The organism is Paenibacillus sp. BC26 (assembly GCF_900116125.1).
In the GTDB taxonomy this organism is placed as follows: domain Bacteria; phylum Bacillota; class Bacilli; order Paenibacillales; family Paenibacillaceae; genus Paenibacillus_Z; species Paenibacillus_Z lignilyticus.
In genome coordinates this window covers 173015-230685 of sequence record NZ_FPAD01000001.1, presented here as the reverse complement: position 1 = coordinate 230685, position 57671 = coordinate 173015, and the positions used below count along the sequence as shown (strand labels likewise).

Below are 57671 nucleotides of genomic sequence, written 5' to 3'. Positions count from 1 at the left end.
CGTTCACCGTTGACGATGTGGATGCGGAATTCAAGCGCATCACCGATCTTGGCGTCCCGCTTAAGGATACCGAAATCACGATGCTTCCCAATGGCGCGCGTTATTTCTTCTTTTACGGCCCGGATGGCGAATTCTTGGAAATGTTCCAGCCTGCCGCACAACCACAAGGCTAATAACTGTTTAAAGTATACGAGGAAGTTCAGACAGAGGAGTGATTCAATTGACACAGACTTACCCATTGCAATTTAAACCCGAAATGAAAGAACGGATCTGGGGCGGCCGCGCGCTGGAGCAATTCGGCCTTGAGCTGCCGGAAGGCGCCATCGGCGAAGGCTGGATGATCGGCGATCATCCGAACGGCACGACCAAAGTCATGAACGGCGCGCTCGCCGGGCTTGGATTGGACGAGATTCGCGAGAAATACGGTCGTGAATATTTCGGCACGAAAGGCTACGCCGAGAATGGCCGTTTCCCGCTTCTGATCAAGCTGTTGGATTGCAACGACGATCTGTCCATTCAAGTGCATCCTACCGATGCCTACGAAGGACTGCCTGAAGGCGAGCTTGGCAAAACCGAAATGTGGTACATACTTGCTGCAGAACCCGGCGCCAAAATCATCTACGGCCTCAAAGAAGGCGTCGACCGCGCTGCCCTCGCAGCTGCCATTGAAGAAGGCCGCGTCATGGATTGCCTGCAAGAAGTACCGGTCGAAGCCGGCGATGCGTTCTACATCCCGGCAGGCACGGTTCACGCGTTGTGCGCCGGCGTTGTAGTCGCTGAAATTCAGCAAAACTCCGATACGACTTACCGGGTGTTTGACTATAATCGTCCGGGTCTGGACGGCAAGCTTCGCGAGCTGCATGTCGAAGACTCCCTTAATGTGACCGCCTACGAAGGCGCAGGCGCGAGCCGCATGAAGACCGATGCTATCGGCGACAATGAATGGCTCACCATCGCGGAATCCCCTTATTTCATCGTTGAAAAAGGGCTTGTGCGCGCACCTTGGAAGCTGACAACGACACCGGAATCATTCGTCATTCTAGTGATCGCAGAGGGAACGGGCTCGCTGAGCTGGGATGGCGGCACGCAAGCCGTTAAGGCCGGCGAATGCTTCTTGCTTCCTGCAAGCCTTGGCAGCTACGAGCTGGATGGCAGCATGACCGTTCTGCGCAGCGTAACGCCTTAATACGAACAATGAAAAGCCCAGCCAAAAGTGTGAAAGACGACTTTTGACTGGGCTTTTTTTATGGATCTGTCAGGTTAGGTCCATACCAAAGTAAAATGCTGCTTAATAAGCAACATTTCCACTGATGCCGAGCACCTGAGGATTTCGGATGAACGGTCTGTCCAGCTGACTACGCTAAGCCCCTGCCTCATACCTTAATGACAAACGGTGCAACGAGCACCTTTCCCTGATACTGAAACTGTGCCCATAGCTTATACGTCCCTGCCTTGGGGAACTGCGTATGGAACATGACACTGGATGTGCCGGCGCTCATATCGCTTACGGCATGGACATGCAAATACTGCGTGGCACTCTCGTTCAGAATGACGCAATGTCCCGAAGTGCCGAGAAAGGGTTCAAGCTTAATCGGGTTTCCGGTAGCGGCATCCTTCAACGTAAAGTTCAGCATCGCCATTTCCCCTGCCTTTATTTCCTTCATGTCAGGCATTGCAGTGAGCGTCACCTCAACACCGGAAACAACCGTTTGCATCGATTCGCTGACCGTAAGCTTCTCGAGGGCCGGCTCCGTACCGCCAACCGTAATCCATTTCTTATATACCGTGAGCCCGACGTCATCCGGCATGAATTCCGAAATAAGCAGAAACCGGCCGCCATGCGGAAAGCTCAGCTTCACTTTGAATTTCCCTTGCCCTTCATGAACCGGATGGACATGCGAGAACGTGGATAAGTCTGCGCTAACGATAATGAGGTGCATCAGCTTGGTCATATCCTCTGTGAAGCGCTCCACCGGAAGACCGGACGGATCCAGCACCTGCAGCTCTATTTCAATCTCCCGCCCGCTCTCGACCGACTTCTCCTCCGCTACGGTAACCTTGTAACCCCGATCGGACACATTAGTCATTTGGTCCTGCTGCAAATAATGAAGCAGTCCTCTGGTTGGCGGATCGATCTCCACATTGCGAAGCGGTTTGGCTGTGCAGCCGCCCAGAAGCAGCGCTGCCAGCCCTCCGATGACCAGCCATTTCAACAATAAGCCCCTTGGCTGCATCGACTACTATCCTTTCCCTTTCGAAGCAGACAGGAAATGAACGCCAAGAGAAAGTAATGTCGCCTCTACAATCGAGCCTGACCATAGCTCTGCAGACCAGCCTATTCCATCCCCCGCGTTCATGTAGCCGAAGTAAAAGCCCCAAAGCGCAACCGGCAGCGCCCCTGCGATTATTCGCTGTGCCCACATTCTGCCTTCGCCGGCCTTCAAATAGCGATAAAGCAGATCACCCAGCAGACCTGCAGCTCCTGCAATAATAATCGACTGATAGTATACAAAGCCGTCCAGTACATTCATCATCGTCGTAATCATCGCAAACAGCAGCGTCATGGCGCCAAAAGGCAGCTGCCACCGTTTCATAAGCAGAAACACCGGATACATATAGATAAGCGTATCCAGCAAAATGTAGGTAAGTCCGCGCATTTCGTTACTCTCGGCAACAATCCCATTACTAAAATGACTGATATACCAATCTACCACGGCAGCTGCCGGTAAATTGTAACGAAATGTCCAGGCATACATGAGGAAGAAGCTAACGGCGCCTACCGTAATAACCAAGGATAGAAACGCCGGCGCGAACTCCACCCAGCTCGGTTTTGTCAATTTGTCATTATGCCAGCCGGCCCGAAACGGACTCGACAAAATCAATATCCCGCCCAACAGCAGCATTAGATGTGAAGGACTCAGCAGCGCTGCCGTATTCTGCTCGATGCCGAATACAACATGCCAGTACATATCGAATAGTCCGCCAAGCAAGAAGATGGCAACGCCGATTAATCCGAGCCCATAGCCGACAGGTGCGGCCTTTAACCAGGGTAAGCCGGTAGTTCGCTTCGAACGGTACAGCAGCCAGCACATCCAGATGGCCGAAACCATAAAACCCGAATACAGAATGGCATGCCATGGCGTAAAGAACGTTTCGACGACTCCGTGATTATGAGCAAATCCATCCACGAAGATACCGCCAATCAGCCAAATGCCAAAGAGGATGGTCCAATAATCTTTCGCCGTGCTCACTCGTACTACGCGTGTATTCATAGCTTGAATCGGAACCGGTTGCATGGCGCGTCCCTCCGGAGTTGTCAATTTTGCAAAGGCTGTAAACGCCTTCACATTCTTGTCTTATTGTACTATGCCGATTTGCTTTTCCACTACTGGGCCGGCTAAAAAAAGAAGACCGCCGATTAAACGGCAGTCTCCACTTCCTTCTTCCAAACCCCTCTTCGCTCCAGCAGCGCTACTATAGACGCAGCAGCAAATATCGTTAATAGACATACGAGCGGATAACCATAGCGTCCGAAGGTAATAAATGGTAGATGAATGAACCAATAATAGAGAAAGGGCAGCAGCAGCGGCAAAACCATCTTCAACCGTCTGCGAATGCCTACCACGACGATTCCTGCGAAGCCAACAAGCACATACAGCCAGTGCACCACATTAATCGCCGGTCTGGGCAAGCCCGGCACCGGCTTGGAGTAGAATGGGCTCTCGAAGAGCTGGATGGTCTTTCCGACCGTAAACCAGTACGCATAGTCGAACGTGTGATGTTTGAAGCCATAAGCAATGACGCGCTGCGCGGCCAGCTTCTCCGCACTGTCGCTGCCAACGAACAGCTTCTGGTCCTTGTATTGCGGATATTGCTCGAAGAACCCTTTTGGCGGATTGGCCCGTTTGATCAGCGCTCCCAGCAGCATGGGATTACCGGTGGATTTGGTGAATGGAATAAATTCATGAAAATCGACGTAGTTGCGAACCCACCACGGCGAGAGCAGCAGCATGCTGCATACGCCAACAATAGCGGTATACTTGAAAATATCCTTCCAGTTGTACCGCTTCACGAGCCAGATGATCAGCAAACAAATCGGAATCAGCGCGCATTGCGGTTTGACGTAACAGGAGAGCCCCAGCATGATACCGACAAACACATAGGCGGATGCCTTTCTACGCTTCAGTGCATAAATAATGCTGCAAATTAGCAACAAAAAGAGCAGTTTAAACGTCGATTCCGTTAGAATCGCGCCCGAGGCAAACAAGTTCGGCACATATAGCGCATCTAGCAGTACAGCCACAACAGCGACGCGTCTGCCCAGAAGCTCGCGCGCGATGATGAAAATGAGATAAACCGAAGCCGCCTGCATGAGGCACTGCAGCAATCGAAAGCCCATCACGGCAGCATCGCGATCCAGAAAGGACAAAAATCCGCTGAGCACGACAGGAACCACAGGCATGATATAGTTGGTCGGGTTCATTCCGCTGTTATAAACAAGCGTATGATGCTCGAGCAGCACCTGCGCGGCATGTACATATTTGACATCATCATTGTTGCGTTTCTCATAGGAACCAAGCAGGAAATGGTCGCCGAGCGACAAGACCGTAATCACATGGATGAGTAAAACCGACGCCATTAAAATCCAAACAAACTTCCGCATCCGGGACGTTTCGGACCGTAGTGAAAACAAAGCAAAACTCCCTTTCCAGTTAACTGGTATTCTATAAAGAACCGATTTCTATTATACTATAAAAGATTTGTTGAAAAGCAAGCCTCGCAAGTAGAAGGATGGGAAAGAAGGTTATACGAGATGCAGCAACAACGGAGCAGCGATATATTGGTCATTATTCCTGCCTATAACGAAGAAGATACACTTGCCCGCACCGTGCAGGAGCTTAAACGACATACACCTTATGACTTTGTCGTCATCGATGATGGCTCTAAAGACCGCACGCCTGAGATCATTCGCAGCGAGGGATTTCCATCCCTTCGCCATGCCGTGAATCTCGGAATCGGCGGCTCGATGCAAAGCGGCTACAAGTATGCAGACCGCGGCGGCTATAAATATGCGATTCAACTGGATGCGGACGGACAGCATCGGCCAGCCGACATAGAGAAGCTTGTTAACGAAATGACAAGCCATGACTATGACATGGTCATAGGCTCGCGTTTTGTGGAACAGAGCAGCTACAAGGGAAGTCTCTCTCGCCGCATCGGAATCTTCTACTTTCACTGGCTGATTCGGATGTTGACCGGCGCACAGGTCTACGACCCGACATCCGGATTCCGCATCGTCGGACGCCGGGCGATCGAGCTGTTCTCGCGAACCTACCCGACGGATTATCCCGAAGTGGAAGTGCTCGTCAGCTTGTCCAAACGCGGATACAAGCTCAAAGAGATCAGTGTTGAGATGCGCAACCGCCAAGGCGGCTCCTCCTCCATCAACTGGTCCAAATCGATTTATTACATGATGAAGGTTACGATGTTCTCGCTCATTCGCAAAAGTTTCTCTTAGACGAAAGGAACCGCCCTAGATGAATCAGCTTGTCGCTATTCTCATTACGTTGTTTTTCCTGGGGCTTATCGTTTCGTTCACGGTAACCCATAAATTAAAGGACCGCTACGCGTTCCTCTGGCTGATCACCGCCATTGCCGGCGTACTCGCCGCGGCTTGCATCCCGCTGCTCAACCGGTTTGCCCTATGGATCGGCATCGCCTACATGCCTACCTTCGTGTTTCTGGTCACCATCATCTTCATCCTGGCCCTGCTCGTGCGGCAGACGATGAGCTTGTCGAACCAGTCGGAGAAAATGAAGACGTTAACGCAGGAATTCGCCGTTATGGAGAAGAAGCTGCTCGACCTTCAGAAGGCAGTGGAAGGACGTGAGACGCTGTGAACGTCGTCCAATTCCTTCTCATTCTGGCCAATACGCTCATGCTTGTAAGCGGGCAATTTCTGTGGAAATACGGGCTTATGCAGCGCGCGAAACCTTTCGAATCGCTGCGCACGATTCTTGAGCTGATGTTCTCGCCCTATATCATGGGTGGATTGTTCATCTACGGCTGCGCAACGGTGCTGTGGCTGTTTATCGTATCGAAGGTCGACCTCAGCTTGGCTTATCCCATCCAGAGCCTGGCGTACATCATCTCCATCATCGGCGCTTATTACTTGTTTGGAGAATCGTTGTCTGCACTCAAAATCATCGGCTGTCTGCTCATCCTTGCAGGCGTTGCATGTATCGGCTTGTCAGCACGATATGCATAAAGCTAAAAAGCACGGTAAGTTCAAGAGCCGAGAGGCTCCGACTTACCGTGCTTTTTATTGTTTAATTCTGCTCGCTCTCGCCGATTCCGCATGCATCATCGGTGCAAACACCGGTGCTGCCCGTCGAAGAAGGATCGAGAATGATCAGCGGCTTCTCCTCTTCCCAGCCCTTCTGCAGGACATCGAGGAACACTTCGCTTTGAAGCGCGCCGGCTACCGCGTATTTGCGGTTGATCACGAAGAACGGAACGCCGTTCGCGCCAAGCATGTTTGCCTCGCTGCACTCCGCTTGCACTTCGGCTTTAAGCGCATCTCCGCTTAGCATGGTCTCCACTTCATCCGGGTTCAAGCCGGCTTCCGCCGCGATTTCTTTGAGCGTATCCAGCTCCGCAATATGTTTGGAATCGGTAAAATACGCCTTGAACAGCAGCTCCGCTACCTCTGTCCGTTTGCCATGAGCGCCTGCAAAATGAATCAGGCGATGCGCATCCAGCGAGTTCGCCGGAATCGCATGCTCGAAGTTAAATGTAAGCCCCTGCGCTGCGGCTTGCTGCACCAAATTCTCATGAAGCTGGATGGAGCGCTCGCGGCTCACGCCGTATTTGTCCGCAACCAGTCCATACACATCATGCTTCGGATATTTCTCCGCATTCGGATCCAGCTGGAAGCTGCGATAGATAACCTCCACCTGATCTTTATGCTCAAACTGATCCAGCCCCTTCTCGAAGAGACGCTTGCCGATATAGCAAAACGGACACGCGATGTCCGACCAAATTTCCACTTTCATCTTCACTTCACTCCTTCATCTGATAAGCCCATTATAGCCGCTATGTCAGGTGTAGGACAACGTTTGGACGCGTTCAACCGCTCGCCTCCCGCCTCCTCCATTCGCTTGGAGGACAGCCAATTACTTTCCGGAACACATTCGTAAAGTGCTGGCTCGTCTTAAATCCGAGCTCATGCGTAATTTCAATGATGGATAAGCCCGAGTTCAACAGGAGCTCACAGGCTTGTTCAATCCGCACGCGTTCCATGTAGGCAGCAGGCGATTGCCCGAACAGCTCCTGGAATAATTTATAGAAGTGCGACTCGCTCACTTGAACCGCCTGCGCCATCTCCGCAATTGAGAATCGCTTCTCCGGCGTTTGCTCCAATTGCTGAACGAGCTCCGTCATCTTTCCCCTCCATTCCGGTTCAATCGTCTTCGCCGGAACCGGCTGCAGCAGCCCAAGCAGAATATCCAGCATCTGATGATGAGCATACAGCCCCTTCGCCGGTCCATCCGATTCTAGCGTCGCCTTCAGCCGCGCGAATTGCTCATCCACCCGATCATCGGCACGAAATACATGCGGCAGCTGCTGTAGACCGGCTTTGATAAAGCTGCGCTCCTGCTGGCCTAAGTTGAGCCAATCAGAGTCACATGCAGGGTCCGTTATGATAAACCACCAAATGCGGCTAGGTTCGATATGGTTGAATCTGGCCTTATGCAGCTCTCCGGGAGCTGTGAAGAACCATTGCCCTGCACTGGTAGGATATTGCACGCCATCTACTTCCCAAGTAACGCTGCCGTGCTCCAAATAGACAAATTCATATCCGATCATGTGACGATGCAAGGTAAGCTGATAGGCCTCGGAATATTTTTGACAGCCCAGCACGATCAGCTCGGGAATAATGCTGGTTCCCACTGCATCCATCCCCAGCCTTTCATCATAATCAGGCGGGTAGATCCAGCGCATCGATGTCGGCGATTGTTTTCTTGCCATCCCGCTCCCCCTCTCCATACTCGCCGATGTGTCTAAAACTATTTAATAATTTCTGGAAAGCCAGCACGCGTTTCATCCCTTACACTTAGAAGCAGCAACGCTATTCTGAGTCAATAAGGGGTAATCATATGAGTGAAATCTCCAAACGGGATTACAGCATTCTGGGACCTGAAAGAGAGAAAGCGATCGCGAAAGGACTGGTATCCGCCGAGTGGTACAAATGTCCCGTTCCCCGTAAACGCATGAAGGAGCTAATGGTCCGCAGAAACGCTCCGGCGCTTCGGGACACGCTGTTATGGTTTTTCTTCCTCGCAGTAACAGGTTATCTTGCTTATTTATCCTGGGGAACCTGGTGGGCGATTCCCGCATTTGCCGTCTATGGCGTCATTTATTCCACGTCAGCCGTCTCGAAATGGCATGAATCTTGCCATGGTACGCCTTTTCGAACGTCGTGGATGAATGAAGCCTTATATCAGCTATGCTCCTTCCTCATCCTCATACAAGCGACGAATTACCGCTGGAGTCATGTTCGTCATCATACCGATACGATCATTGTCGGCAGCGATCCGGAAATTATGGAGCCTCGCCCCCCAATGTGGAGTAGACTAATCAAGATGATTTTCCGATTCGGCGATATCTTCGGTACATTTAAATCGTTATTCCGCCATGCTTTCGGCCGCCTCACCAATACGGAGAAGGAACTAATCCCTCCAAGCGATTTTCGCTCTCTGTTCTGGGAAGCACGTATTTTCATTCTCGTTTATGCTGCTATTATCGGGCTGTGTTTCTATACGCAGAGCCTGCTGCCGCTTATGTTCGTCGGTTTACCTGCGTTCTACGGCTTCTTCTTGATGACCGCCCTGAACTCCACTCAACATCTTGGCTTATACGAAGACATGCTTGATCACAGGCTATGCGTGCGCACGTTCTATACGAACCCTATTATTCGTTTTCTGTATACCAATATGAACTACCATATGGAGCATCATATGTTCCCGATGGTACCGTATTATAACTTGCCTGCCCTGCATCAAGAGATCAAGGAGGATTGTCCGGCCGCCGCATCAAGCTTCACGGCCGCACTGCGAGAAACGATTGCCGCCCTATGGCATGCACGGAAAGATCCGACGTACGTCGTACCTAAATACCGCATATTTGCCGAGAACATTGCACAATCCAATTCGACCAACCACTATGCAAGAGTAGGAGATCCATCATGACAACATTACTAGCTTGGATTGAAGTTTGCAGCAGCTCCGACATCGATACAGAGGATGTTATCCGCTTCGATTATGGCGAACGTACCTATGCCATCTATAGATCGCAAGAAGGTGACTTCTACGCAACGGACGGCTATTGCACGCATGAGAAAGTCCACCTCGAAGGCGGTCTTGTCATGGGCAGCACGATTGAATGTCCCAAACATAACGGCCGGTTTAATATTGCGACCGGCGAACCGGTTCGCAAGCCGGCATGCAAAGCACTCCAAACCTACCCCGTGAAAGTCCAAGACGACAAAGTTTATATCCAACTGGACTAGCGAGTGCTCAATCAGAACAAAGAGAAATGTACGTGATGAAGGACGCAGCTAACGTCCCTGATCACGTACATTTTTTATGCCTTGGCAGGCAGTGATTATCTTACTGGTCAGAAACTGCAGCGCCGTTCCCATTTGAATGTAACCGAATAACGAATCGAAACTTGGTATTCTCCTCGTACCACATTCGGAAATTCGTGCCCCAAACATTATTGTGCAGGTTAAAATGCATCCCGCCATCTAATGGAGCGAAGGTTTGATCGAATTGAAGCATTCTCTTCTCGCCCGGAGATAGCACCGGAGCATCCAACGTTTCCAAGTGGACCCTCCCATCGCTTCCGTGGTAATGCACGCCTGTATTAACGGCATGAAGACTGCGGTTGCCGTCCTTAACAACCTCAAGCGGCGAAACACGTTCCCCAAGCTTATCCATCTTCCAAAGGTTCGGGTTATCTACCTTCAAAGCAAAGGAGAACCAGCTTGCCTCAGGCAGTCGGTAGGCTTGTTTATCGAACCAGCTTAATTCCACCTCGATTGTTTTCTCCTGTTTGAAGAACCGGTACAGAATCTGAAGCTTCTTGGGAGCGCCATGTGTCCGCGAGGCTTCTTGGCTCATCGTAAGCTGCAAACTAACTTCGTCATACTGCTCGTTTTCCCGGACAGATGCATGACTGATTCGCGGTAAAAACCGCTTGTTTTCCGGTCTAGGCTCCGCAAACTCCATGCCCGGCTTGCCGAAGTCGGGCTCCGACCAGAAATACGTTTCAGCCCAATTCACAACGTAATCTCTATACCAATTTTGGTAGTGATCCATGCCAAACGTTTCATATTCGAATACGCCTAACCGATGCTGATCGTCAGCCCAAACTTTGCCCCGCTCGTCAACAAGCCTGTTTATCGATCCGTCGATTCCAAATTCGACACTGAAGCAGCCTAAAAGCAGCTGCTGTCCCAAGGTGAATTCACGCCCATTCGCACGATCCGACCCATCCGGAGATAACAACGTCAGCGCTTGACGCGCTTCGTTTTGCAGGTCTGACGATAACATCGATATCGCCTGATTGATGTAATTCCGTTGTTCCTGCCATGAGCTTTCAAGCAGGCTGAAGCTTTTCCCGGACTCCGATTCGAATTTCTCCGAGTGGTCGCCGCCATAAATGCCGAAATAGCCATAACGAGGATGGATGGCATCCTTCGTGACGACATCGGCTTGCCTTGCCGCATGAAAGTCGGCGACCGAATAATGCTTGAAATCGGTCAAATGCGTCTTCTCGTCCATCCCCCATGTATGTTCGGGAATGAGCATGAGCTGATCGCAGAAGTCGGCATATTGCCGGCTGCTTGCGTCCAATCGACCTTCGCCCACCCACTTGCTCCGCAGCCTTAAAAGCTCTCGATAGTGGGAGATTTTGAGCGGATCGGAGGCTGCTCCGTGGATCCATGAATCGCCAATTTCCTCGGTAATGACCGGGAATTGATCTTTCATCGCTACCAGTTTCTCAGCGAACGCATCCATTGTCGAGGCTTTTATAATGGCTCCCGGGAATTGTTCGGCAAGCTGCGCGAACTGCTTCCGAATATCAGCTGCCTTCGGCGGCCCCATATTATCGTTCGTATGCGCGAACACAAGCACTTCATCCACACCGTCGATTAATGTGATGTTGCCGTAACTGCCGGCATAGTTAACGACGATTTCCGATCCGTCTTGCGCTCGCCAGACGAATACATCCGGAACGCTCGGCTTCGTCGAAGCATAGTTAACGCCAAGGTGCAAGTATTGGATACCGTACTTCGCCATATAGGGAACCATGCCGATCGTATGCCCGGGTACATCCGTCATCTTTGCCGCGATCGTACGTTTGCCGTACTTCTCATCCAACCGACGCGCGATCGATAAACCATGCTCGAATAATGCCGGATCCATTAATTCCGTGTGCGTCGTAAACGGTAGTCCGTGCCAAACGATACTGCCTGCGGCAATCCCATCTTCCATGCGTTTTTTCTGCTCAGGATCAGCCGTTTTCATAAATTCATGAATAAGCCAAGAGCCGGTTGTCCAAACAAACCTTTCCTTGCCTTGTTCGCGATTGAATTCGTCAGCCAGATCGAGCGCTTGCGGGATAAAGGAATGAAAATAGTGATCCACGACATGACTTGCCAAATCCGTAAACCCGATATCAAGATGTGTCTTAAAGACAACATGAACTTTACGTATATTGTTCATCCCCATCGTACCTCCTATTTATTCTTTAACAGATCCCAGCACGATGCCGTGAACGAAATATTTCTGAAGAAACGGATAGATCGCCAGCAGCGGAATCATCGCCACGATCAGCTTCGCCGAATTGAGCGTCTTGTCAGACGCCTTCGACAGCTCAATTAATTGATCCGTCGTCAGCGATTTCATCAACTCCGGATCAATCCGTACGACAAGCTGTTGAATGTAGGTCTGCAGCGGATAGAGAGACGGCTTATTCATGTAGATGAGTCCGTCGAAGAATGAATTCCAATGGCCGACAATGCTGAATAGCGTTACAGTCGCCAAGGCCGGCATCGATACGGGAATAAAGATACTCGCTAGCGTACGCCACGGACCGGAACCGTCAACGATTGCCGCTTCTTCCAGCTCTTTAGGTAAATTTCGAAAGAAATTCATAATGAGAATGACATTAAAGATGGGTACTGCCCCCGGCAAAACGAGCGACCATAGCGTGTTCTGCAGATTCAGTTCCGTCACGGTCATATACAGCGGAATGAGTCCGCCGGAGAAGAGCATGCAGAATACCAGATACCACATATAAATTTTTCTGCCCGGAAACATCTTGTTATCTCTTGCTAACGGATAAGCCATGATGACGGTCAGTACGAAGTTGATCACACCGCCAAGCAGCACTCGTTTGACGGAAATGTAGAAGGCTGTAAAAAATTTATGATCTTCCAAAATAATTTTATACGATGTTAAATTGAAGCCAACAGGCCAGGCAAATACTCTACCGGCATTTACCGCGGCTTTGTCACTGAAGGACAGTGCAATCGTGTACCAGAGCGGGAACAACGATATGCACGCAATAATGATCAAAGCCAAATAGATAAACATATCAGCGCTGCGGCTGCTCCACGATTTTGAAAAAACCATGCCCAGACCCCTTTTCTTAGAAGATGCGATAGTTAGCAAATTTGTCGGCCATTTTATTAGAGAGCGCGATCAATATGATAGCGATCACAGACTTCATCAGCCCGACAGAGGTGGCCAGACCGTATTGTTGATCCACAAGGCCCATGCGGTATACGTACGTATCGATAATATCGCCGGACGAGTAAACGAGCGGATTGTACAGATTAAACACTTGATCGAAGCCGGCGTTCAAAATATTGCCAAGGCTAAGCGTCGATAGCAGCACGATTGTGGGCATAATGCCGGGAATCGTGACATGCCATAGCTTGCGGAACCTTGATGCGCCATCGATCTCAGCTGCTTCATAGAGCGACGGATTAATGCCTGCAAGCGCAGCCAAATAGACAACAGCGCTAAAACCAAATTCCTTCAGCACATCGCTCCATACGATAATATGACGAAAATAATGATTGCTGGCGAGGAACATAATAGGCTCCATGTGAAAAAATCCGGTAATCTGGTTGACGATTCCGTCTATAGATAGCATCGCAATCAGTATGCCGGATAGAATAACCCAGGACATAAAGTGCGGCAAATATACGATAGTTTGAACTAACCGTTTGAACGCACGCGCTCGAATTTCATGCAGCAGCAAAGCGAACGTAATTGGAATAATAATGCCCAGAACAATCTTCATGGAAGCGATAACCAATGTATTGATGAACACCTGTCTACTGCCCGGAAGCTGAAGCATGAATGTAAAGTTATCCAATCCGACCCATGTCTGCTCAAAGATCGGAATACCCGGTATAAAATCCTGAAACGCAATAACGGTACCAAACAGTGGAATCGTACTGAAAATGATGAGCAGCACGATGCCCGGAAGCAGCATCAGGTGATAGTTTAGCAGCCATTTCTTCGATATCATCGGTGTTCCACCTATCCTATGGAATGATATAAGGGAAGCGCCAGCATATCGCATTGGCGCTTCCCCATCTTACTATTTGGTTATTTCTTCTTTCACTTCTTCGCTAATACGTTTACCGCCAAGCGTATTCCACTGTTCTACAAACTTATCGAAGCTGTCTAGAGGCTGCTCGCCCATAATGATCTTCAGGAAGGTTTCGTTCTCGAGCTTCTCCAGAATGGACCACTTCGTTTGCATCGACTTTGTTTTTCCGAAGTACAGGTTATTAGAGAATACGACATTGTCGGCATTCATAAGCTTGGCGCCTTCGAATCTTGCTGTAGCGTTGGCCCAAGCGGCTATATCCTTCTTCGGATTAGCTTGATTGGTAAAGTAATCCTTGTACCAGCCTTTAAGCTCCGTATCCAATGTCGAATCATCTTTTGCGTCTACGGCAGCTTGAGCTTGTGCATGCGTATCATATACCGTAGTTTCCGGGCCAACTTGAAGCGAGAATGGCCACAGCTCCCATTTCTGCTGAACAGCAGGTTGATCCTTATACAGATCAGCCGCCTCCGGGTCAATCTTACGAATCCCGTTATATTCCACATTCAGTACGCGTACAACCGCTTCCGGATGCTCATAGCCTTTTCTTACGACAAGGTATTGACCTGTTGGATCCTGGTCAACCGAATTGAACTTGCCTTCGCTATCAAGAGGAGCGATAAACGGCTTCCATTCCGCTTTCGGATCATTCTTGACCGAGTCGTTCAGCGGCCAGTAGGAAATCCACCATGGTCCAAAGACGATACCGACTTGGTTGTTCGCTACAACTTCAGCCGGATCTTTACGGATCGCGAACTCTTTGTCGATTAAGCCTTGCTTATACATTTCGCTCAATTTGCCGAGTGCCGTCTTCATTTCAGGCAATGTCGAGCTGTACACGACGTTGTCAGAAGCGTCCTTCAGCCATTGGCCTTTAAACGCGTGGAATGTGCTCATAATGGGGTCGAAGCCGGAGAAGTTATTCCAGCCGGCAAGCGAAGGAACTCCACTAATGCCAAGCGTTTTACCATTGCCGGCAGCATCGTTATCGATAAATGTTTTAGCTACCGACATCAGCTCGTCAACTGTCTTGGGCGCTTGCAAGTTATATTTGTCCAGCCAGTCCTGGCGAACCCACATAATATTGTATTGCTGACCGATATTCGTATTTGGAAGAGCCATCAATTTGCCGTCAAAGGTCGCTCTGTCTAGCACGCGTTCGCCATAGGAATCGTAGTAGCCTTTCATGAGCGGGCTGATGTTGTTGTTATAAGCGTCCGTCAAATCTTCAATAAGATCGGCTGCTACGAGCTGCTTGAGCTGCTGCTCATTCACGAGGAACGCATCCGGCAAATCTCGGCTCGCCATGGATACACCCAGCTTCTGCTCGTAAGCTTCAGGCGTTTCCACCTGCCATGCATGCGTCACCTTCACATTCAATTTCTTATCGACCCAGCGAGTGAACTCGTTGTCTTCAACCGTATCGCCGTTTTGGAAGGTGACATTTTTGGAGTTAATCGCTTTCGCAATGGAAAGTGAAATAGGTTGATCGAATTTACCGAACGGGTCTGGCTGTGCTGCGTCAGGCGCCGTATTCGTTGCTGTATCCGCCTCGGCATTCGTTGAGGAATTGGCTGTGTTGGTATTCTCACTGCCTGCTGAGTTGCTAGTGTTATTCCCGTTATTGCCCCCGCAAGCGCTTACCAAAAGCATTAACGATACTAAACTGAGTGCTGCCCATTTGCTATTGCCCTTCATCTTTCAGCCCCCTTGAAGATCTATATCACTACGTCTTTATCTTACCTTTGGCAGGGCAAATAAAGTGAGAGAAGCCTGCTGTTGCTGGTTAGAATTTGGTTCTTCATTCGCTGAGGATCATCGCCGATAATCTCATTTTCTCACCTGCAGTAACCATTTTCACACCCTTCTTGCTCCCAATGCGCTAAAAAGGGATCTTCAACGTTACCGTCGTTCCTTGCCCGATCCGGCTGTCTATGGAGAATAGGCAGTCATCGCCGTAATGGGCTTGAATGACTCTCTTGACATAATCGAGCCCTATGCCAAGACCGGAGTCCCGCAGCGGATTTTTCTCTTCCAGCATGACTTTGGCGATCTCGTCCGCTGTCATCCCTTCGCCGTTATCGATGACTTCGATGATCAAGTAATGATCGCTGACTTTATGAATGTCGAGCGTTATTTTTCCATTCTCGTCGCTTAGGCCGTGATAGAGCGCATTTTCAACGATCGGCTGCAGAATGAAGCGGGGGACGTCCGTATCGAGCAGCCCCTCCTCAATGTCGGCAACGACCTGGAACTCGCAATCGTACCTGACACGCTGCAGCGCGATATAGTCATGTATGGCTGCCAGTTCATCTCGGAGCGGCACGATTTCTCCTTTTTTTCCAAGGTTGTAGTGAAGAATGCGGGTAAAGACCGATACAAACTGGTCGATCTCCGTTTGACCCTTCATGCGGGCAAGCCATTGGATCGTATTTAAGGTGTTGTGAATAAAGTGCGGGTTGATTTGATACAGCAGCTTCTCCACCTCTAATTGCCGCTTGTTCGTTTCTCTCAGCTCGATATCGCCGATCAGATCCTGAATCCGGGTTCGCATCTGATAGGATTTTTGCATGACAATATCAAATTCTTTAATGTTGGTGTAGCTAACCGGCGAATCGAATTTGCTGCTGGCCAGCAGTTGAATGTCATGGCCGACCTTCTTCAGGGGACGATAAACCGTTCGCCACAGCACATAAGCAAACAACAGACTGACGAACAGGCTGCCGGAACCAATCAGGATATATTTGACCAGCCATTTATGGAATTCCTTCTCAAAATCTTGTTTCGCGATGACCACCATCAGCGTCCAGCCCTGCTCATTATGCTGGCCGAACAGATAATAATCCCCTTGCCTCTCTTTAAACGTGCCGCCTGTGCCGGCGACTGCAAATGGTTGCCCAACCTGATACTTCTCCGGAAAATCGCTGTAAACGATGCTTCCTTGATCGTTGATCAATACATTCGAAGCCTTCATGCCATATTGCTGCTTGTCCATGATTTGCTCGAACAATTTATTATTCATCTCCACGTACAAATACACTTGGTTTTCTCCCGTTAAATACACGGGCCTTACCAAAGAGAATACAATCTTCTTCATTCCGTAACGATACAGCGTCTCATGCGGCCCGTAGAAGGTCACGGCTTTCCCGGCTGCCAGACGAGGCAGCTTATCGAAGCTGAAATTACGATCTACAACCAAATTCTCAAACTTGACCTCTTTATTTCTTGGAAAATAATAAAACATAACGCCAAGATTGGGGTTCGTAAAGTTAACCAGGTTCAGGTTCTGCTGGATATCTTGACTCAGCTCCAATTGCTGATAAATGCTCTCCGTCGTCAAATAATCCGTCAATTTCTGACCGACGTTGCCTTCATTGGTGAGCTGCAGCGATGCGTAATCCATATTATTCAGCGTGCTGTTCAAGTTGTAGCTGCCCTGGTTGAGCGAGTTGAATAAACCGCTTTCAATTTTCTTGCTCGTGATTTCCTCAATGGACAGATACGATACCCATCCTAACAGAGCTAACGGAATGAATGCGCTGAGCAGCAGGATGAGAATGAGTTTATTTTTGAGCGATCTTGCTCTTCGCAGTTTGGGTATAGGTGCGTTCACAATGTCCTCCCGCTTTTCTTCCCGAACTGTTTTCGATGATCCAGCGGATTTCTCCCGAACTGTTTGAAGAAGACACGGCTAAAATACTTTTCATCCTGAAAACCCGTTTTTTCGGCAATGGTGTAGATCGGCAGCAGCGTGGACTCGATCAAGGCGACTGACTTCTCCAAACGCAAATGTTTGGTGTACTCGCTATAAGGCTTCCCTACGATATCTTTAAAGCACCGGCTGAAATAACTGCCGCTCATTAAGAACTTTGCCGCCAATTCATCGCGATTAAAATCATAGTCGCTGCTTTCATGGATAAGACGAATGGCCTTCATAACAAGGATGATAATATCTGTAGAGTACGGTAACGCTCCCGTTCTATAGCGAAGAGCTTCTCGTAAAGCCGTGAGCCACGCCGAGGTTTGATGCCAGAAGTAAAGCCCATCTTTATCTGCCAACAGGTCTCCAAAACCATCCTCGCTTAATACCGAAAACCAAAGGGCAAGGTGCTCATCGATCAGCTTCTTGATCGTATCGCGATTGGGTCTTAAATCGGCGATTTCAATAAGAATCGCTTGGAACGCTTCATCCTCATAAATCCAGTTCATCTCTCTCCAATTGCGATATAGCTTGTCCCAGTCATTCGAATGTTTCGTCTCGTCCAAAGCCGGTATGTTTAAGGAAATGAACCCGAATTTCTGACCAGGCTGAAAGTCATAATAGATTTGCTTGAGTGCTTCGGAATGGACTGCTTTGCTGATTGCCTGAATCGACTCCAGACTTGCGCCTTCAATATCCGCCCATAGCCAATTCTCATGACTGGTTATATATTGCCGGGTGACGCTGTCCATTTCTTGATGCTCCTTGCGGAACAGCCACATGCCGCTGCTTACATCAAGGACATGCTCGGATCTGTTGATCTCGGCGGGGAATGCACGTTGATGCGGCGTGCCGGCAGCAGCCACGTCAACCAACAGTCCAAAATGCTGGCCTCCCGGTTTCTCCTTACGATACGAGCCTGCGCTTTCGTGTTCAATACGGTCCAAGATCCTGCCGATGATTTCTTCGATCTTCTCTGTGTCGAGCTGCGTCTTTACGATATAATCCAATGCGCCTAAGCGCAGTGCCTCTTGAATGTAGTCAAAGTCCTGATGGCAAGTAAGCACAACCATCCTGGTCTGGTGAAATTGCTCCCGAATGGCTTTCATAAGCTCAATGCCGTTCATAACCGGCATAGTCAAATCTATAAAAATAAGATCAACCTGATGCTGCCGCATAAACTCGAGCGCTATTTTTCCATTGACCGCTTCACCAATGATTTCAATCTCGAATTGCTCCCAAGGTACGATCGAAATAAAGCCCTTCCTGGCTAGTTTCTCATCGTCCACGACGAGTGCTGTAATCATTAAAACTCCCCCCTTTTGCTGGTATCCATAGAAAAGCCGCCTTATGAACAGGCGGCTTCCGTAACTCCCTCAGTACACTATAGACTTCGCTCTATTTACGCGCCGTTACTACAGGCTGATAATACCCTGATTCGGATGGCATCAACCACTCGATTTCCGAGAATCCCGCTTTCATCAACATGGCAGTTAATTCTTCACGCAATATAGCTCTGTACGTTGTTTTATTATGCTTCGTTATCCAATTTCCGTTTATTTCTTGCAGAATAAACTGGTTCGTCCGATAGGTTGTCCCATCATCTGCCCAATCCCAAACCTGAAATACAATACGCTTGCCCTGGTCGAAAACGCGCGGCTCTGTAGCTCTGGGCTTTTCCTTCGCCAGCTCATCGTAATCCCTGATGGTGATCAGAAGAACGCCGTCATTCTTAACTTTCGCGTACATATTGCTTAGAGCGAGATATAAATCTTCATCCGTCAGGAGGTGCGGGACTGCATTGTCTGCGGAAATAACGACATCAAACGTACCTGATACCTCTTGTGCCAACGAACGAAAATCAGCGACCCCAAAGTTTATTTCAACCCCGAAAGCTGCTGCCTCTTTTGTTGCTCTTTCTATCGAAACGGAACTTAAATCAGTGCCCGATACTTGAAATCCGTGATTAGCAAGCCCAATGGCTTGTGTGCCGATCCCGCAAGAGCAGTCTAAGAGCGAGTACCCCGCTTGGTCCGGATCTGCCAGCTTTGCATGAATGATTTTGCTTAAAACCTCACCTTGTCTGGCAATAGCCTGATTCCAATCCACGAAAATGAGGTGATACGCCTCAGCCAGGTTATCATAAAAGTCTAATACAGAATCATCCAATATACACACCACCTATTGGTATTCGTCATTTTCAATGAGTTGGACCTAATTATAGTGATAAAGTGCAATCATGTATACTACATAAAACGTTATAAGATATAGATCAAAAGCTATTTACTCCGATCAAATGCTACTTGATGCAGCGAATCAACAGCGGCTTGGATTTGATCCAGTGCTTGCACCGGCGATCCATGAATTGATCAAAATTATATATCATTTTACCCACCTCTAGTAGAGTACTCAGAATTATTAATCATTATATTGGCACTATTTTGATCCTGTCAAAAAGAAAAGCCTCGGAGGCATGCCTCCAAGGCTTCTTGTAGATGTGATTAGCGGCTAAGAATAGCTTCGATGCTAGCCAGCTCTTCGCTCGTAAACGAAAGATTGTTCAGCGCTGCAACGTTGTCTTCGATTTGGCTGACGCGGCTTGCGCCGATCAGAGCCGAAGTGACGCGTCCGCCGCGAAGCACCCATGCCAGGGACATCTGAGCCAGCGACTGTCCGCGTTCTGCTGCAATGGCATTGAGCTTCTGCAGTTGAGCTACGCGCTCCGGTGACACTGCGCTTTCGCTCAGGAAGCCTGTTGAGCTTGCCGCGCGCGAATCGCTTGGAATCCCGTTCAGATATTTGTTCGTCAGCAATCCTTGTGCCAGCGGGCAGAACGCGATGCTGCCTACGCCGTTCTCTTCCAGCACATCCTGCAAACCGTTCTCCACCCAGCGGTCGAACATGTTATAGCTCGGCTGATGAATGACAAGCGGCGTGCCCAGCTGCTTCATGATCGCGATGGCTTGCGCCGTTTGCTCTGCACTGTAGCTGGAGATGCCGACATAAAGCGCTTTGCCGGAACGCACCATGTGATCCAGCGCGCCCATTGTTTCTTCAAGCGGCGTTTCCGGATCCGGACGGTGCGAGTAGAAAATATCGACATACTCGAGGTTCATCCGTTTCAAGCTTTGCTCCAAGCTGGCAATCAGATACTTGCGGGAGCCCCACTCGCCGTATGGGCCCGGCCACATATAATAACCGGCTTTGGAGGAGATGATCATTTCGTCGCGGTACGGTTTAAAGTCCGAGCGCATGATTTGGCCGAACATTTCTTCTGCGGATCCTGCCGGAGGACCGTAGTTGTTCGCCAAGTCAAAATGCGTAATGCCCAAATCGAAAGCACGGTGAAGCATCGCGCGGCCGTTCTCATACTTGTCCACGCCGCCGAAATTATGCCAAAGCCCTAACGAGATCGCAGGCAGTTTAAGGCCCGTACGTCCGCAACGGTTGTACTTCATCGTTGCATAACGCTCTTGATTAGCTGCATATACCATGTTCATTGCTCCTTAGTAGTCCGGATTATATAAAACCTCTTAGAGTTTACACCATATACCAGACCGGCTCAAGTTAAGCTGGAAGGAACCAGCGATTGGGTAAAGAATTCAGGCGACCGGGAATCGCCTTTGCCGCCTCCGCTGTAAATGACAACGAGCAGCGTTTCTTCTTCCATCGAAACGACGCCTTCTTCCAAATACCGCTTTAATTGGAACGGCAATCTCTCGATGACGGCATGCTTCTGAAGCTCTTTCTCGCCAAGCCCCATCGCGGCGAATTCTTCCGATACGTCCCCGGGACGCTCAGCAAGACGCTGCATCCAGCCGCTCCACTCTGCTTTCTCCATGCTGAACTCCCACCACACTTTGCGCGGCTTGTAGTTGTGATTCAAGAAGTAATCGAGCTTCATCAGCCCCAGTGCAACATCAAGCTGCCAAGTTGCAGCCTCATCCTTCGCATGGGCTTCCGTAAGAAACGCCCACAGCCGCGAGAATAGATCCTCCAGCTGATGACCGATCTTCTGCCAGCCGCGGCTTTCCCAATAATCGCCGAACTGCTGGAAGAAGTCGAAGGCCGACGGGAATGCCCGCTCCACCAGATAAAGCAGCGTATGATCCATCCGATGCGCATTCCAGTATTTCTCGAGCACGTCCTCTACGCGTTTGATCCGAACGATGTCCGAGAACGGCATGATGTCATTGCCGAGAATTTCGTATGGCGCACGGTCCATATAAATATAGCCGTGCTTCTCCGCATCAAGCCGCATGCCAGTGCCTCGCAGCATTTTCAGGAACCCGAGCTGCAACTCCTCCGGACGCAGCTCAAACACGTCGTTGAACGTCTTGCGGAACGAATCGTAGTTCTCATGCGGCAAGCCGGCGATCAAATCGAGATGCTGGTCGATTTTGCCGCTTTCCTTGACCTTCATCACCGTCCGCGTCAGCTTCACAAAATTCTGACGGCGCTGTACGGCTTCGTTCGTCAGATCATTGGTCGATTGCACGCCGATCTCGAAGCGGAAGATGCCCGGCGGCGCGTGCTCCGCTAAGTAATCCAGCACTTCCGGACGCATGATATCCGCCGTGATTTCAAACTGGAAGACGCAGCCGCCGTGATTCTCAATGAGAAAACGGAATATCTCCAGCGCGTAATCACGCTTAATATTGAACGTGCGGTCGACGAATTTAATGAGCTTCGCGCCGGCATTGATCAGGTAGAGCAGATCCGATTTGGTGCGCTCCATATCGAAGTAGCGGACGCCGACCTCGATGCTCGACAAGCAGAACTGGCAGCTGAACGGACAGCCGCGGCTTGTCTCGAAATAGACGACGCGGCTTGCCAGTCGCGGCACATCCTCCTCGAAACGATGCGGCGAAGGCAGTGTCGCCAGATCAAGCTTCGGCCGAGGCGGATTCACGATAATCTCCAGCCGGCCATCTTGGTGTTCCTTCCGATAGGCAAGGCCAAACACCAGATGGAATTTGCGCGTATCCGCAAGCTCCGTAAGCAAGTGGTGGAAAGTCTCTTCCCCTTCCCCAACGACGATATAGTCGACCTGTGGCAGACGCTCCAACCAGAACGCCGTGTCGTAGCTCACTTCCGGACCACCGAGGACGATGCGGATCTCGGGTTTGATTTTCCGCAGCATGTCGATGACCGTAATCGTCTCTTCAATGTTCCAAATATAGCAGGAGAAGCCCACAACATCGGGGTTGCGGGCAAATAAGTCAGCGACGATGTTCATCGCAGGGTCTTTAATCGTAAACTCCGCGATATCGATATCAAAATCCTTCTCGGCGTATGCCTTCAAACAGCGCAGCGCGAGCGAGGTGTGTATATATTTAGCGTTTAAAGTGGAGAGCACTACTTTCATTTGAACGTCATTCCTTCATTTGCTTGAATATGAACCCAGACTAGCTTAACTATCCCATTGTAACGAAAATCAACTCAAAAAAGAAGAGCAGCCCCTATGGCTCGGCGACTGCATACGCATTCTGCCTGGCCAACCGGACTGCTCCATCCGCTATGCGCGGACGCTGACGAATACTTTATCTTTGCCTTGGTACGAAATGACAGGGAATTTCACGCGCCATTTGCCGTTGCCAAGCGCGGTCACTTCATCCGGCGCGAAGCCGCGCGGCTCGAAGCTAAACTCTTGATCGTAATACACGAGCAGTTGAATCGTGTCATCCGGGAGCATACGGCGCAGCTCGTAGCCGGTGTTCAGTGCCCAAGTGCGCAAATCTTCGCTGGATGCATGACCGAACTGCATATAAATCGCCGGATCGATCACGGCAGTAACAACGAGCCATCCTTGCGCATCCCGTTTCACGTCCACTTGACCAAGCTCGGTTGTGCCGCCTGTGGTTTGCAGCTCCGCAAACTCATCCTTGATCAGCTTCTTAATCGTATCCGTTGATTCTCCTACCAGCGTTTTCGGAAGGGTAGGAGGCAGAAATTCGATCGTCTTCGGCGGCGTTTCTTCCAAATCGTATTTCAACATTAAGATATTCATAGAGGAGACCGCGAAATTCAAATCCGCCTGCGTGGTATCAATACCTGCAGCCGTAATCCCGATCAGCTCGCCGTAGTCATTAAACAAACCGCCGCCGGAGCTGCCATGATCGATTGGCACACTGATTTGATAATATTGCGCGCCATCAAAGGTAATGTTGCTGATGACGCCGTCAGAGATCGTATTTTGCAGACCCAGCGGACTGCCGATCGCTACGACATGATCCCCTTTGGATGCGCCGACACCGATATCAACGGGATCAACCTTAAGCGCCGTCTTCGTCTTCACGATAGCCAGATCGTAATTCTCGTTGTAGCCGACAACGCCTTGAATCTCCAGCTCCGTACCGTTCAGCAGCAGCGCGCTTCCTTTAGTCGCATCCGCGATGACATGATAATTGGTCAAAATCTCATCTTTCCCAATGACGACGCCGCTGCCTTGCGCAGTGTCCGTCATGATCATCACGACTTTATCATCGTTCTTCGCGACGATTTGTTTGGTTGTCATGAGAACCGGGTGTTTCTCTTGCGCTGCTTGCTCGTCCGCCTCCAGCTTCTGTTCGATGGCCTCGGCTGACGTGATGCGGATTACATGCTTCGCCTGATCGAACTGCACATCGGCTCCAAGCGCCTCTGCGATGAAACGAAGCGGCACCATCGTAGCGCCGTTCAACTGCTGCGGCGCTTGCGACAGCAGGATCGTTTTGCCATTCTTGATGGCTTTCTTATTGCCAAGCTGCAGGGAAATCGTAGTGCGTCCCTTAACAGCAATAATGGTCTTGGTCGTTGGTTCCCACGTTACACTCGCCTTTAACGCCGTAAAGATCGCCCGCATCGGAACGAAAGTCGTTCCCTTCAACGCGAGCGGCGAGGGGCTGATCGCCAGCTTCTTCCCGTCTACGAGGACGGAAGTGGTCTGGGTCGATTTAGCAGCGGCTGCGGCATAGGCTGCCGGGTTTGCTGCTGAGCCGGCTGTGGAGCTTGTCGCGAAGCTTGTTGCGGCTTCAGCTGTATTCACGTTCACGTTCATGGAGAATGGTGCTAATACAAGTCCTGCGGATAAGACGGATAAGAGCCATTTTTGCTTCAATTTCATAGTCAGACTCACGCGTGTTTCCTCCAATAATCCCTAAATCTTACATCAAACTATCGTATCATCCACCCTCTATTTTGTCTATCAAATGCCATTTGCTAGATGCTAGAAAACCATGGTGCTGCTTGAAAAACATGGTACTACTGAAGCTTGAAAATCATAGTGCTACTGCTGCTTGAACTCCGTCGGCGTAAGTCCCGTCTCCTCCTTGAAGTTCCGCGAAAAATAATGAACGCTCGCATAGCCCAGCCGTTCCGCAATAACCTCCATCTTGTCTCCGCTTAACAAGTAGTATTTGGCCTTACGAATCCGCTCGGAGATGAGATACTGCTTCGGGCTCTCGCCGGTGCATTTCCGGAATAGTGAGGAGAAGTAGATGACATGGTAGCCGCATAGCGCGGCAAGCTCGGCGACGCTCCAGTTCTTCTCCGGTTCTTTATTTATGGCATGCAGGGCCGGGTCGATCTTGCGCTGCTCTTGCGATTTTGGACGTTTCGTCAGTTGGTTCCGAACGATAACCGCCAGCAGCTCCGTCATGAGTGCGCGCATGACGATCGTGTAGCCGGGCTGTTCGTTTAGGTACTCTTTTACAATCCGCATCATGATGGGTTCAAGCCCCGGTATGGTGAAGAAAGGCGGCAGCTCCAGCTCGTCCTGGCCTGCAATTTCGAGCTTGTAGCTGCTTCGTCTGCTGGACAGAAGCGTCTCCTCACTGCAGCTCTCTATCGAAAAGGCCGGATGCACGGGCTCCAATGATGGACCGCGGTAGGTAAAATGGATGCCGATAAAGACGACCTCACTGGCTATCGTCAGCTTATGTGGACAATGGGGGCCATACAGCGCGCTGTCTCCCGGTCCCAGGATGCAGCGTTCTGATCCGATACGCACTTCAGCTTCTCCAGAGAGGATGTAGAACAGCTGGTAGTCCGGTATTATTCGGGGGCCAAACACCATTTGCGGATCTGCTTCGGCATGACTTGCGAAATTAACGGTAGGCAGCAGATCTTCGATCGCCCCGATCAAGTAATCGGAATGCGGCAGCGACATATGGGGATCGACTCCTTCATCACAATATTTGAAAAGTGCAAAGCCCTGTTGTGTATGTGTAAATACACCGCTTTCAATATGCCTTATGCTTAGCACATAGCAGTGAAGGAAAAGCAACTAACCAGGAGTCAGGGAGGAATCATTCTATGTTAAGTCAAGCACAAATCACGGAATTTGAAAACAACGGGTTTCTGAAAGGCGACGTCGTGCTCAGCGATTCGGAGGTTGAGGCGCTGCGCGAAGAATTGGATAAAGTCATGAGTGGCGAAACGGTGAAAAAGCCGGTTCTGAACCACAACATGCTATCATCGGACTCCCCTTACGACAATATGAAAATGATCGCGAGCGAGAAAGTCGTGCAAATCGTGAATATTTGGCTCGCGAGTGATCGGTTCTTGCAGCATGCCGCTCATCCGGTCATCTGCGAGGAGGTTGCACAGCTGTCGCATACCAATTCGTTGCGTATCTGGCATGATCAGATTCAATATAAGCCTCCGGTTACCGGCGGGCCGACTGCGTGGCATCAGGATCATCCGCTGTGGCCGATCATCCAGCCTGCCGATCTTGTGAGTGCCTGGGTCGCGCTTGATGATGCTGTCATCGAGAACGGCTGCATGTGGATGGTGCCGGGCAGCCACAAATGGGGTAACCACCAGCGATACCTCTCCAGCACGAAGGATTTCAAGCCGTTCCACAAGCGTCCGGAGATGCTGCCGAACAACGCCGTCGTCGAAGCGGTGCCTTTCGAAATCAAGAAAGGCCAAGTGGGCTACCACCACTGCCTGACCTGGCACGGCAGCCCGCATAACCGCTCCGACATGAAACGCCGCGCCATCGCGGTTCATTATATGCCGGGCCACACCCGCTACGAGCCCGTCGGCGAGCATGTCATGCTCTCTTATGTGAACGTCCAGCCGGGCGAGCTGCTGGTCGGTGAGCATTTTCCGGAGGTATACCGGAGGCAAGGGGTAGAGGTTTAAAAGATGGGAACCGAGGCGCTGTGCGCCTCGGTTTTTTTGTGTCGCCTGCGGCGGGGGCGGGGCGAGAGCTGGGGCGGTTTCATGTGCTGAGAGTGCGATTTGGGTACTCTTACCTTCCACCGTAGCCGATCCTGGGCGGTTTCGTGTGCTGAGAGTACCATTTTGGTACTCTCGCCTCTCGCCGTAGCCGATTCGGGGCGGTTTCGTGTGCTGAGAGTTCCATTTTGGAACTCTCGCATCCCGCCGTGGCTGATCCGGGGCGGTTTCGGGTGCTGAGAGTTCCATTTTGGCACTCTCACCTTCCGCCGTAGCCGATCTGGGGCGGTTTCGTGTGCTGAGAGTTCCATTTTGGAACTTTCACCTTCCGCCGTAGCCGATCTGGGGCGGTTTCGTGTGCTGAGAGTTCCATTTTGGTACTCTCACCTTCCGCCGTAGCCGATCTGGGGCGGTTTCGTGTGCTGAGAGTTCCATTTTGGAACTCTCGCTTCTCGCCGTAGCCGATCCGGGGCCGTTTCGTGTACTGAGAGTACGATTTTGATACTCTCACCTTCCGCCGTAGCCGATCTGGGGCGGTTTCGTGTGCTGAGAGTTCCATTTTGGTACTCCCGCTTTTCGCCGTAGCCGATCCGGGGCCGTTTCGTGTGCTGAGAGTTCCATTTTGGAACTCTCGCTTCTCGCCGTAGCCGATCCGGGGCCGTTTCGTGTACTGAGAGTGCGAATTTGATACTCTCAGCTTCCGCCGTAGCCGATTTGGGGCGGTTTCATGTGCTGAGAGTTCCATTTTGGAACTCTCGCCTCCCGCCGTGGCTGATCCGGGGCGGTTTCGGGTGCTGGGAGTTCCATTTTGGAACTCTCGCCTCCCGCCGTGGCTGATCCGGGGCGGTTTCGGGTGCTGAGAGTCGGTTTTTCCGACTCTCAGCTTCGTTTTTCTGTGATCTCGCCACTGAGAGTCGGATTTCCCTACTCTCAGGATCGAACGATAGGTAGTTTGAGGTTTAACGTACTCTGAGAGTCGGTTTTCCCGACTCTCGACTTCGTTTTTCTGCGATTTTGCATCAGAGAGTCGGATTTTCCCACTCTCAGGCTCGGACAATGGCTATTGAGATAGTAGGTGTGCTCAGAGTCTGGTTATTTCTAGCTACTATGACTGCGCGGTCCACATTGAGAGCGGTATAGCCACTTATATGCTCCACTTCGACCTCGTTTGTTTGATATAAGCGGTATATCCGCTTAAGCCCTCCGGAACGGCATATTTAGTCTAGTTTCGGCGATTGTGCAGCATCTTTAGCGGTATTGCCACTTATCTGCTCCACTTCGACCTCGTTTGTTTGATATAAGCGGTATATCCGCTTAAGCCCTCCGGAACGGCATATTTAGTCTAGTTTCGGCGATTGTGCAGCATCTTTAGCGGTATTGCCACTTATGTGCTCCATTCGACCTCGTTTGGTTAATATAAGCGGTATATCAGCTTATATCCCTCCAGAACGGCTATTTAGTCTATTTTCGGCGATTGTGCAGCATCTTTAGCGGCATTGCCGCAAATGTGCTCCACTTCGACCTCGTTTGGTTGCTATCTAGCGTTATATCCGATATCAGCATCCCATTTCTGCGAACTCACTCATACGATCAACCATTTCGAGCATCCTAGACGACACTTCGCACAGGAATCGTCCACGCGGGCAATGCTTTATTTGTATGACCGCGTTTCTTTCGGTATAGTAAAATGAATATACAATTCGTACTAGGAGCGTTTATAGATGGATAACAAGCAACAACCAAGATCGCCTAAACAAAAATCGAATGCCGGAAACAGGCAGTCCGCGGCATTCGGTAAATCCGGATCGGGAGCATCGCGCTATTCCGCAGGCACATCCGCTTCGCACAGCAAGCCCGGCTTCGCCGCAGACTCGCGCAGCGCTTCCGCTTCGCGCGGCAAAACCGGCTTCGCCGCAGACTCGCGCAGCGCTTCCGCTTCGCGCGGCAAGCCCGGCTTCGCCGCAGACTCGCGCGGCGCGCGCGGCAACGCCGGTGCCGCCAGAGCGGCGGCAGCGCCGCGCCAAGCTGCGCCGGCGCCGAGCCGCAGCTACCCCGTGCAAGAAAACGCCGAGCTGCTGGCGTTTTTGCTGCAAAGCGTAAAAGGCGAAGGCCGCAACGCCATCAAGGCGATGCTGAGCCGCGGCCAAATCGCGGTAGACGGCAAGACGCAGAAGGTGTTCAACTATGCGTTGAAGCCTGGGCAAACGGTGACCGTCTCCAAAGAGCGCATCGTCGAAGCGCCACCGCTGATTGGGCTGTCGATTCTTTTTGAGGATGATGATCTCATCGTCGTGGTGAAGGAAGCAGGCCTGCTGTCCATCGCCTCCGATCAAGAGTCGGAGCTGACGGCTTATCGCCAGCTAACCGCACATGTCCGCCTGACGGATCCAAGCAATCGAATCTTCGTTGTCCATCGCCTTGACCGCGACACTTCCGGCGTCATGATGTTCGCTAAGAGCGAGCACGTACAGCAAGAGTTGCAGAATACTTGGCAGGACACGGTGAAAGAACGCACTTACATCGCGCTCGTCGAAGGACAAGTCAAGAAGCAGGAAGGCACCATTTCGTCGTATCTCAAAGAGAGCAAGACGCTCAAAATGTACTCCACCTCCAATCCGACCGACGCCCAGCACGCCGTAACGCATTACAAAGTGCTGCAGAGCAACCGGAACTACTCCCTGCTCGAGGTATCGCTCGAAACCGGCCGCAAAAATCAAATCCGCGTCCACATGGAAGACATCGGACATCCGATTGTCGGCGATAAGAAGTATGGTTCCAAATCCAGAGCCATTCCTCGCCTTGGCCTCCATGCGCGGCTCTTAGCTTTCTTGCATCCGTCGACCGGCAAGCTGGTTCGCTTCGAAACCGATATTCCGAAGCTCTTCTTGAATCCGTTCAAGGACGGCTTCATTCCCAAATAAAAGGAGGCAGCCCTCCGTGTCCAAAGCAGACAACATGCTGGCCATCCTGTGGCTGCTCAAAGCAAATAAACGAATGACCGCCAAGCAGCTGGCAGACTCGCTCGAGATGCACATCCGAACCGTATACAGGTACATCGATGCGCTCTGTGCGAGCGGCGTTCCGATTGTGGCCGATTCCGGCCATAATGGCGGGTACAGCCTGCTTGAGCATTTTAAGGAATCGCCGCTCTTCTTCGATCTCGAGGAGCAAAAGGCGCTCATTCATGCCGCACTCTTCGCACAGGAAGCGGGTTATCCCTACGGTGACGTGCTGAAACAGGCCGTTACAAAATTAAAACGCTACACCAATGAGGCGCAGCGCAGCGAAATTGAACGGCATATGGTCGGGTTCGAGGTGGTCAATCCATCCGCACCCCCATCGAATATCGAGGGTTTCCTGCAACAGCTGGAGCAATCCGTCGCAAGCTGCACGACGCAGCACATGGTCTATCAGAAGGGCTATGGTCTGGATGAACAGGAACGCTCCATTGACCCTTACGGCCTCGTGCATTGGAGAGGCAAATGGTACATCATCGCCCACTGCCATCTCCGGCAAGCCACGCGCAGCTTCCGTGTGGACCGCATTATGGCGCTAAACGGAACGGACAACGTATTCGAACGTCCGGAAGCATTCTCGGCACGTTCTTTTCTGCTCCGGAATTTAAAGCGACAACCCGAAGGCGAAGACCAGCTCATCCCCATTGTGATTAAGGGCAATTTGCAAGCTCTGAATGCACTTTGCGAAATGTGGTTGTTCAGCGAAGCGCTCGTCGATCGTTCCGTCGATACCGCCCGCTTTATGATCGAAAATCATTTGCTCCAAACCTACGTCCCCTATCACCTGCTCAGCTTCGGAACGCGCATTCAAGTGCTGGAGCCGATGCAGCTGCAAGAGCGGCTGGTTGAAATCGCCGGCAAGCTTCTTCAGCACCATTCCCGTTAATGCGCCCTGCTTGCAGCTTGATACTCATCGAGCTGTGCAGCGGGCTGCATGACCGGTCCCCCATGACAAATCTCCAATCGTTTCGGCTTCAGCTGCCGCACGATTTCGCTGCTGCGAACCGCTTCGGCCATATCTGCCGTAAACATCGCCATCGGCTTGCGCAAACGCCCTTTCTTCGAAGTAAATAAATCTCCCGCCAGCAGCATGCCATCTTGCTTGTGAAAAAACACGACATGCCCAGGTGCATGACCCGGCGTGTGATAAACGCTCAAGCTTCCAATATCGGCGAGTTCACCGCCTTCCTCATCAAGCGGCTTTGCCAATCCTGCTTTTACCGACTGCGCTGCTTTCTTACGCCCCGGATACGGTTGGTTCCCCTCCATGTACGGAAACTCAATTTCATGCGCATATACTTCGGCATCCGGGTAACGAGCCAGTAATCCCGTAATCGCACCAACATGGTCCGAATGCCCATGGGTAAGTACTATACGTTTAAGCGGTCCTGCCTGCAATTGATCTATAAAAGAAATAATACCCTTGGTCATGAGCGGAATACCCGCATCCACCAACGTAACGCCATCTTCCTCACGTACCACCCATACCCGCAAAGGGATAACCATCCATGTCCGTAAACACCATACATGCTCAGAAATTTGCTCGGATTTCATACTTCATATCCACTCCTATTCCCACTTTTCTACCCCGCTGCGAATTTCAATAACCAACGGTTACTAACCACTGGTTATAATATATGCCCCGACTCCCTTTCTGTCAATACCATTTCTCCCGTCTTCATAAAACGACATATTTCGATATATGGAGGAATTGTAAAGAATCGCGAGAAAAGCTGAGATAATAGGCAAATATCACGACAGGAAGGCATTATTTTGATTTTTCTGAATATTTACATAATAGGCTAATTGCCTGTACACTAAGGTCAGATCAAACAAGCAGCTCGCCCCCAAGCCGAGAGGTTCGGGAAGAGAAGAAAGCTGGTTGATCGAGAAGATCTCCACTTTCTCTGAGAGGGGATAGTCCATTGAAGAAGGTTAGCGAAGTATGTCCCTCAATGATTCGGGAAAGGAGTTATCCGGTATAGTTGTTTTCGGGGCATGCGGGAAACGGTGAGCAAAGTCGGATAATACGGTCAATGGTCAGGTTAAGCTTTTCGGTCCAAAGCGAGATTTACAGCATAACAAATTTGAAAATGAGGATCCATCAACAGTAAGAGCAAGATCAGCGTAAAATGTGATTAGCAACGGTTGTTGTTTGGAAAATGGAATGGAGTGCAGTATCCAATTGAATAGGAATGGTTCGTATGGATAGGGATTTCGGTTGTCATAGACAAGCGAAATCCCTATTATATTGCGTTCTCAGCGAGATCCGAATCCTGGCATGCCTATTTTTCAAGTTGCGGATTGACATGTTCATCTAATTAGATTATCTTCTAATTAGATGTTTATCTAATATATAACGAAAAGGCAGGCTACAACCATGATGCAGCTTGATAAGATTGTGAACTATCATAAGGCACTCGCTGATCCTACTCGCATCCGGATGCTTATTTTGCTCGCGGAAGGCGAAATGACCGGACAATTGCTCGCGGAGAAATTATGCCTATCCCCCGCCACCATCACGCATCATGCCGCCAAACTGCGGGCCGTCAGCCTCATTCACGAGCGCCGCGACAAGAATGCGATTTTCTTCTCGCTGGATCATTATTTTCTACGGCAATATGAAGGCTCGCTGCAAGCTATCCTTGCGCGGCCGGCAACGAATGAAACGAAGGAGATCGAACCGATGGATGAGAAAAACGAACGATTGAAGCAGTCTGTCCTGCGCAATTTCACGACTGCAGATGGTAAGCTAAAGCATATCCCCGCTCAACTGAAGAAGAAACGAATCGTGCTGGAGCACTTAGCGCAGCAGCTCGAGGAAGGCAGAAGCTATACGGAGAAGGAACTTAACGAGTTTATCAAACAGTTCCATCCCGACTTCGCTACCATTCGGCGCGAGTTCATCATGCATGCATACTTGTATCGCGAGCAGGAAGTGTATGAACGGAACCCGCAAGAAATGTGGGAGCGCTGGGAAACGTTATCCTAATCTAATCTAATCTAATTTAATCAAAGATAAGTTAATCCATTCCATCTATCTAGGAGGACCTTTTACCGATGAACAATCATTCGAACGACCATAACGAGCCATCTGGCATGGCCAAGACACCGGAGCCTCCATATTACGCCGTCATCTTCACCTCTCTCCGGACAACCGGGGACAATGGCTATGGCGATATGGCAGAGCAGATGGGCAAGCTCGCATCCGTACAGCCGGGTTTCCTTGGCGTTGAGAGCGCACGCGACAGCGATGGAATCGGCATCACCGTATCCTACTGGGAATCCCTCGATGCCATTAAGAATTGGAAAGCCAATCCCCTCCACCTAACCGCACAGGATAAAGGAAGAACAGACTGGTATGCCTCCTACAGCGTACGAATCAGCCGCGTGGAGCGTCAATATTTTTTCTAGAAACAAGGTGAAATACAACAAAAGGGCCGCCCGGCGAATCGTTGCAGATTCCATCCGAGCAGCCCTATTTATTTATTCTCCGGCAATGCTGTTCTCTTTCAAAATAACGTCATGCGCGCCGCCCTCAATGATGCTCGTCGCTGAAACCAGCGTAATCCGTGCATTCTGCTGCAGCTCTGCGATTGTAAGGGAACCGCAGTTGCACATGGTCGATTTGATTTTGTGAATCGTCTTGCTCAAGTTCTCATGCAAGCTGCCCGCGTAAGGAACGTAAGAATCTACGCCTTCCTCGAACATCAGGCCCGCTTTGCCGCCGGTGTCGTAACGCTCCCAGTTGCGTGCACGGTTGGAGCCTTCGCCCCAGAACTCTTTTACAAAGTTGTTGCCGACCTTCAGCTTGCGCGTCGGGCTCTCATCGAAACGGGCAAAATAACGGCCCATCATGACGAAGTCCGCACCCATAGCGAGCGCCAGCGTGATGTGATAGTCATGCACGATACCGCCGTCAGAACAGATCGGCACATAGATGCCGGTTTGTTGGAAGTACTCATCGCGGGCTGCAGCAACCTCGATCATCGCCGAAGCTTGTCCGCGGCCAATCCCCTTCTGTTCGCGCGTGATGCAGATGGATCCGCCGCCGATGCCGACTTTAATAAAGTCCGCGCCAGCTTCTACCAGGTACAAGAAACCTTCGCGGTCAACTACGTTACCTGCGCCGATCTTCACGTCGGAATTCGATTTCACGAAATCAATCGTTTCCTTCTGCCATTCCGAGTAGCCGTCGGAGGAATCGATAACGAGCACATCCACGCCTGCAGCAACAAGTGCCGGTACACGTTCCGCGTAGTCCTTCGTGTTGATACCCGCCCCTACGATGTAACTCTTATTCGTATCCAGCAGCTCGGACGGATTTTCTTTATGCTCATCATAATCCTTACGGAAAACCAAATAATCCAAATTGCCCTGCTCGTCTACAACAGGCAGACAGTTCAGCTTATGATCCCAAATCAGATCATTTGCTTCCGAAAGCGTAATGCCCGATTTGCCGTAAATCAGCTTCGAGAACGGGGTCATGAACTCGCTAACCGTCTTGGACTGCGAGTCCCGGCTGATGCGATAATCACGGCCCGTTACGATGCCAACCAGCTTGCCTTTCGGCGAACCGTCGCTTGTAATCGCCACAGTAGAATGACCTGTACGCTCTTTGAGCTCCAGCACATCCTTCAGCGTATGCTCCGGCGTCAGGTTCGAGCGGCTGACAACGAAGCCCGCCTTATAGCTTTTCGCTCTGCGCACCATCTCCGCTTGTCCTTCCACGGACTGGGAGCCGTAAATAAACGAGATACCGCCGCTGCGCGCGAGCGCAACAGCCATGCGATCGTCGGAAACGGCCTGCATAACAGCGGATGAGAACGGAATATTCAACGAATAGGCCGGCTTCTCGCCTTTCTTGAACTTCACGATCGGAGTCTTGAGATTCACGTTTGAAGGATTGCAATCCTTCGTTGTCAAATTCGGCACCAGCAGAAATTCGCTAAAGGTGCGGGATGGTTCCATGTAATAATGAGCCAAAGATGTCGCCTCCTGCAATCCAATTCCGGATAAATTCTTACAAGCATATCACAGCGATTTAAATCGCGCAATGGAAGTTGTCGCTTCCTGCTTTACTCCAGTATTTCAACGACGATCACCCCGAAAAGGTTGCTACTTCGCCGCTTCAAGCAGCGAAACCGCTTTGATTCGTTGCGGATCCTCTTTATCGAATTTGTTCGTCAGCATCACCATCATCCGATAAGCAGCCTTATCGTTCATCGTTCCGGTCTGCGGCAGCTTCTCATTGGCTTGGAAGCTGCGTACGGCTGCAGCTGTATCGGCATCATAGATTCCTTTGCCGGCACCTACCGCATAACCGAGCACTTGCAGCATGCTTTGCACCGTCTGCACCTTGTCGCCATAATCGCCAATCCCCAGCTTTAAGCCGGCTGCAAGGCGTGGCAGCTGCGCATAATCCGGAGCTGCAACCACATAACCGGGCTCGATGCCCTTCTTATGAATCCATTGGCCATCCGGTGAACGCCACTGCGCCTCCGTCAGCTTAAGCACGGAACCGTCCTTCAACTGGCGGAAGTTCTGTACGATACCTTTACCGAACGTTTTCTGCCCTACGACTTTGGCACCGGCCGTTGCTTTAAGTGCCGCAGTCAGCACCTCGGCAGAGCTTGCCGTGTGCGCATCCACAAGAATCGCAATCGGCAGCTTCCATGGCTCTTTCTGCTTCGATTGATGAGTGATGACGCGTGTCTCGCCTTTATACACCACTTGTACGATCGTTTTCCCCTTCGGCACAAACCGATTGGCAATCGTGATCGTTGGCTCCAGCAGTCCGCCCGGGTTACCGCGAAGATCGAGCAGAAGCGACTTCATCCCTTTCTTCTGCAGGGCTTCTATCGCAGCGTTAAATTCATTGGCCGTCTTCTCCGCGAACCGGCTGATGGTGATTTCACCGACTCCGTCAGGCAGCATGTTCGAAGTAACCGTAAGCACCGGAACGGCGCCGCGCACAACAGATATGGCAAGCGGTTTACTCGAACCCTCGCGCTCCACCGTCAGCTTCGCGGTTGTTCCTTCTTTGCCTTGCACCAGCTCCTTCAGCTTTGTTAAGTCGAGTCCCTTGGCCGAGGTCCCGTCAATAGAGACAAACACATCGCCGGCCTTCAAGCCGGACTTCTCCGCCGGAGCGGTCTTAATCAATTTATCGATGATAAATCGGCCATCTTCCTCACGAATTTCAACGCCGATCCCGACAAAATGATCCTCATACGAGCTTATGTATTGCTCCCCTCGATCTCCCGTTAAATAAACCGAATATGGATCGCCTAGCGAGCCGACCATGCCTTCCGCAGCGCCGTCGACAAGCGCCTTCGAATCCGCGCCTTCCAAGTAACGATTCATGATTTCTTTATACGCGTAAGATAAATTGCGAAATGCAGGCTCCTTCATAATGGGGTATTGAAGCAGCATGCTGAACCTTCCCCCTGCAAATCCGACCACTACCGCCACTGTCAGCAGTACAGCCATGGATACCCGCCGCCGCTGTTTTACCGCTTTCTCACCATAAATACTCACCCAAACACCTCTTCCAAAATGAACCTGTAACTCACTCTATCGCATTCGAGCGGCTGTCGCAAGTTCCTTCCCGGCAAAGCAAAAAGACGTTCCCGCCCACATGAATCAGACCTCATTGCCGCATCGCCGCAGCAGTCTGTTCGTGCAAGGGAACGCCTTGAATTTCGGTTGCGTTGCAGCGCTACAGCGCCGCTTTCTCTGTAAGCAGGTTCAGCCAATCGCGTTCGGCATCGGATAGCGTCACCGGCAATGCCTTGAGGCTGTCTTGAAGCTCGCTCGGCTTATGCGGTCCGATAATGGCCGCTACCGGGAATGGCTGATTCAGTACATAAGCCAGAGCAATATGATTCGCGGTTACGCCGTATTTCTCCGCCAGCAGCGTCGCCCTGCGCTTGCGCTCCCAGTTCTCGGCGTTGTAATTGACGCGCACCATCTCCGCATCCTCGCGATTATCTTCGGAATAACGGTCCGTGAAGAATCCGCCGGATTGCGAAGACCAAGATAAGATCGGCAGCTGTGACTTCTCATGCCAAGCTTCGTCCTCTGCGCTTGTCGTTACACAGCCTGCCCAGCGCGCTTCATTAGGCCTTGCCAGCGCCAAATTCGGACTGCTGCAAGCGAAGCCCGTCATCCCGTGTTTGGCTGCATAGGCATTGGCTTCTTGAATGCGAGCTACGCTCCAGTTGGATGCCCCGATTGCACGGCAGCGACCGGCGGCCAGCTGATCATTCAGCCCTTCCAGAATGTAACCGACGTTCACATTCGGATCGTCGCGATGAAGCATGTACATATCCATATAATCCGTCTGCAGCCGCTCAAGCGACTCCAACAAGTCACTTTGAATGCAGGTTTTGGTCATACGGGATTGTTCGTAAGGATGTGCGCCTTTCCCGATGATGACGATCTCGCTGCGGTTCCCGCGATCCGCCATCCATTGTCCGATAGCCTGCGCCGAGCTCACGCCGTAAATATGCCCGGTATCAATAGCGTTGCCGCCGGCAGCTACATAAGCGTCAAGCAGCTCACCGGAGTAATCCATACGATCAATGTTAAGCATCATCGAGCCTTGAATAAGCTGCGTAACGCCCTGCTCAATGCCTGCAATTGCAATTCGTTTCATAGTCGTCATCGTTATGCGCTCCTTCATATCGTTATATTGATCATTATAGTAAAGGATTTCACTTTCAAAAATCGAAATATATTGCATGGACTACAACGATATTGCTCATTCAAGGAGTGTACCCATGGCTAAGCATCATTTGACGCTTCCGCTGCTGCGGAGGAATAGGTTCTATTGTTTTCCGGAGTCCGCCGGCTATTATGAACATAATAAAGGTCATGATGTACGTCGCGCGGCAGGTATGCTGCAGGAATTCAACCTGCATCTGGTCACCTCAGGCAAAGGCTACGTCGAGCATGACGGGCAGCGCTGCGAGCTGAGCGCAGGGGATGCCTTCCTATATTTCCCGGGCGATAAACAGGCGTACTTCGCCGACGATGAGCAGCCATGGGACATCAAGTGGATTCATTTCTACGGCAACGGTATTCTTGCCGATCTGACCGAGCGTGGCTTCCATCGTTCAATAGGATGGCGATTACGATCGCCTCTAGGGCTCGAGAGCTTAATTGATGAGCTCCTGGACGAAATCAACCGGCACAAAATGCTGCATCCCAGCCGCATTTCCATGCTGATGTACGGCATTATCGCGGAATTCATCGAGCAGGCCGAGCCCATTGCGGCTCCGAGCACCGGGGCATCCGCGATTGAACGGATGCTGAAGCTGCTGCCTGAGCTGCAAGCGGCCGCGGCCGAACCATTCGACCTCGATGAATGGGCAGCGCGCGCCGGAACGAATCGATTCGCGTTCTGCAGATGGTTTCGCCGCGCCGCCGGTCAAACGCCGCTCGAATTCGTGACGATGTGCCGCATCCAGCGGGCTAAGCAGCTTCTCGTCGAACAACAGGACCTCAGCGTGAACGAGGTGGCGAGGTTGTCGGGGTACGTTCATCCGAGTTATTTTAACAAGCGCTTTCAAGAAAGCGAGAACATGACGCCGACTTCCTATCGTCAGCAATTTACAATGTCGACATAGGGATAAGGGTTGTTCCAGCCTCTGATTTCCGCTACAATCAATGAAAATGCGTACGCAGTAGAGAGAAGGAGCAGAGAGAAATCATGTATAAATTAATTGCCATTGATATTGATGACACGCTCTTAACAGATGAATGTACGGTTACGCCGGGAACGAAGGAAGCACTGACCGCAGCTATGGAGAAAGGCGTGTTCGTCACGTTGGCGACAGGCCGCATGTTCCCATCCGCGAAGAAGATCGCTCATCAAATTGAGCTGAATGTCCCGATCATCACGTACCAGGGCTCCAGCGTCAAAACATTACTGGACGAGCAAGTGCTTTATGAGCGCTACGTTCCTCAGAATGCCGCTGAGCTGCTGATGCAATACTGCGAGGAGCATAACATCCATGTGCAGCTGTATACGGATGATGTCATTTATGTAAAAGAAGATAATCAGAAAGCGCGCGACTACTCGAAGCTGGCGAACATTCCATTTGTGGTAGAGCCGGATCTGAAATCGCTGATTAAACGCCCTACAGCCAAAATGCTTATGATCGACGATCCTGCCCGCCTTGATCAAGTTGCCGCCGACCTTGCCCCATTGATCGGTAATCAGGCTCATATTACGAAATCCAAGCCGCATTTCCTTGAAGTTACCCATAAGGAAGGCACGAAAGGGCATGCGATCGCGTTTATGGCGGAGCATATCGGCTGTTCGCTGGATGAAGTGATTGCCATCGGCGATTCTTGGAATGACCACGAGATGATCGAAACGGCAGGACTCGGCGTAGCGATGGGCAACGCCGTGCAGAAGCTGAAGGATATCGCGCAATATGTCACGAAATCCAACAACGATGAAGGCGTACGCCATGTCATCGAGAAGTTCATTCTTCAAACCGTATAAACGATAAGAGCTGCACTGACAGTCGTTTGGGACGACTGTTATGGTGCAGCTCTTTTTTAGTTGCATCAGATGGTAAAATACGTGCTAACTGCGAGCAGTACAGATGCGATAAACATAGCCGCGAGCGGCTTGATGATCGCTTTGCCGCTTCCGCGTAAATCTACGTTGAGCCCGAGCGCTACCATCGCCATGGTCAGCAGGAAGGTCGTTATCTGGGTAATGGCATTCATAATCTCCGGCGCTTCATGCATAAATGTTTGTCCGGCACCGGTACTGCCAAGCGCGCTTAGCGCGAGAAAACCAAGGAGGAACCATGGAAGCTGCAGCTTTGCAGCTTGATGTATCTTAGCGTTATCTTCCGCTCCTGGTGCCTGTTCCTTTAACCGCCGCAGTCGCCGCTGCTGTCTCTGCCGCTGCACAAGAATAAGCACCATACTTAGCGGCACGAGCAGGAAAACACGGCCAAGCTTCGCGAGCAGCGCACCTGCAAGCGCATCTTCTCCGGCAGGCGCAGCCGCCAGCGCAACATGCGCAATTTCATGCAGGCTCGTTCCGGACCAAACGCCATACTGCAGCTCCGTCAGCGCAAGGACTGGCCGAAGCATCGTGTAGCCGACCGCAAACACCGTCCCTGCAAGTGCGATGAGGCCGACGCTCACCGCGGTGTCTTCCTCCTTGCTTCGCAAGATCGGCGATACGGCTGCTATAGCCGCCGCGCCGCAGATCGCGGTGCCAATGCCAAGCAGCAGCGACAACTTCTGATCCGCCTTCAGCAGCTTCGCCAGCAGCAGGGTACAGCCGATCGCGAATAGAGCGGCAGCGATATCCCGAATGAGCAGGCTCGGTCCATCTTGGAAAACTTGCAGCAGATTAAGCTTGATTCCGTAGAGAATGATGGCGAGTCTCAGCAAGCTTTTGCCCGAGAATGTAATTCCGGCTCGAAGAGCCTCCGGATAGCCCCACACCTGTCTATAAATCACCGCAAGCAGAATGGCGCATGCCATCTGCCCTACATAATGGAGAACGGGGAGCTGGGATAATCCATAACCCGCAGCCGCCAGTAGAAAAGTAAATCCGATTCCGCCTGCTTTCTTACCGCCTGCAGAGCCGAGGCTTGCTATATAGGGACCAATCGGTTTAATCGTCTGCTCAAGTGCCATAGCCGTGCTGCCACCTCCGTGTCTGGTTGTTGGTTTTCATTATACGTGGCAGCAGTTGATAAGAGAAATCAATCATTATGATGAAAAGAATAAAGGATTGTTATGTTGATTCATGAGGAAAGCCTACCTGTGAGCATCGTTACCAATTTGTCACTCCTATTTGGATGATGCCCGTTATACTGAGGTCCTAGCCTACTACAAACCTGGAGGGATCATTCATGATCAACATACAGCAACCATTCAAACGAATGACAACAATCGGAGCCGTAAGCGCGCTGCTTCTTACTCTTTCCGCACCGCTCGCTTTCGCAGATCAAGCCACACCCGTAACTACGCAAGCAGTCGTTAGCGTTCAAGCCGGCGCTGTCCAATTGACTTCCAAGACCGTCACCGATAAAACCGACTTTTATGAGTCCGAGCTGAATATCCCCGTCATCAGCGGAATGCAAGATAAGAGCTACCAGAATACGCTGAATGCCAACCTTGCGGCACGTGCGCATGCAGAGCTTGAGAAGCTGAAGAAACAAGCCAAAGACGATGCCGCCGCTGCAGCCGGCGTGTACGAATTCAGGCCTTATATGTTCAAAGTCAGCTATGAATTGATTGGCGATGGCAGCAAGAGCTCCGGCGGGATTCTTTCCTTCAAACTGATTACCTCTGCTTATACCGGCGGCGCTCACGGCTGGACACGCGTTGACACTTACAATGTCCGCAATGAAGCGAAGGCTTCCGCCGTGAAGCTTAAAGAACTATTCGGCAATGGCTATAAAACCATCTTCAATAAGGCGGTTAACGCTGAAATTGCCGCACATTCCGATATTTATTTCAAAGATACTTTTAAGTCCATCACCGACGACCAACGCTTCTATCTCAAGAATGGCAAAGCGGTGCTCGTCTTCCAGCAATATGAAATCGCGCCTTATGCAGCAGGTATTCGGGAAATCGCCGTAGCCGTTCCGGGCAGCAAACCAGATGCAGCCGTACCGGGTAACCTCAGTTCCTTGTCCATAAAAGCCGGTGGCAAAACGATCTCCGGCGCTCATCTCTTCGTGGGCAAAGACGGCATTGCCATGGCTCCGCTTCGCGCGATCTCCGCACAGCTGGGCTATGAGCTCAGCTGGAATGCGGGTTGGATCGATGTTGACAAAGGAACAAAGCATGTTTCCCTGCAAGTTGGCAAAGACAACTATGCCGCTACTGCTTCTCAAGTCACGCTAGGTGCAGCTCCGGTTATGAAAGACAATACGCTCTACGTGCCGCTGTCTTTCTTCTCCAACGTGCTGAAAGCCACGGTTTCCTATACGAAGGATGCCGTAGTCATCGGCTAAATTGCATAGAAAACGCAAAAAAGCTCCCTGCTGGGAGCTTTTTCTAATTTGTCCGGTTAAATGCCGGCCAACACTTGGTACCATACGCCTTTCGGTGAATAGAGCGACTCGCGGACTTTCGCCCATCCTCCCAAGTAACTGATATCGAACAAATCCTCAGGCGTCTTATAATTGCCTTTGACCTCTTCCATGACCTTGTCGTTCACCGGTCGGAAGCCGTTGTCCGCAAAGATACGCTGTGCTTCCTCACTGTACAAATAGGCGAGCAGCGCTTCAGCCGCTTTGCGAGTGCCGTGCTTATCGACGTTCACATCGACAATCGCAGCCGGGTTCTCAATCAGAATGGTCGATTTCGGTATGATAACCTCATACGGAATGCCTTTCTTAATCCGCGCCAGCAGCTCATTCTCGTAGGTGATGATAACGTCGCCAACCCCATATTCAAAGGCAGCCATGGATGCGCGGCCGCTCTTATCCAGCGACTCTACATTATGATGAATCCGTTCCAGAAACGACTTGGCATAAGCCGGGTCTTTCTGTCCCGTCTTCGCTTCTGATTCCTTCAGTCCCGCGCCGTACATCGCATTGATGTCCCATTGCGCGCCGCCGGAGGTTTTCGGATTCGGGTACAGAACCTTCACGCCTTTACGGGTGAGATCCTCCCAATCATGAATCCCCTTGGGATTGCCTTCGCGAGTGCCCATCACTGCAATGGAGCGTGTAATCATGCCGCCGTTGCCGACTTTCCGCCAGTCGCTCGTGATAAAGCCTGCCTTCTGTATCTTATCGATATCGCTTTCCATCGCAAGTGCCGCTATATCCGCTTCGAACCCGCCGGCAATCGCACGAGCTTGAGTACCGGATGCTTCATACGATTCTTGGAACGTAATCGTCTGGCCGGTCTCTTCTTTCCAATGCGCTGCAAACTTCGGCAATAGGATATCGAATGCATCCTTCGCTACGGAATAAGCACCGATTACGAGCGTGAGATCACCTTGTGCTGCCGTAGGCGCAGCGCTATTATTCGACGTCCCGCATGCTGCTGTGAAGAGAAGCGAAGACGTCATAAGCGCGGCCACTGCAATGCGCCAACCTTTTGTTAGGAATGATTTCATTGTGTACACAACGCTTTCTTAAGTTAAATATGCATCGGCATCGGATCTTCTTTCAGCTTGTTCTCCATAATCCAAGTGTCGTTGTCGTTGAACAGATAGGCGCGATGAATCATGACGCTGATCTCTTCGCCCGGCTGCAGCACATCCTTCTCAAGCGATCGATACGTAATCAGCTTAATGTCGCCGACTTCTACCTCAACCATCCATTCGCTTCCGCGGAAATGCAGATGCTTTACTTTGCCGAGCACCGTTGCGGAAGGCAGACGGAATTCATGGCGCTTGCCAATCTCGATATATTCCGGACGGATGAGCGCTTTCGTACCCGGCCAGTTCTTCGCTTCTTCGAAGCCTTTCAGCATTTCCACTTTATCCACGATCGTGGACTCTCCGATGAAGCTGGCCACGAATTGGGTTTGCGGACTTTTATAAATATCCCAAGGCGTACCCTTCTGTTCCAGGCGGCCTTTATTAATGATCATAATTTCGTCGGCTACTTCAATCGCTTCGTCCTGATCATGCGTAACGAATATCGACGTAATGCCAAGACGCTCAATCATTTCCTTCAGCCATGTGCGAAGCTCATGCCGAATCTTCGCGTCAATCGCCGCAAACGGCTCATCCAGCAGCAGCAGCTGAGGCTGCGGCGCAAGCGCCCGGGCAAAAGCGACACGCTGGCGTTGACCGCCGGAGAGCTGATGCGGGTAGCGATGTTCAAAGCCCTTCAGACCCGTAAGCTCAAGCAGCGACATGACACGCTCGCGAATTGCATCTTTGGGTTCCTTCTTAACCTTCAAGCCGAAAGCGACATTATCATAAACCGTCATATGTTTGAACAGGGCATAGTTCTGAAATACAAACCCGATTCCGCGTTCCTGCGGCGGCAGGTCGTTGACCCGTTTGCCATGAAACACGATATCGCCGGAGGTTGGCGTCTCCAGCCCCGCAAGCATGCGGAGAATCGACGTTTTGCCGCCGCCGCTTGGTCCGAGCAGACCGATCAATTGACCTTTTGCAATGTCAAAACTAACATCCTTGACCGCTTGAAAATCACCGAACTGTTTATTTAAACCGCGCACCTCGATATGCATCGCTTAATGCACTTCCTTTCTCTTCTTCGCCCATTCCATTAACAGCAGCAATCCGACCGAGAAAGCAGCCAGTACAAGCGCCACGCTGCTCGCCGCGATTACATTGAAATTCTCGACATCCTGATAAACGAGCGTTGTCGCCGTTTGCGTCTTATTCATGATATTGCCTGAGACAACCAGCACTGCACCAAACTCACCCAGCGACCTTGCGACGGTCAATACAACGCCATAGATGACGCCCCAGCGGATAGATGGCCAAGTTACCTTCCAGAAGGTGTACCAAGAGTAAGCGCCAAGCGTTGATGCCGCTTCTTCCTGCTGAGAGCCGATTTCCTGCAGCACCGGCATGACTTCACGCACCATAAGCGGGAACGTCACGAAGAGCGTGGCAAGAATCATACCCGGCAATGCATAAACCACTTTGAAGCCGATATCTTCGAAAAACGTACCGATTACCGAGCTCGGACCGAGCATAAGCACGATCATCAAGCCGCCGATGACCGGCGAAACCGCAAACGGCAAATCAACGATGCTGTTCATCAGCCCTTTGATCCGTTTGCTAAGCCACGTCCCTCGTACCAGATAGAGGGCTAACATGACGCCGAACAGCGTGTTTAGAAGCGTTACGACAATGACGATTAAGCCGGTCATCATAAGCGCATGCAGGGACTGCTTGCGTGTCAGCGCTTCTGCGAAGCCGCTCCAGCCATCTCCCCAGGAACCGGTAAAAATCTTCACGAGCGGTGCGATGAGCAGAATCAGAAACACCAGATAGGTTAACGTAATCCAAAGCTTTCTCATTTGCCGTGCCTCCTCGACTGGACGAGATTAACCGCCCACAAAATGAGGAACGACAGCGTCAGCAGCATAACGGAAACGGCCGCGGCCCCCTGCACGTTATCGCTTTCAATTTCTCCGAAAATATAAACCGCCGCGATCAGCGTTTTTCCCGGAATGTTGCCTGCTACGAGTACGACGGCGCCGAATTCAGCGAGCGCTCTTGAGAACGCCAGCATCGCTCCGCTTATAATACCCGGAAGCATGGAGGGGAATATCACTTGAAAGAAGGTTCTCGCCCTCGATGCGCCAAGCGTATACGAGGCTTCTTCTTCCGACTTGTCAAGCTCTTCGAGCAGCGGCTGAACGCCGCGAATGACGAAGGGAAAGGTCACGAAGACCATAGCTACGATAATGGCGGGTTCGTGAAATACGATCTGAAATCCGAGCTTGTCGGCGATTCCGCCTGCGAAGCTGTTCGGACCCAGGAGCAGCAATATCATCAAGCCACCGACAGCCGTCGGCAGCGCAAATGGCAAATCTACTAAACTATTAAGTATTCTTCGCCCGGGAAACCGGTAACGAATCAATACCCATCCAATCATGGTGCCAAGAAATACATTGATAAGTGCGGCTATTACGGAGAGTTTAACGGTAAGAAGCACAGCCTTCCAAGCCAGCGGGTCTGTGATGCTGTCCCAAAAAGGCTGCAGGCCAAGCTCAAAGGATTGCGAGTAGATTCCGATAATCGGCAAAACGATCAGCAATACGAAATAAAGCATAATGGTGCTGCGGAAGCCAAAGCTCCACAAGCGGCTGCGCATGATGATATTCAAGCTGACTTACCCCCTGACACTTTCCTTGAGGAATCGTTGTAGTGGTTTTTTAATCCCCATCAAATCACTTGGTATTAAATGTAGCAGACGGAGGCGCGTCTAGTCAATCCTAATCTTCTTCATCTGATAGAGGAATTAGATGTCGAAATAAGAAAACTCCCCGGGACAGTTGGCCCGGGGAGCTTCGTATTGCATTATTCGCCTTCAATGTAGTACTTCTCTTCGCCAAGCGAGAGCACAGCTTGTCCTTGCGTGATATCGGTTATCCACGCGCTGAATCGCTCTGCTTCCGGCGCTTCCGGCAGGCAGGTGATCACCACGCGATCGGTGAATTCGGTGCCGCCGATTCGCACGTTGCGCGCATGGAATTCATTCTCGAGCTTGCCATACCAGGTGTAGTCGACATCGACGATTACCTCGCGATGCAGAATATTCACGATCGGCTCGGCTGCTTCAATGGCCGCCACGGCACCGTCGGTATACGCCCGAATAAGGCCGCCCGCACCGAGCATAATGCCTCCGAAATAACGAGTCACGACAATGACGACGTTCTTGAGGCCATGATGCTTAATCACTTCCAGAATCGGTTTGCCGGCTGTACCGCTTGGCTCCCCGTCATCGGACTGCTTCTGGATCTCGTCGCGTTCACCGATGACGTAGGCTGAGCAGTTATGCGAGGCGTTCCAGTGAAGCTTCTTCAGCTCCTCTATATAGGCGATCGCTTCTGCCTCCGACGTTACCGGTTTGCCGTAGCCGATGAAACGGGATTTCTTAATGACGATCTCTTTGCTGGCCTGCTGACGCAGCGTATTGTATCTCGGCAGCATGACAATGAGAGCTTACAGGCGAGCTTCCAGCTCAGCCTTCTCTTTCTCATAGCCCGGTTTGCCAAGCAATGCAAACATGTTTTTCTTGTAGGCTTCAACGCCCGGTTGGTCGAACGGATTGACGCCCAGCAGGTAACCGCTGATGCCGCAAGCGATCTCGAAGAAGTACACCAGGTAGCCGAATGTGTAAGGTTTCATATCTGCAATGTTCACGACAAAGTTAGGTACTTGTCCGTCTGTATGTGCAAGAAGCGTGCCTTCAAAGGCTTTCTTGTTTACGAAATCCATGGTTTTGCCGGTCAAGAAGTTAAGCCCGTCCAGGTCTCCCGCATCATGGCCGATCGTAATTTGCTCGGCCACGTTCTTCACTTGGATGACCGTTTCGAAGATGTTGCGGTTACCCTCTTGAATGAATTGACCCATGGAGTGCAGATCCGTCGAGAAGTCTACGGCAGCCGGGAAAATCCCTTTGAAGTCTTTGCCTTCGCTCTCGCCGTACAGCTGTTTCCACCACTCCGACACGAAGTGAAGCGCCGGCTCGTAGTTAACGAGAATTTCCGTTGCTTTGCCTTTACGGTAAAGGGCGTTACGCGCTGCTGCGTATTGGTACGCTTCGTTCTCTGCAAGCACCGGGCTGCTGTACGCTTGCTGAGCATCCGCTGCGCCTTTCATCATTTCTTCGATATTGATGCCTGCAGCTGCAATCGGCAGCAAACCAACTGCTGTCAGTACGGAGTAACGTCCTCCTACATCATCCGGAATGATGAAGGACTCGTAGCCTTCTTCCGTTGCCAGCTTCTTCAGGGCACCTTTCTCGCGATCTGTTGTCGCATAGATACGTGTACGTGCTTCAGCTTTACCGTATTTCGCTTCCAATGCTTCACGGAATACGCGGAACGCGATTGCCGGCTCCGTCGTTGTGCCGGATTTGGAAATGACGTTGATCGACCAGTCGCGGCCTTCCAGCAATTGAAGCAAATGCGTTACATAAGTGGAGCTGATGTTGTTGCCTGCGAACAAAATTTGCGGCGTCTTGCGTTGTTCTTTCGGCTGCAGGTTATAGAAAGAGTGCGACAGCATTTCGATTGCCGCGCGAGCGCCCAGGTAAGAGCCGCCGATGCCGATAACGATCAGCACCTCGGAGTCAGATCCGATCTTCGCAGCTGCTTTCTGAATGCGGGAAAACTCTTCTTTATCATAATTCGTCGGCAGGTCGATCCAGCCCAGATAGTCCGAGCCTGCGCCTGTGCCTTCACGAAGCTGGGTATGTGCTGTGCGCACTTGCTCTGCTAAATTATCGATTTCATGCTGGCCGATGAACGACAATGCCTTGCTATAATCAAACTGAACTGCTTTACTCATTCGTATTAAACCTCCCACAAATTATCCTGTTTACAGCTAGGATAAGGATAATGGATTTGTTAGGCAAAAACAAGGGATCGAGGGGGCCAATACTTCTCCCCGCCTTTTTGTGATAAAATGGAACTACTTAAAATCCGCTTTCAAGGAGATGACAATACATGTTTAAAATTGCATTTATCGGCCTAGGCGTGATGGGCGAGCCAATGGCTGCCAATTTGCTGCGCAAAGGGTATTCCGTTACGGTGTTTAACCGTACGCCTGGCAAAGCGGACAAGCTCCTCGAGCTGGGTGCGGATGAAGTTTCATCGCCGGCTGCTGCAGCCCGGGTATCGGATCTGATTATTACGATGATCAGCAACGATGACGCGATTCGTGAAGTTTACTACGGCGAGAACGGTCTGCTCGGCGCGATGATGCCGGGAACCATTATCATCGACAGCAGTACCATTTCTCCGGCACTGGCACGCCAGCTACATACGGATGTTTCCGCAAAATACGGCGACTTCCTCGATGCTCCGGTTACGGGAAGCAAGCCTGCAGCTGAGAGCGGCTCGCTTGTCTTTATGGTCGGCGGCGATATCGAAGTCATTCATAAGGTACATGACGTTCTGAATGCGATGGGACGTAAAGTCATTCCAATGGGTCCGGGCGGCAGCGGTTCTACTGCAAAGCTGGCCCATAATACGATTGTCGGCATTAACGTTGCCGCGCTGCTCGAAGGGATGGCGATTGCCGCCAGCGGCGACATCGACGCCAAGTCGTTCCTGGAGCTTGTTCAATCCGGCGGAGCTGCCAGCAAAATGGCCGAGCTTAAAGCGCCGAAGCTGCTGGAACGCGATTTCAGCGTGCAATTCTCGCTCGCCCTCATGCTGAAGGATCTGCGCCTCGCTTCATCGCTTTCGGATGAGTTGAAGACGCCTACGCCGATTCTTGAAACGGTCAAGAGCCTCTATCAAGTCGGTGACGCGATGGGCCTTGGAGAGCTCGATCTCTCCGCGCTCGCACACGGCTACGAGCAATGGATCAACAAACGGATCACGACTCACAGCGACGTCCAAGATACCGTTGCAGCAGCATCGGAAGCAACGGTTGCCGTTCCGGTTTCGGACAGCGCGCAGAATCGCCGCCGGGCTGAACGCCTTGCACTGAATGTGCCGCTGAAGCTCTCCATCTATCAATGGGCGCAGGAAGGTTCGTTCTCCGGACAACTGATCGATGGAACCCTATGCGACATTTCCGAAAGCGGGCTTCAAATTTCGTCCAACTTCCCGCTGGAGTGCGATATGTTCGTGGTGATTCACTTCCCTCAGGATTCGGAGCTGCCTCCTGTAACCGGACGCATCATCCGCATCGAAACCAATGGCAGCCGCTTCCGTTACGGCTGTTTGCTGGCAGGACTCGCTCCCTATCAGCGTTTGCAGCTGGAAGCTTATATCAACAAACAACGCATTACGGCTGACTAAGCGTATAACGTACGTATACAAAAAGCTGCCCCGTTCTCGCTTGGATCATCCAAGTCGGCGAGCGGGGCAGCTTTTCGTTTAATACGACTATTCTTGAATATAAGAGCAGATATAATCCGTAACTGTTGTTACTTGAAGCTTAAACTTTGCATTTGCCGGAACTGTAAACTCGCCTTCGCCGGAGATGCTGATCCATTCGGAGTCGCCTGGCAGCAGCACTTTCAAATCGCCTGCCACGATTTCCATAATTTCCTTCACGTCTGTACCGAATTCATAGTCGCCCGGCATCATGATACCGAGTGTTTTCTTCGTTCCATCCGCGAACAGCACTGTGCGGCTTGTTACTTTACCATCGAAGTATACATTAGCTTTCTTGACGATTGAAACATTCTCGAACTGAGACATTCGGCATTAGCTCCTTTGTGGTATAAGCTTAGAATGAGGATAGAAAAGCAGGGCTTCCGGCCGCTTTATAGGGAGACGGCTTTCAGCCCCGCAGTTTACTGACTACTACAGCAAGCCTTTTACTTTGCTTACAACATTCTCAACCGTAAAGCCATACTCGGCAATTACGCGGTCGCCTTTTGCGGAAGCACCGAATGTATCGATACCCAGTACCGCGCCGCCGTCGCCCACGTAACGCTCCCAACCGAACGGTGAACCCATTTCGATTGCAAGACGTGCTTTAACACCCGGAAGAATAACGGATTCTTTGTAAGCCTTAGGTTGACGCTCGAAGAGATCAAAGCTTGGCATGCTGATGACACGAACTTGAATGCCTTCTGCCGCAAGAGCTTTCTGAGCTGCAACCGCAAGTTGAACTTCGGAACCGGTCGCGATCAGCTGAGCTTGAGGTTTGCCGTCAGCCGCATCGGAAACGACATATGCGCCTTTCGCGATGCCTTCGCGAGCTTGCTCGTTAGTGCCTTCAAGTACCGGAAGGTTCTGGCGAGTCAGAACAAGTGCAATCGGCTGATCCGCTTTGGAAAGCGCATAAGCCCAAGCTGCCGACGTTTCGTTCGCATCCGCCGGACGCAATACGGTCAGCTGCGGAATGATACGCAGGGAAGCCAATTGTTCGATCGGCTCATGCGTAGGACCGTCTTCGCCGACAGCGATACTGTCATGCGTTAGCACGTAAACAACCGGCTGTTTCATCAGCGCGGACAGACGTACTGCCGGACGCAGGTAATCCGTGAATACGAAGAACGTAGCGCCGAATGCTTTAACGCCGCCATGCAAGCTCATACCGTTGATTGCAGCTGCCATCGCAAACTCACGTACGCCGAAGTAAACGTTGCGGCCTTCGTAGCTGCCTGGTTTGAATACTGGCAAACCTTTCAGGTGAGTCATTGTGGAGCTTTCCAGGTCGGCAGAGCCGCCGATTAGGTTTGGCACGTTCTTTGCAAGTCCGTTCAGCGCGTTACCGGAAGCTACACGAGTCGAAAGCGCTTTGTCTGCCGGTGTGTATGCAGGCAGATCATTGTCCCAGCCCTCAGGCAGGTTGCCGCTGATTGCCGTTTCGAATTGTGCTGCCAGTTCAGGGTTAGCTGCTTTATAAGTTGCGTACATCGCATCCCACGCTGCATTTGCTTTCTCGCCGTTTGCTTTCACTTCTGCGAAGTGAGCGGCAACTTCTGCCGGCACGTGGAAAGCATCGTTCTCCCAGCCGTAGAATTGCTTCGTCAGGACCGTCTCGTCAGCGCCAAGCGGGCTGCCGTGCGTACCCAAATGACCGCCTTTGCCGCCTTTGTTCGGGCTGCCGTAGCCGATTGTCGTTTTCACTTCAATCAGTGTCGGTTTGCTTGTATCCGCTTGTGCTGCAGCTACCGCTTTAGCCAGCGCGTTCAGATCGTTGCCGTCTTCTACGCGAAGCACTTGCCAGCCGTACGCTTCGAAGCGGCCTTGTACGTTCTCGGAGAACGAAAGGTTCAGCTCGCCATCGAGCGAGATATCGTTTGAATCGTACAGGACGACCAGTTTGCCAAGCTTCAGGTGAGCTGCGAGGGAAGCGGCTTCGCTTGCAACGCCTTCCATCAAGTCGCCGTCGCCGCAAATGGCGAATGTATAGTGGTCGATCACGTTAAGATCTTGTTTATTGTAAGTTGCGCCAAGATGGGCTTCAGCCATAGCCATACCCACTGCCATTGCAATCCCTTGTCCAAGCGGACCGGTTGTTGCATCTACGCCGGCTGTGTGGCCGAACTCCGGGTGACCCGGTGTCTTGGAGCCCCATTGACGGAAGTTTTGAAGTTCTTCGATAGGAAGATCGTAGCCTGACAGGTGAAGCAGGCTGTAAAGCAGCATGGAACCATGACCTGCGGAAAGTACGAAACGATCGCGGTTGATCCATGTTGGGTTGGACGGATTGTGGTTCATTGTCTTCGCAAACAATTGATACCCCATCGGAGCCGCTCCCATAGGCATGCCCGGGTGGCCGGAATTTGCTTTCTCAATCGAATCGATCGCAAGTGTACGGACCGTATCAATGGAAAGCTGATCGATGGACTTCTGTGTTACTGTCATTACGTAAACTCCTCCTAAATCCGAATAGACTTGCATCGAAGTGAAACGGCTGTCGCCATCCTTGGAAAGCGCGGCGTTTCAAGTCATACTCTCTCTTTAATTCACTTTGGCGGTGTTCCCGCACTGGCTTTGAAATATTGTACCATTACCACTGCGCCTTTTCCATCCTTAATGCGTTAGTGCGCTAAAAATCGACATGAAAATGGCGCGTTCACACGGGGAATTCCGCGTAAACACGCCATTGTTGTCAGCTAAACACAGACATTAGCTTCGATTAATTGAACACGACGGTCTTGTTCTTGTGTACAAGAATCCGATCTTCAACATGCCACTTTACGGCACGCGCAAGGACAACACGTTCGATTGTACGTCCGATGCGCTTGAGGTTGTCCACTTCGTCGCGGTGGCTGACGCGCTGCACATCCTGCTCGATGATTGGTCCGCCGTCGAGCTCTTCCGTTACATAGTGCGCCGTAGCGCCGATGATTTTGACACCGCGCGTATACGCTTGAGCATAAGGTTTGCCGCCTACGAAGGCAGGCAAGAAGGAATGATGAATGTTAATAATCCGGTTCGGGAACTGCTCGATGAATTTCGGCGAAATAATTTGCATATAACGCGCCAGTACGATCAGATCTGCTTTATCGGATACAAGCTCCAGCTGTTTCTTCTCCGCTTCGGCTTTCGTATCTGCCGTAACCGGAACGTGGTGGAACGGGATGCCGAATGATTCCACGAGCGCTTTCATGTCCGGATGATTGCTGATGACCATCGCGATATCCGCTTCCAGATCGCCTGCTTGCCACTGCCACAGCAGCTCCAGCAAGCAGTGATCTTCTTTGGAAACGAAGATGGCCAGACGTTTCTTGCGGCTCGCGCGGAACGTATGCCATTTCATCTCGAAACGATCCGCCACGCGGGCAAAATCCTCCTGGAGCACCGGCAGCTCGGTGTCCAGGTCACTCAGATCAAATTCAAAACGGATAAAGAACATGCCGCCGCCGGGATCCATGGAATACTGGTCGGACTGCACGATATTCGCGCCATGCTCGTACAAGAAGTGCGAGACAGCCGCTACAATTCCGGGCCGATCCGGACAAGAGATGAGCATTGTCGCGCGATTGCGCTTATCCGGGCGCTGCGAGGACGGTCCGGGCTGATAGATGTTTTGCATAATAGACAAGTCTTCCTTCCGTCAACAAGTAGAGTAGCTATAGGTCAGCTTATGCGTTCACAAGCAGCTTTTCGCCCGCGAACCAAGCCGTAATCCGTTGATTGATGGCTTCTTCCGAAAGCTCCGGCAAAATACGGTGCTCGGCTACAAGGTCATACAAACGATCCATCGGCTCGCGCGGATCGGCTTTCTTCGCTTTCGCGTCATTCTTCAGTACATCCCAAACGGACAGTACGTAGCCGCGGTGGTTGATGTCCTGTTTATTGAAGAAATGGTGCAGACGCTCCACATCCTCCAAGAATTCTCCGCCGAAACGCGTGTGCGCATCGCCGCGAAGCAAAGCAATTTCCGCTTCGTACATTGGACGCTGCGTTTTGTCCTCTTGACCAATCCACGGCGTCTCCAGGATAAACGGACGTCCTTTGAGCGCTTCGTGATGCACGATATTACGGATTGCATCGTGTCCGATCCAGCCCGCACCGATCGGTGCGTGACGGTCTTTACCCGCTCCGCGCGGGTTTTTGCTGTCATTCACATGGACAACGGCGACGCGGTTAAGGCCGACAATGCGGTCAAACTCGGTCAGCACGCCATCGATATCATCGACGATGTCATAACCGGCATCATGCATATGGCATGTATCCATACAAACGGTCAGGCGGTCGTTGGCAGCTACTTTGTCAATAATCGCTGCAAGCTCATCGAAGCTGCGGCCGATTTCAGTGCCTTTTCCTGCCATTGTTTCAAGCGCGATGTTTACATTGGTTTCTTTCGTGCCGTTCAGCACTTCATTCAAACCTTCTGCGATGCGAGCAATCCCGTACTCCGCATCCTTGTCGGTGTAAGCACCTGGATGAAGCACGATATTGCGTACGCCGATCGCGTCTGTACGGCGAATTTCTTCCTGCAGGAAGCGGACTGCCAATTCAAACGTGTCTTCTTTGTAAGAACCGAGGTTCACGATATAGGGGGCATGAACGACGATCTCGTCAATTCCCGCCTTGCCCATTGCGTCTCTGCCATCCGGAATATATAAATCTTCAATCGGTTTACGCCGTGTATTCTGCGGTGCGCCGGTGTAAATCATGAAAGTGCTTGATCCGTAAGATACGGCTTCGTTCGCTGCGGTTAGCAGCCCTTTATCGGAAAATGAAACGTGGGATCCGATTTTTAACATGGACTCTTTCGCTCCTTTCGTTACAAGGCACGGACTACTAGGTGTCCGGTTCCTCGCAAACGCTTGTCCTTCCTATTTTACAAGGAATACTCAAATAAATCTAGGCGTTTGACCGGAAGGAAAGTTTGGATACTTTCGTATCATGCGGGAAATGCCTTGTCGGTTGCGGGAGATAGACGTCATCGCTTATAATGGAAACAATTTGTTACGCATAATTCGCATATCTGAGTTGGCTAGAGGTGAATAAATCGAATGGCACCAAATTGGTTTATGTATTTTATATTGTTTTGGGCAATCGTGATGATTGGCTTTATGTCGATCGGCGGCTATTTTATGTTTCGTAAATTCCTTAAGGTGCTCCCAATGCGGGATGGCAAGTCCAAGCTGGATTGGCAGAACTATTGGGTAGAACGCAGCCGCGGCATGTGGCCGGAAGATTCCAAGAGTTTTCTGGATCAGCTCGTCTCCCCAGTACCAAGTGCGTTTCGGGACATTGCCAGACATTCCATTGCAGCCAAAATCGCTCAAGTAGCCGTTGAAGGCGGCGCATCGGAAGTGTCGCGCAATCACTGTATTGAAGGTTATATTCGGGCAACGCCTAAGCGCGATTACCGCAGCTTGGTTTCGTTTCTGGAGAAGGAACAGATTGACTATTCCGCCTATACACATTTACTTAACAAATAAGCCGCCCGCTTGGGCGGCTTTTGCAGTATTATTGAAGAAATTGGATGCTCTGATTGGAGTTTAAGGAGGTCTCTGTATGAAGGTAGCGGTTACCGGAGGAACGGGATATGTCGGGGCTATGCTTGTCGATGCACTCCTGCAGCGAGGGGATGAAGTATGGATCATCTCCAGGTCTGAGAAACAGATGAGCTCGAATCCGAAGCTGCATACGATCACTTGGTCCAAGCTGGCCGAGTCGCCCGTTAAGCTGGAAGGGATCGACGCAATCGTCAATCTGGCCGGGGAATCCATCAGTCGCCGCTGGACGAAAGAAGGCAAGAGCGCTATATTGCAATCGAGACTGAATGCGGCACGTGCGATCGGTAAAGTCGTGGAAGCACTTCAGCGTAAACCGTCCGTCGTTGTAAACGCATCCGGAATCTCCATCTACGGTACCGACCGCAATCAAGTCAGCGATGAGTGGAGCCCTGCTCACATCAATGATTTCCTCGCATCTGTCGTAGAGAAGTGGGAAGCCGCTGCGAATCGTATAGAGGTCAAGCGGCTTGTGAAGCTGCGGATCGGACTTGTGCTTGGCATGAATGGCGGTGCCTTTCCTAAGATGCTGCTGCCCTATCGGTTACTCGCAGGCGGAAGAATAGGAAGCGGCAAACAGTGGATCCCTTGGATCCATGAAGACGATATGATTCGACTGATTCTGTTCTGCCTCGATGAACCGAATATACAGGGACCGGTCAACGCCTGCGCACCGGAACCCGTTACGAACAATGAATTCGGAAGAGCAATCGGCAAAGCCATGAGAAGACCGCATTGGTTTCCGGTGCCGGCATTCGTGCTCAAGGCCGTCCTCGGTGAACTATCCTTCCTGCTGCTCGAAGGTTCAAGAGCGGTCCCGCGCAAGGCATTGGAGCTCGGGTTCGAGTTTCGTTATGATACCGTTCAAGATGCGCTGCGTCAGTTAGTAGGCGGGAAGTAAGAATAAGAGCTTTGACCCAGTCGAACTTACACATAAATTAATGAGCCTTACCCTATCGGGGCCGCCCTTCAGCCTGCTTGTTGTGCGGGGCCGGAGGGCAAGCCCGATCGGAATATATATTGCGGTCCTCTATCGCCGGCCAGCCGTATCGAATCGTTATCCTTTAGCGGATAGACTTTATATGAAATCATAGTAACTCCGTTAAGAGTACTCCCATTGCGCGAACCCAGATCTTTCGCCGTCCAGCTGCCTTGCTTCTCGCATAATTCCAGATGCGCTCTGGATATACCAGAGGACAGGTCCACGTGGTCCACTCCCTCACTCGCTCGCCCGATTATAAACCGATCCTGTTCCAGTTTGACCACCACCATCGACTCTCCCTCCACCGAGCGTTCGAGACAAGGAGCGCTCTTATCCGTTCCGCTTTGGAGCTCTGCATGTTGACCAAGCAACACTGTTGCATCGTTTGACGACGCTTCTAAAGATGTTGTATTTCCGACGTGCAGCAGCGGTGTGAATGGAATTCCGTTTGCCTTCATTGCAGGTTGAACATCATCCTCCATAAACTCTTCTCGGTATGACTTCACCTGCCTTTTAACGTGGATGGGCATGGAATTAGGTACGAATCCATCCTCGGCCGGCCACCCCTGCCCCTCATTCCAACCATCGTCCTCTTCTTTCCTCCTCACGTCTGAACTCATCCTGCGATTCATCATTAGAGCTGCAGCTGCTGTCATGAGCGTTAAACCAGAGCAGATCAGCAGACTGGTCTGAGATGGAGACGGCAAATAGAGAAAGCGCCAAATGACCGCGGAGATAATAAGCACACCCGCTCCCAGCATCCAGCCCGGCTTTATTGATGAAGCTGCTCTCTCTTGGACAGGCAGTTCCGTTAGTGGAAGCTCAACTCCCCCATCGAGCTGATTATTGTGCGCATGCTCATCTTCCCTACGAAATGCATTTGTCCCTCTCGGCGGCACAGCTTCGTTCTTCAATACAAACGAAGAAGGAAGGTCAGCAACCGCATCGACCGGCCTTGCAGCTTGAGGCAGCAAATCCCCGGACCCGGATGACTCTCTGTACGCACTTCCAAGAAGGGCAAGCAGAGTCCGTCTGAGCTGCCCCCAAGCGACATACTCCCCTCTTAAATGCTGAAATATTTGCTGTAAACCCGCTCCATCGGGCTCCACGATATAACCAACCCAGCGAATAGCCATAGCCAGCACCGCTTCACTTGCCGAAGAGACGATGCTTGTATCGCGCAGCGGTACGTACGCTAGCTCGGGATCCTCCCAATTATCACCCATATAAATGTACTGCTCGTGGATCATAAAGCCGTCTTCCCGGAGCATGTATTGTTTACAATCATCCAATGCTTCGACGATTCCGAGCAGCAAGGCATAGAATTGAACCATCGTCAGCTGCTGAGTCTGCATCCGATGAAGTAAGATTCGTTTGCCGTTGATGAGATATCGAAATGACATTTTCCCGTCGATGTCGACCCATTCCACAGGAAGCATTTTCGGAATGCGCTGGCTTTGCAGCATCTTTATTTCGATTTGATCAAGCTGCTCTCTCGAAATGCCGGACTCCATATCAACGATCATTTCAAGTCCGCGCTTCATCGTATAATCGACCCGTAGTTCTTTACACACCATTAACGTTCCTCTCCTTCCTATCCGTTGAACGGCCATTCACGCATGAAGCAGCAGGCCGTAATTGCCCCAGGCACAACGGCGATCATAAACGGGAATCGCAAACCATCCTTCTTCAGCGGCGTAAAGCCATCTGCGTGCAAATTTCGACTTAAGGCCAACAGCGAGACCGTAAATACCATCAGCCGTTTTGCAAAGGTTTGATTCATGACCAGAACCACGATCCCAAACAGTCCCCCATACAATATGGAATACATAAGGACTTGCAAGGAAAAGGCAGCCCCAACCAGCGCACCCAGTGCCCCGAACAGCTTCACATCCCCCGCCCCAATGCCCTTGAGCAAATATAAGGCAAGCAGCGGAAACACGCCGGCCAGCACGCCTAATAATGAGAATGCCGCTCCGCTCAAACCATCACTGCTTAAATGA

51 protein-coding genes (2 of these 51 running past the window's edge) are annotated in these 57671 nt (G+C 51.2%); 18 read left to right on the top strand and 33 right to left on the bottom strand.

Features of this window, described 5'->3' with window-relative positions; translation table 11 throughout:
• Both BM412_RS01055 and BM412_RS01050 read left to right on the top strand, forming a co-directional pair.
• On the top strand, positions 1 to 173 hold the 3' portion of the coding sequence (locus BM412_RS01055; protein WP_091212658.1) for a VOC family protein. It extends 229 nt beyond the left edge of the window; the window shows 173 of its 402 coding nt (coding positions 230–402); its start codon lies off the left edge, out of view; it ends in the stop codon at positions 171 to 173.
• Between the two features lie 47 nt (positions 174 to 220).
• Positions 221 to 1186 (top strand): type I phosphomannose isomerase catalytic subunit, encoded by a 966-nt coding sequence (locus tag BM412_RS01050; protein WP_240548323.1) that lies wholly within the window; start codon positions 221 to 223, stop codon positions 1184 to 1186.
• A gap of 187 nt (positions 1187 to 1373) precedes the next feature.
• Here BM412_RS01050 and BM412_RS01045 read toward each other — a convergent pair whose 3' ends face one another.
• The 3 genes from BM412_RS01045 to BM412_RS01035 form a co-directional block, all read right to left on the bottom strand.
• Entirely contained in the window at positions 1374 to 2216 is an 843-nt protein-coding gene (locus BM412_RS01045) for a hypothetical protein (protein WP_143111539.1), read from the bottom strand.
• A gap of 24 nt (positions 2217 to 2240) precedes the next feature.
• Positions 2241 to 3296, bottom strand: coding sequence for a hypothetical protein (locus BM412_RS01040; protein WP_091212652.1), 1056 nt, complete (start codon positions 3294 to 3296; stop codon positions 2241 to 2243).
• Positions 3297 to 3418: 122 nt separating this feature from the next.
• Positions 3419 to 4639 (bottom strand): glycosyltransferase family 39 protein, encoded by a 1221-nt coding sequence (locus BM412_RS01035; protein WP_177245599.1) that lies wholly within the window; start codon positions 4637 to 4639, stop codon positions 3419 to 3421.
• Between the two features lie 174 nt (positions 4640 to 4813).
• Between BM412_RS01035 and BM412_RS01030 the strand changes: the two genes are divergently transcribed.
• The 3 genes from BM412_RS01030 to BM412_RS01020 are packed head-to-tail and all read left to right on the top strand — an operon-like array spanning position 4814 to position 6268.
• Positions 4814 to 5518 carry a glycosyltransferase family 2 protein gene (locus tag BM412_RS01030; protein ID WP_091212646.1) on the top strand — a complete coding sequence of 235 codons (705 nt, stop codon included), beginning with the start codon at positions 4814 to 4816 and terminating at the stop codon, positions 5516 to 5518.
• 19 nt (positions 5519 to 5537) lie between these two features.
• A complete protein-coding gene (locus tag BM412_RS01025) occupies positions 5538 to 5900 on the top strand; it encodes a DUF2304 domain-containing protein (RefSeq protein ID WP_091212644.1) in 363 nt (120 codons plus the stop codon).
• A complete protein-coding gene (locus BM412_RS01020) occupies positions 5897 to 6268 on the top strand; it encodes an EamA family transporter (protein WP_177245598.1) in 372 nt (123 codons plus the stop codon). The genes BM412_RS01025 and BM412_RS01020 overlap by 4 nt, the downstream gene beginning before the upstream one ends.
• Before the next feature lie 61 nt (positions 6269 to 6329).
• On the opposite strand, the gene BM412_RS01015 is transcribed toward BM412_RS01020, so the two are convergent.
• Both BM412_RS01015 and BM412_RS01010 read right to left on the bottom strand, forming a co-directional pair.
• Positions 6330 to 7055: a DsbA family oxidoreductase gene (locus BM412_RS01015; protein ID WP_091212641.1), complete on the bottom strand. Its 726-nt coding sequence runs from the start codon at positions 7053 to 7055 to the stop codon at positions 6330 to 6332.
• A 73-nt stretch (positions 7056 to 7128) separates the two neighbouring features.
• Positions 7129 to 8031, bottom strand: coding sequence for a helix-turn-helix domain-containing protein (locus BM412_RS01010; protein ID WP_177245597.1), 903 nt, complete (start codon positions 8029 to 8031; stop codon positions 7129 to 7131).
• 128 nt (positions 8032 to 8159) lie between these two features.
• Between BM412_RS01010 and BM412_RS01005 the strand changes: the two genes are divergently transcribed.
• Together BM412_RS01005 and BM412_RS01000 are read left to right on the top strand one after the other, a co-directional pair.
• Entirely contained in the window at positions 8160 to 9251 is a 1092-nt protein-coding gene (locus tag BM412_RS01005) for a fatty acid desaturase (RefSeq protein ID WP_091212637.1), read from the top strand.
• Positions 9248 to 9571, top strand: coding sequence for a MocE family 2Fe-2S type ferredoxin (locus tag BM412_RS01000; protein WP_091212634.1), 324 nt, complete (start codon positions 9248 to 9250; stop codon positions 9569 to 9571). The genes BM412_RS01005 and BM412_RS01000 overlap by 4 nt, the downstream gene beginning before the upstream one ends.
• A 100-nt stretch (positions 9572 to 9671) precedes the next feature.
• On the opposite strand, the gene BM412_RS00995 is transcribed toward BM412_RS01000, so the two are convergent.
• The 11 genes from BM412_RS00995 to BM412_RS00945 all read right to left on the bottom strand — a co-directional run bounded on the left by BM412_RS00995 (position 9672) and on the right by BM412_RS00945 (position 25544).
• Positions 9672 to 11792 carry a DUF5054 domain-containing protein gene (locus BM412_RS00995; RefSeq protein ID WP_091212632.1) on the bottom strand — a complete coding sequence of 707 codons (2121 nt, stop codon included), beginning with the start codon at positions 11790 to 11792 and terminating at the stop codon, positions 9672 to 9674.
• Positions 11793 to 11810: 18 nt separating this feature from the next.
• The gene (locus tag BM412_RS00990) at positions 11811 to 12704 is read right to left on the bottom strand and encodes a carbohydrate ABC transporter permease (protein ID WP_091212630.1); all 894 of its coding nucleotides are present in this window, start codon (positions 12702 to 12704) and stop codon (positions 11811 to 11813) included.
• Between the two features lie 16 nt (positions 12705 to 12720).
• A complete protein-coding gene (locus BM412_RS00985; protein WP_091212628.1) occupies positions 12721 to 13611 on the bottom strand; it encodes an ABC transporter permease in 891 nt (296 codons plus the stop codon).
• 72 nt (positions 13612 to 13683) lie between these two features.
• Positions 13684 to 15393, bottom strand: a complete 1710-nt coding sequence (locus tag BM412_RS00980; RefSeq protein WP_091212625.1) for a type 2 periplasmic-binding domain-containing protein — start codon at positions 15391 to 15393, stop codon at positions 13684 to 13686.
• A 184-nt stretch (positions 15394 to 15577) separates the two neighbouring features.
• Complete coding sequence (locus tag BM412_RS00975; protein ID WP_091212623.1) at positions 15578 to 17308, bottom strand: cache domain-containing sensor histidine kinase; 1731 nt, start codon at positions 17306 to 17308, stop codon at positions 15578 to 15580.
• Positions 17305 to 18702, bottom strand: a complete 1398-nt coding sequence (locus BM412_RS00970) for a response regulator transcription factor (protein ID WP_091212620.1) — start codon at positions 18700 to 18702, stop codon at positions 17305 to 17307. Before BM412_RS00970 ends, BM412_RS00975 begins: the two co-directional genes overlap by 4 nt.
• Positions 18703 to 18793: 91 nt before the next feature.
• On the bottom strand, positions 18794 to 19564 hold the full coding sequence (locus BM412_RS00965) for a class I SAM-dependent methyltransferase (protein WP_091212617.1): 771 nt from the start codon (positions 19562 to 19564) through the stop codon (positions 18794 to 18796).
• Positions 19565 to 19896: 332 nt separating this feature from the next.
• Positions 19897 to 20889 (bottom strand): L-glyceraldehyde 3-phosphate reductase, encoded by a 993-nt coding sequence (gene mgrA / locus BM412_RS00960; RefSeq protein ID WP_091212616.1) that lies wholly within the window; start codon positions 20887 to 20889, stop codon positions 19897 to 19899.
• A gap of 68 nt (positions 20890 to 20957) precedes the next feature.
• Positions 20958 to 22763: a B12-binding domain-containing radical SAM protein gene (locus tag BM412_RS00955; protein ID WP_091212613.1), complete on the bottom strand. Its 1806-nt coding sequence runs from the start codon at positions 22761 to 22763 to the stop codon at positions 20958 to 20960.
• Positions 22764 to 22913: 150 nt separating this feature from the next.
• Positions 22914 to 24512 (bottom strand): stalk domain-containing protein, encoded by a 1599-nt coding sequence (locus BM412_RS00950; RefSeq protein WP_091212611.1) that lies wholly within the window; start codon positions 24510 to 24512, stop codon positions 22914 to 22916.
• Positions 24513 to 24662: 150 nt separating this feature from the next.
• Positions 24663 to 25544, bottom strand: a complete 882-nt coding sequence (locus tag BM412_RS00945) for a helix-turn-helix transcriptional regulator (RefSeq protein WP_091212608.1) — start codon at positions 25542 to 25544, stop codon at positions 24663 to 24665.
• A 146-nt stretch (positions 25545 to 25690) separates the two neighbouring features.
• Here BM412_RS00945 and BM412_RS00940 point away from each other — a divergent pair, with 146 nt between their 5' ends.
• From BM412_RS00940 to BM412_RS00925, 3 genes are all read left to right on the top strand, one after another.
• On the top strand, positions 25691 to 26524 hold the full coding sequence (locus BM412_RS00940) for a phytanoyl-CoA dioxygenase family protein (RefSeq protein WP_091212605.1): 834 nt from the start codon (positions 25691 to 25693) through the stop codon (positions 26522 to 26524).
• Positions 26525 to 28281: 1757 nt separating this feature from the next.
• Positions 28282 to 29481 (top strand): RluA family pseudouridine synthase, encoded by a 1200-nt coding sequence (locus BM412_RS00930; protein ID WP_091212600.1) that lies wholly within the window; start codon positions 28282 to 28284, stop codon positions 29479 to 29481.
• A gap of 16 nt (positions 29482 to 29497) precedes the next feature.
• Positions 29498 to 30463, top strand: a complete 966-nt coding sequence (locus BM412_RS00925; protein ID WP_091212597.1) for a helix-turn-helix transcriptional regulator — start codon at positions 29498 to 29500, stop codon at positions 30461 to 30463.
• Here the strand turns inward: BM412_RS00925 and BM412_RS00920 are convergent.
• Entirely contained in the window at positions 30460 to 31131 is a 672-nt protein-coding gene (locus BM412_RS00920; protein WP_091212594.1) for an MBL fold metallo-hydrolase, read from the bottom strand. The two genes, BM412_RS00925 and BM412_RS00920, sit on opposite strands and share 4 nt — an antisense overlap.
• Positions 31132 to 31960: 829 nt before the next feature.
• Here BM412_RS00920 and BM412_RS00915 point away from each other — a divergent pair.
• The gene (locus tag BM412_RS00915; protein ID WP_091220057.1) at positions 31961 to 32569 is read left to right on the top strand and encodes a DUF2087 domain-containing protein; all 609 of its coding nucleotides are present in this window, start codon (positions 31961 to 31963) and stop codon (positions 32567 to 32569) included.
• Between the two features lie 68 nt (positions 32570 to 32637).
• Entirely contained in the window at positions 32638 to 32991 is a 354-nt protein-coding gene (locus BM412_RS00910) for an antibiotic biosynthesis monooxygenase family protein (RefSeq protein ID WP_091212591.1), read from the top strand.
• 72 nt (positions 32992 to 33063) lie between these two features.
• Here BM412_RS00910 and BM412_RS00905 read toward each other — a convergent pair whose 3' ends face one another.
• From BM412_RS00905 to BM412_RS00895, 3 genes are all read right to left on the bottom strand, one after another.
• Positions 33064 to 34563 carry an IMP dehydrogenase gene (locus tag BM412_RS00905; RefSeq protein ID WP_091212588.1) on the bottom strand — a complete coding sequence of 500 codons (1500 nt, stop codon included), beginning with the start codon at positions 34561 to 34563 and terminating at the stop codon, positions 33064 to 33066.
• 132 nt (positions 34564 to 34695) lie between these two features.
• The gene (locus BM412_RS00900; protein WP_256256064.1) at positions 34696 to 36117 is read right to left on the bottom strand and encodes a S41 family peptidase; all 1422 of its coding nucleotides are present in this window, start codon (positions 36115 to 36117) and stop codon (positions 34696 to 34698) included.
• 181 nt (positions 36118 to 36298) lie between these two features.
• Positions 36299 to 37246, bottom strand: a complete 948-nt coding sequence (locus BM412_RS00895) for an aldo/keto reductase (protein ID WP_371264688.1) — start codon at positions 37244 to 37246, stop codon at positions 36299 to 36301.
• A 115-nt stretch (positions 37247 to 37361) separates the two neighbouring features.
• On the opposite strand from BM412_RS00895, the gene BM412_RS00890 reads away from it, so the two are divergent.
• Together BM412_RS00890 and BM412_RS00885 are read left to right on the top strand one after the other, a co-directional pair.
• Entirely contained in the window at positions 37362 to 38210 is an 849-nt protein-coding gene (locus BM412_RS00890; RefSeq protein ID WP_177245596.1) for a helix-turn-helix transcriptional regulator, read from the top strand.
• Between the two features lie 83 nt (positions 38211 to 38293).
• Entirely contained in the window at positions 38294 to 39094 is an 801-nt protein-coding gene (locus BM412_RS00885; RefSeq protein ID WP_091212583.1) for a Cof-type HAD-IIB family hydrolase, read from the top strand.
• Positions 39095 to 39159: 65 nt separating this feature from the next.
• On the opposite strand, the gene BM412_RS00880 is transcribed toward BM412_RS00885, so the two are convergent.
• A complete protein-coding gene (locus BM412_RS00880) occupies positions 39160 to 40254 on the bottom strand; it encodes a YeiH family protein (protein ID WP_091212580.1) in 1095 nt (364 codons plus the stop codon).
• Positions 40255 to 40472: 218 nt separating this feature from the next.
• Between BM412_RS00880 and BM412_RS00875 the strand changes: the two genes are divergently transcribed.
• Positions 40473 to 41582, top strand: a complete 1110-nt coding sequence (locus BM412_RS00875; protein ID WP_091212578.1) for a PdaC/SigV domain-containing protein — start codon at positions 40473 to 40475, stop codon at positions 41580 to 41582.
• Positions 41583 to 41638: 56 nt separating this feature from the next.
• Here the strand turns inward: BM412_RS00875 and BM412_RS00870 are convergent, their stop codons facing one another.
• From BM412_RS00870 to BM412_RS00845, 6 genes are all read right to left on the bottom strand, one after another.
• On the bottom strand, positions 41639 to 42697 hold the full coding sequence (locus BM412_RS00870) for a sulfate ABC transporter substrate-binding protein (RefSeq protein ID WP_091212575.1): 1059 nt from the start codon (positions 42695 to 42697) through the stop codon (positions 41639 to 41641).
• Positions 42698 to 42720: 23 nt separating this feature from the next.
• A complete protein-coding gene (locus BM412_RS00865) occupies positions 42721 to 43785 on the bottom strand; it encodes a sulfate/molybdate ABC transporter ATP-binding protein (RefSeq protein WP_091212572.1) in 1065 nt (354 codons plus the stop codon).
• Between the two features lie 3 nt (positions 43786 to 43788).
• Complete coding sequence (locus tag BM412_RS00860) at positions 43789 to 44586, bottom strand: sulfate ABC transporter permease subunit (protein WP_091212569.1); 798 nt, start codon at positions 44584 to 44586, stop codon at positions 43789 to 43791.
• Positions 44583 to 45386, bottom strand: coding sequence for a sulfate ABC transporter permease subunit CysT (cysT, locus tag BM412_RS00855; RefSeq protein WP_371264799.1), 804 nt, complete (start codon positions 45384 to 45386; stop codon positions 44583 to 44585). The genes BM412_RS00860 and cysT overlap by 4 nt, the downstream gene beginning before the upstream one ends.
• A 206-nt stretch (positions 45387 to 45592) precedes the next feature.
• A complete protein-coding gene (locus tag BM412_RS00850; protein ID WP_091212563.1) occupies positions 45593 to 46225 on the bottom strand; it encodes a YigZ family protein in 633 nt (210 codons plus the stop codon).
• Positions 46226 to 46237: 12 nt separating this feature from the next.
• A complete protein-coding gene (locus BM412_RS00845; RefSeq protein ID WP_091212560.1) occupies positions 46238 to 47587 on the bottom strand; it encodes a glucose-6-phosphate isomerase in 1350 nt (449 codons plus the stop codon).
• A gap of 158 nt (positions 47588 to 47745) precedes the next feature.
• Between BM412_RS00845 and BM412_RS00840 the strand changes: the two genes are divergently transcribed.
• Positions 47746 to 49050 carry an NAD(P)-binding domain-containing protein gene (locus BM412_RS00840; RefSeq protein WP_091212558.1) on the top strand — a complete coding sequence of 435 codons (1305 nt, stop codon included), beginning with the start codon at positions 47746 to 47748 and terminating at the stop codon, positions 49048 to 49050.
• 87 nt (positions 49051 to 49137) lie between these two features.
• Here the strand turns inward: BM412_RS00840 and BM412_RS00835 are convergent, their stop codons facing one another.
• The 4 genes from BM412_RS00835 to BM412_RS00820 all read right to left on the bottom strand — a co-directional run bounded on the left by BM412_RS00835 (position 49138) and on the right by BM412_RS00820 (position 53927).
• Positions 49138 to 49455 (bottom strand): pyrimidine/purine nucleoside phosphorylase, encoded by a 318-nt coding sequence (locus BM412_RS00835; RefSeq protein WP_091212556.1) that lies wholly within the window; start codon positions 49453 to 49455, stop codon positions 49138 to 49140.
• 105 nt (positions 49456 to 49560) lie between these two features.
• Entirely contained in the window at positions 49561 to 51576 is a 2016-nt protein-coding gene (tkt, locus tag BM412_RS00830; RefSeq protein ID WP_091212553.1) for a transketolase, read from the bottom strand.
• Positions 51577 to 51850: 274 nt separating this feature from the next.
• On the bottom strand, positions 51851 to 52750 hold the full coding sequence (gene purU, locus BM412_RS00825; protein WP_091212549.1) for a formyltetrahydrofolate deformylase: 900 nt from the start codon (positions 52748 to 52750) through the stop codon (positions 51851 to 51853).
• Positions 52751 to 52799: 49 nt separating this feature from the next.
• The gene (locus BM412_RS00820) at positions 52800 to 53927 is read right to left on the bottom strand and encodes a deoxyribonuclease IV (RefSeq protein ID WP_091212546.1); all 1128 of its coding nucleotides are present in this window, start codon (positions 53925 to 53927) and stop codon (positions 52800 to 52802) included.
• A 252-nt stretch (positions 53928 to 54179) separates the two neighbouring features.
• On the opposite strand from BM412_RS00820, the gene BM412_RS00815 reads away from it, so the two are divergent.
• Positions 54180 to 54611, top strand: coding sequence for a DUF2621 family protein (locus BM412_RS00815; RefSeq protein ID WP_091212544.1), 432 nt, complete (start codon positions 54180 to 54182; stop codon positions 54609 to 54611).
• A gap of 76 nt (positions 54612 to 54687) precedes the next feature.
• Positions 54688 to 55587: a TIGR01777 family oxidoreductase gene (locus tag BM412_RS00810; RefSeq protein ID WP_091212541.1), complete on the top strand. Its 900-nt coding sequence runs from the start codon at positions 54688 to 54690 to the stop codon at positions 55585 to 55587.
• A gap of 68 nt (positions 55588 to 55655) precedes the next feature.
• On the opposite strand, the gene BM412_RS00805 is transcribed toward BM412_RS00810, so the two are convergent.
• Entirely contained in the window at positions 55656 to 57245 is a 1590-nt protein-coding gene (locus BM412_RS00805; RefSeq protein ID WP_177245595.1) for a DUF6382 domain-containing protein, read from the bottom strand.
• A 17-nt stretch (positions 57246 to 57262) separates the two neighbouring features.
• On the bottom strand, positions 57263 to 57671 hold the 3' portion of the coding sequence (locus BM412_RS00800) for an A24 family peptidase (RefSeq protein WP_177245594.1). Its footprint extends 122 nt past the window's final position; 409 of the gene's 531 nt are visible here — the last part of the coding sequence; its start codon lies off the right edge, out of view — the gene reads right to left on this strand; the stop codon is at positions 57263 to 57265.

Bases quoted from the DNA above. Each gene is read 5' to 3' on its own strand.
- BM412_RS01040 (WP_091212652.1), bottom strand. From the start codon at position 3,296: ATGCAACCGGTTCCGATTCAAGCTATGAATACACGCGTAGTACGAGTG.
- BM412_RS01035 (WP_177245599.1), bottom strand. From the start codon at position 4,639: ATGGCGTCGGTTTTACTCATCCATGTGATTACGGTCTTGTCGCTCGGC.
- BM412_RS01030 (WP_091212646.1), top strand. From the start codon at position 4,814: ATGCAGCAACAACGGAGCAGCGATATATTGGTCATTATTCCTGCCTAT.
- BM412_RS01025 (WP_091212644.1), top strand. From the start codon at position 5,538: ATGAATCAGCTTGTCGCTATTCTCATTACGTTGTTTTTCCTGGGGCTT.
- BM412_RS01015 (WP_091212641.1), bottom strand. From the start codon at position 7,055: ATGAAAGTGGAAATTTGGTCGGACATCGCGTGTCCGTTTTGCTATATC.
- BM412_RS01010 (WP_177245597.1), bottom strand. From the start codon at position 8,031: ATGGCAAGAAAACAATCGCCGACATCGATGCGCTGGATCTACCCGCCT.
- BM412_RS01005 (WP_091212637.1), top strand. From the start codon at position 8,160: ATGAGTGAAATCTCCAAACGGGATTACAGCATTCTGGGACCTGAAAGA.
- BM412_RS01000 (WP_091212634.1), top strand. From the start codon at position 9,248: ATGACAACATTACTAGCTTGGATTGAAGTTTGCAGCAGCTCCGACATC.
- BM412_RS00995 (WP_091212632.1), bottom strand. From the start codon at position 11,792: ATGAACAATATACGTAAAGTTCATGTTGTCTTTAAGACACATCTTGAT.
- BM412_RS00990 (WP_091212630.1), bottom strand. From the start codon at position 12,704: ATGGTTTTTTCAAAATCGTGGAGCAGCCGCAGCGCTGATATGTTTATC.
- BM412_RS00985 (WP_091212628.1), bottom strand. From the start codon at position 13,611: ATGATATCGAAGAAATGGCTGCTAAACTATCACCTGATGCTGCTTCCG.
- BM412_RS00980 (WP_091212625.1), bottom strand. From the start codon at position 15,393: ATGAAGGGCAATAGCAAATGGGCAGCACTCAGTTTAGTATCGTTAATG.
- BM412_RS00970 (WP_091212620.1), bottom strand. From the start codon at position 18,702: ATGATTACAGCACTCGTCGTGGACGATGAGAAACTAGCCAGGAAGGGC.
- mgrA (WP_091212616.1), bottom strand. From the start codon at position 20,889: ATGGTATATGCAGCTAATCAAGAGCGTTATGCAACGATGAAGTACAAC.
- BM412_RS00955 (WP_091212613.1), bottom strand. From the start codon at position 22,763: ATGAAAGTAGTGCTCTCCACTTTAAACGCTAAATATATACACACCTCG.
- BM412_RS00945 (WP_091212608.1), bottom strand. From the start codon at position 25,544: ATGTCGCTGCCGCATTCCGATTACTTGATCGGGGCGATCGAAGATCTG.
- BM412_RS00940 (WP_091212605.1), top strand. From the start codon at position 25,691: ATGTTAAGTCAAGCACAAATCACGGAATTTGAAAACAACGGGTTTCTG.
- BM412_RS00930 (WP_091212600.1), top strand. From the start codon at position 28,282: ATGGATAACAAGCAACAACCAAGATCGCCTAAACAAAAATCGAATGCC.
- BM412_RS00920 (WP_091212594.1), bottom strand. From the start codon at position 31,131: ATGAAATCCGAGCAAATTTCTGAGCATGTATGGTGTTTACGGACATGG.
- BM412_RS00915 (WP_091220057.1), top strand. From the start codon at position 31,961: ATGCAGCTTGATAAGATTGTGAACTATCATAAGGCACTCGCTGATCCT.
- BM412_RS00910 (WP_091212591.1), top strand. From the start codon at position 32,638: ATGAACAATCATTCGAACGACCATAACGAGCCATCTGGCATGGCCAAG.
- BM412_RS00895 (WP_371264688.1), bottom strand. From the start codon at position 37,246: ATGACGACTATGAAACGAATTGCAATTGCAGGCATTGAGCAGGGCGTT.
- BM412_RS00890 (WP_177245596.1), top strand. From the start codon at position 37,362: ATGGCTAAGCATCATTTGACGCTTCCGCTGCTGCGGAGGAATAGGTTC.
- BM412_RS00885 (WP_091212583.1), top strand. From the start codon at position 38,294: ATGTATAAATTAATTGCCATTGATATTGATGACACGCTCTTAACAGAT.
- BM412_RS00880 (WP_091212580.1), bottom strand. From the start codon at position 40,254: ATGGCACTTGAGCAGACGATTAAACCGATTGGTCCCTATATAGCAAGC.
- BM412_RS00875 (WP_091212578.1), top strand. From the start codon at position 40,473: ATGATCAACATACAGCAACCATTCAAACGAATGACAACAATCGGAGCC.
- BM412_RS00870 (WP_091212575.1), bottom strand. From the start codon at position 42,697: ATGAAATCATTCCTAACAAAAGGTTGGCGCATTGCAGTGGCCGCGCTT.
- BM412_RS00865 (WP_091212572.1), bottom strand. From the start codon at position 43,785: ATGCATATCGAGGTGCGCGGTTTAAATAAACAGTTCGGTGATTTTCAA.
- BM412_RS00860 (WP_091212569.1), bottom strand. From the start codon at position 44,586: ATGAGAAAGCTTTGGATTACGTTAACCTATCTGGTGTTTCTGATTCTG.
- cysT (WP_371264799.1), bottom strand. From the start codon at position 45,386: ATGCGCAGCCGCTTGTGGAGCTTTGGCTTCCGCAGCACCATTATGCTT.
- BM412_RS00850 (WP_091212563.1), bottom strand. From the start codon at position 46,225: ATGCTGCCGAGATACAATACGCTGCGTCAGCAGGCCAGCAAAGAGATC.
- BM412_RS00845 (WP_091212560.1), bottom strand. From the start codon at position 47,587: ATGAGTAAAGCAGTTCAGTTTGATTATAGCAAGGCATTGTCGTTCATC.
- BM412_RS00840 (WP_091212558.1), top strand. From the start codon at position 47,746: ATGTTTAAAATTGCATTTATCGGCCTAGGCGTGATGGGCGAGCCAATG.
- BM412_RS00835 (WP_091212556.1), bottom strand. From the start codon at position 49,455: ATGTCTCAGTTCGAGAATGTTTCAATCGTCAAGAAAGCTAATGTATAC.
- tkt (WP_091212553.1), bottom strand. From the start codon at position 51,576: ATGACAGTAACACAGAAGTCCATCGATCAGCTTTCCATTGATACGGTC.
- purU (WP_091212549.1), bottom strand. From the start codon at position 52,750: ATGCAAAACATCTATCAGCCCGGACCGTCCTCGCAGCGCCCGGATAAG.
- BM412_RS00820 (WP_091212546.1), bottom strand. From the start codon at position 53,927: ATGTTAAAAATCGGATCCCACGTTTCATTTTCCGATAAAGGGCTGCTA.
- BM412_RS00815 (WP_091212544.1), top strand. From the start codon at position 54,180: ATGGCACCAAATTGGTTTATGTATTTTATATTGTTTTGGGCAATCGTG.
- BM412_RS00810 (WP_091212541.1), top strand. From the start codon at position 54,688: ATGAAGGTAGCGGTTACCGGAGGAACGGGATATGTCGGGGCTATGCTT.
- BM412_RS00805 (WP_177245595.1), bottom strand. From the start codon at position 57,245: ATGGTGTGTAAAGAACTACGGGTCGATTATACGATGAAGCGCGGACTT.